Raw genomic sequence first — 54,399 nt, 5'->3', positions numbered from 1 at the left:
ATCAGATTGACGCGGCGCCAGAAGAAAAAGCGCGCGGCATCACGATCAACACAGCGCACGTTGAATACGAAACTGCCAACCGCCACTACGCCCACGTTGACTGCCCAGGCCATGCTGACTATGTGAAGAACATGATCACCGGCGCGGCACAGATGGACGGTGCGATCCTGGTTTGCTCGGCAGCTGACGGCCCGATGCCACAGACCCGTGAGCACATCCTGTTGTCGCGTCAAGTTGGCGTGCCATACATCATCGTGTTCCTGAACAAGGCTGACATGGTCGACGACGAAGAGTTGCTCGAGCTGGTCGAAATGGAAGTGCGCGAACTGCTGACCAAGTACGAATTCCCAGGCGACGACCTGCCAATCATCAAGGGTTCGGCGAAACTGGCGCTGGAAGGCGACACTGGTCCTCTGGGCGAGCAAGCGATCATGGCTCTGGCAGAAGCGCTGGACACCTACATCCCGACACCGGAACGTGCTGTTGACGGTACATTCCTGCTGCCAGTGGAAGACGTGTTCTCGATCTCGGGCCGCGGTACTGTTGTGACTGGCCGTGTTGAGCGCGGTATTGTGAAAGTTGGCGAAGAGCTGGAAATCATCGGCATCCGCGACACACAAAAGACGACATGTACTGGCGTTGAAATGTTCCGCAAGCTGCTGGACCAAGGTCAAGCGGGCGACAACGTTGGCGTTCTGCTGCGCGGCACCAAGCGTGAAGACGTAGAGCGGGGCCAAGTGCTGGCCAAGCCAGGTTCGATCAAGCCGCACAAGCATTTCACAGGCGAGATCTATGTTCTGTCGAAAGACGAAGGCGGCCGTCATACACCGTTCTTCAACAACTATCGTCCACAGTTCTACTTCCGTACAACGGACGTGACTGGTTCGATCGAGTTGCCAAAGGACAAAGAAATGGTGATGCCTGGCGATAACGTGTCGATCACAGTAATGCTGATCAACCCGATCGCGATGGAAGAAGGCCTGCGTTTCGCGATCCGCGAAGGTGGCCGTACCGTTGGTGCAGGTGTTGTCGCCAAGATCCTGGCTGACTAATAGTAGTTGTAGTGCAACAAGCAAGCCGCCTCGGCGGTTTGCTGTCAACGTAACAATATGCCGTGGGTGGCGTTCATCCACGGTTCGTTCTTTAAAGGAAAATCATGTCCGCTGCTAACCAAAAAATCCGTATCCGCCTGAAGGCGTTCGACTACAAGCTGATCGACCAGTCCGCACAGGAAATCGTTGATACAGCCAAGCGTACCGGTGCAGTTGTCAAAGGCCCGGTGCCTCTGCCGACACGTATCCAGCGTTTTGACGTCCTGCGTTCGCCGCACGTCAACAAGACATCGCGCGACCAGTTCGAAATCCGCACCCACCAACGCCTGATGGACATCGTTGACCCAACCGACAAGACTGTCGATGCGTTGATGAAGCTGGACCTGCCAGCCGGCGTGGATGTAGAAATCAAGCTGCAGTAAACCACAACAATTGCGGGACAGAGTTTAGGAGCCACCGCAGCGTGGCGAATTACTCTGTCCCCGACTGTTCAGTAGGTGTTGTAAATAAGGTGTGACCGGTTAAAGTTTGACATACCACGACAAAGATGGTCTTGCAAATAAAAATTTACCCGGTTATACTGATCGGCTTCGGTGCAATTGCGGCGGCTTTCGTCTAGCAATTGCACTCATTTTAGTAGTACAAACATCAGCCCCGCCCAATCGTAGGCGGGAATGGAGAAAAACAATGAGCCTAGGCCTTGTTGGTCGCAAGGTTGGTATGATGCGCATCTTCACGGAAGATGGGGATTCGATCCCTGTAACCGTGCTGGACGTGTCGAACAACCGCGTGACCCAAATCAAAACGCCTGAAACAGACGGTTATACCGCTGTTCAAGTTGCATTCGGTCAGCGTCGCGCTTCACGCGTGACTAAAGCTGCTGCTGGTCACTACGCCAAAGCTGGCGTCGAGGCTGGTACCATCCTCAGAGAATTCCGCATTGATTCAACCAAGGCTTCCGAGCTGAAGGCCGGCGAAGTTATCGCTGCCAGCCTGTTCGAAGTCGGTCAAAAGGTTGACGTTCAAGGTGTCTCGATCGGTAAGGGTTACGCTGGTACCATCAAGCGTCACAACTTTGCATCCGGTCGTGCCAGCCACGGTAACTCCCGTTCGCATAATGTCCCAGGTTCCATCGGTATGGCGCAGGATCCAGGTCGCGTTTTCCCTGGTAAGCGCATGACCGGTCACATGGGTGACGTTACTGTAACCACGCAAAACCTCGAAATCGCACGTGTTGACGCTGAGCGCCAACTGCTGCTGGTCAAGGGCGCGGTTCCAGGTGCTAAGAACGGCCAAGTTGTGGTTAGCCCTGCGATCAAAATCAAAGCTAAGAAGGGAGCCTAATTCATGGAACTCAAGCTCCTGAATGACCAAGGTCAAGCTGCTTCGAACGTTGCTGCTCCGGATACCATTTTCGGCCGCGACTACAACGAAGCTCTGATTCACCAGGTCGTAGTTGCTTACCAAGCTAACGCTCGCAGCGGTAACCGTAAGCAAAAAGACCGTGAAGAAGTTCATCACACGACTAAAAAGCCATGGCGCCAAAAGGGCACTGGCCGCGCTCGTGCCGGTATGTCGTCTTCGCCACTGTGGCGCGGCGGTGGTCGGATTTTCCCGAACTCGCCTGACGAAAACTTCACGCACAAAGTAAACAAGAAGATGTATCGCGCAGGTCTCTGCTCGATTCTGTCGCAGTTGGCACGCGAAGGTCGTCTGTCGGTCGTCGAGAACTTCTCGGTTGAAGCGCCAAAGACCAAATTGCTGTCGCAAAAGCTGAAGACCATGGGTCTGGATTCCGTGTTGGTGATCACCGACAACCTGGAAGAAAACCTGTTGTTGGCGTCGCGTAACCTGCCAGGCTTCCTGGTATGTGAGCCACGTCACGCTGACCCAGTATCGCTTGTGTTCTACAAGAAGATCCTGATCACCAAGCAAGCTTTGGCTAAGATTGAGGAGATGCTGGCATGAACGCAGTAGTTAAACATAGCGAAGAGCGCTTGATGAAAGTGCTGCTGGCGCCGGTCATTTCCGAAAAGGCAACGATGGTTGCGGAGAAAAACGAGCAAGTCGTTTTCCGTATCGCACCAGACGCTACCAAGCTGGAAGTCAAGGCTGCTGTCGAACTGCTCTTCAAAGTTCAGGTTGAGTCGGTGCAGGTTGCCAATCGCCAGGGTAAGCAAAAGCGTAGCGGCAAGACCATGGGTCGCCGCAACCACACCCGTCGCGCATTCGTATGCTTGAAGCCGGGTCAAGAGATCAACTTCACCGAGGAGGCTAAATAATGGCACTCGTTAAAGTTAAACCAACCTCGCCGGGCCGCCGTGGCATGGTCAAGGTCGTTAATCCCGACCTGTACAAAGGCCGTCCATTTGCTGCCCTGATCGAGAAGAAGTCGAAAACAGCTGGTCGTAACAACAACGGTCATATCACTACTCGCCACATCGGCGGTGGTCATAAGCAACATTACCGTCTGATCGACTTCAAGCGCACCAAGGATGGCATTCCAGCGAAAGTGGAACGTATCGAATACGATCCAAACCGCACTGCGAATATCGCCCTGTTGTGCTACGCCGACGGCGAGCGTCACTACATCATCGCCACCAAGGGCATGGCTGTAGGCGACCAGGTAATGAGCGGCTCGGAAGCGCCGATCAAATCCGGCAACTGCCTGCCAATCCGTAACATTCCGGTTGGTACGATTCTGCATTGCGTCGAAATGCTGCCAGGTAAGGGTGCCCAGATGGCCCGTACCGCCGGCGCCGGCGTTGTGCTGATGGCTCGTGAAGGTACTTACGCCCAGATTCGTCTGCGTTCCGGTGAAGTTCGCCGTGTTCACATCGAATGCCGCGCAACCGTAGGCGAAGTCGGCAATGCCGAACACAGCCTGCGCAAGATCGGTAAAGCGGGTGCGATGCGTTGGCGTGGTGTTCGTCCTACCGTTCGCGGTGTGGTCATGAACCCGGTTGACCATCCTCACGGTGGTGGTGAAGGCAAGACCGCAGCTGGTCGTCATCCAGTTTCGCCATGGGGCCAACAGACCAAGGGTAAGAAGACACGCAGCAACAAGCGTACTACTTCCATGATCGTCTCGCGCCGTGGCAAGAAATAAGGGGTAACACATGACACGTTCATTGAAAAAAGGGCCGTTCTGCGACGCCCATCTGGTGAAAAAAGTTGAAACTGCGCAAGCAGTCAAAGACAAAAAGCCAATCAAGACTTGGTCCCGTCGCTCGACCATCATGCCGGATTTTATCGGTCTGACGATTGCTGTGCATAACGGCAAGCAACACGTCCCGGTATACGTATCCGAGAACATGGTTGGTCACAAGCTCGGCGAATTCGCGCTGACCCGTACGTTCAAGGGTCATGCTGCTGATAAGAAGGCTAAGAAATAAGGTCCGATGATGGAAACTAAAGCTACCCTCCGCGGTGTGCGCCTTTCGGCTCAAAAGGGCCGTCTGGTCGCCGACCTGATTCGCGGCAAAAAAATTGATCAAGCACTTAACATCCTGGCCTTCAGCCCGAAAAAAGGTGCAGCTATCATCAAGCGTGTTCTGGAATCCGCAATTGCGAATGCCGAACACAATGACGGTGCTGATATCGACGAGCTGAAAGTCACGACGATATATGTGGAAAAAGGTTCGGTCCTCAAGCGCTTCACAGCGCGTGCAAAAGGCCGTGGCGATCGTATCTCGAAGCAATCCTGTCACATTTACGTGACTGTCGGAAACTAAGGAGTCACGATGGGACAGAAGATTCATCCAACCGGTTTTCGCCTTGCGGTTACACGTAACTGGGGATCCCGCTGGTATGCAGGCAACAGCAATTTTGCCCAAATGCTCGGCGAAGATCTGAAAGTACGCGCTTTCCTCAAGAAAAAACTGAAGAACGCATCGGTCGGCCGCGTTGTTATCGAGCGTCCTGCAAAGAACGCACGCATCACGATTTACAGCTCGCGTCCTGGTGTTGTTATTGGCAAAAAAGGCGAAGACATCGAAGTACTGAAGTCGGCGCTGACCAAGCTGATGGGTGTGCCGGTTCACGTTAATATCGAAGAAATTCGTAAACCTGAAATCGACGCACAGCTGATCGCTGATTCGATCGCGCAGCAGCTCGAAAAACGCATCATGTTCCGCCGCGCGATGAAACGTGCGATGCAGAACGCAATGCGTCTGGGCGCGCAAGGGATCAAGATCATGTCGTCCGGCCGTCTGAACGGTATCGAAATCGCACGTACCGAATGGTACCGCGAAGGTCGCGTACCACTTCACACGCTGCGCGCCGACATCGACTACGGTTTCGGCGAAGCTGAAACCACGTACGGCATTATCGGCATCAAAGTCTGGGTTTACAAGGGCGATCGTCTGGCTAACGGCGAAGCGCCGGTAATCGACGTACCTAACGACGACGACAAGAAACGCCGTGGTCCACGTCGTGATGATGGCAAACCAGCTGGTCGTCCACGTGCTAAAACTACAACGGCAGGTCCAGGAGCGCCAGCTGCGCGTCCAGCCCGTGCCAAGAAGCCGGATGGCGCTGCTGAAGGTGTTGCTGCTGTTGCTGCGCCGGCTGAGAAAGCAGGAGAATAATCATGCTGCAACCAGCACGCAGAAAATATCGTAAAGAGCAAAAGGGCCGCAACAAAGGCATTTCGCATTCGCGCGGCACTGCCGTGTCGTTCGGCGAATTTGGCTTGAAGGCGATCGGCCGCGGTCGTATCACCGCGCGCCAGATTGAGGCAGCTCGTCGCGCAATGACCCGTCATATCAAACGGGGTGGTCGTATCTGGATCCGCATTTTCCCGGATAAGCCAATTTCGCAAAAGCCTGCTGAAGTCCGGATGGGTAACGGTAAGGGTAATCCCGAGTACTACGTGGCTGAAATCCAGCCAGGTAAAGTGCTGTACGAGATGGATGGCGTCGACGAAGCTCTGGCGCGTGAGGCATTCCGTTTGGCTGCAGCTAAATTGCCGCTTTTGACCACGTTCGTCGTGCGTCAAGTTGGCCAATAATTGGAGTGAATCATGAAAGCATCTGAACTCCGCGACAAAGATCAAGCGGCCTTGACGAAAGAGCTGAACGAGTTGCTGAAGGCGCAGTTTAGCCTTCGCATGCAAATCGCTACTCAGCAATTGAGCAATACGTCGCAATTGAAGAAAGTTCGTCGCGATATAGCACGGGTCAAGACCGTCATCAATTCGAAGGGCGCCCTGTAATGAACGATCAAGTGAAACAAGCGCTCAAGCGCACGCTGGTTGGTAAAGTTGTGTCCGATAAAATGGACAAGACTGTTACCGTCCTGATCGAACGCCACGTCAAGCATCCTCTGTATGGCAAAATCATCGTGCGTACTAACAAGTACCATGCACATGACGAAACCAACCAGGCCAAGGAAGGCGACGTAGTCGAGATCCAAGAAGGACGTCCAATCTCCAAGACTAAAGCTTGGAGCGTGACACGTGTGGTACAAGTGGCACAAGTCCTGTAAGTATTTGTTGCGAGCCAAGCATTTTGATGTAATAATGCTTGGCTTCGCTCCTGTTGGCTTCCAATAAGAGCGAAATAAACACCCTGCAGTATCTAGCAAGAAGTTTTGGAAGTCGTCCACCTAAGCAGTGCGCTCAGCAGAGTTGCCCTGACAGGACCAAGACTGACCGTAAATCCGCATCGTGCGGCAGCGAGTTAAGTTGGGAAAGAAAATATTATGATTCAAACGGAAAGCCGGCTCGAAGTAGCCGACAACACTGGTGCACGCGAAGTTATGTGTATCAAAGTTCTGGGTGGTTCCAAGCGTCGCTATGCCAGCATTGGTGATGTGATCAAGGTTACCGTCAAAGTGGCAGCGCCACGTGGTCGCGTCAAAAAAGGCGAGATCTATAACGCCGTTGTCGTGCGGACCGCTAAAGGTGTTCGCCGTCAAGATGGTTCGTTGGTCAAGTTCGATGGCAATGCAGCAGTGCTGCTGAACGCGAAGCTTGAGCCAATTGGTACGCGTATTTTTGGACCAGTCACTCGTGAACTGCGCACTGAGCGCTTCATGAAGATTGTGTCGCTCGCGCCTGAAGTGCTGTAAGGAGTCGAGATGGATAAGATTCGGAAAAGCGACGAAGTAATCGTCCTGACTGGTAAAGACAAGGGCAAGCGCGGTGTTGTTAAGCAACGCGTTGATGCTAACCATGTTGTCGTAGAAGGCATCAACGTTGCTAAAAAAGCAACCAAGCCGAACCCGATGACTGGTGTAACTGGTGGCATCATTGACAAGTTGATGCCAATTCACGTGTCAAATGTGGCGTTGTTCAACGCTGCAACTGGCAAGGCAGATCGCGTTGGTTTTAAAGATGTGGATGGCAAGAAAGTCCGCGTTTTCAAGTCCAGTGGCGAAGTTGTTAAGGTTTAAGAGATCATGGCCCGTCTCCAAGAATTCTATAAAGAAAAAGTCGTTACCGACCTGACAGCGAAATACGCTTACAAGTCCGTGATGGAAGTGCCGCGCATCCTGAAGATCACCCTGAACATGGGTCTGTCGGAAGCGATTGCGGACAAGAAGATCATTGAACACGCTGTTGGCGATTTGACCAAGATTGCAGGTCAGAAGCCAGTCGTGACCAAGGCACGGAAAGCTATCGCGGGTTTCAAGATCCGTGAAGGCTATCCAATCGGTTGCATGGTTACATTGCGTGGCGCTCAGATGTACGAGTTCCTGGATCGCCTGATCACTGTCGCGCTGCCGCGCGTTCGTGACTTCCGTGGCGTTTCCGGTCGCGCATTTGACGGTCGTGGTAACTACAATATCGGTGTGAAAGAGCAGATCATTTTCCCCGAAATTGAGTACGACAAGATTGATGTGTTGCGTGGTATGAATATCAGTATCACGACGACTGCAAAGACCGACGACGAAGCAAAATCGCTTCTCGCCGCATTTAAATTTCCGTTCAGAAACTGAGGTTGCCATGGCAAAACTGGCACTGATTAACCGTGAACAAAAGCGCGCTGACCTGGTAAAGAAATACGCCGGCAAGCGTGCCGAGTTGAAGGCAATCATTGATGACCAATCGAAATCGGAAGAAGAGCGCTACGAAGCTCGCTTGAAATTGCAAGCGCTGCCACGTAACTCGGCTCCGACACGTCAACGTAATCGTTGCTCCCTGACTGGTCGTCCACGTGGCACTTTCCGCAAGTTCGGTCTGGGCCGTATTAAGCTCCGTGAAATCGCCATGCGTGGCGAAATTCCGGGTATGACTAAAGCAAGCTGGTAATAGGAGAATATGCAATGAGTATGAGCGATCCTATCGCCGATATGCTGACCCGTATCCGCAATGCGCAAGTAGTTCACAAGACAACCGTGGCAATGCCATCGTCGAAGGTCAAGATTGCGATTGCCAACGTCCTCAAGGACGAGGGTTACATTGAAGATTTCGCTGTCGCAGAAGAAGGCGGCAAAGCGGAACTCAAAATCGGTTTGAAGTATTACGCCGGCCGTCCTGTTATCGAACGTCTTGATCGTGTGTCCCGTCCAGGGCTGCGGATCTACAAGGGCAAAGATGACATCCCTAACGTGATGAACGGCTTAGGTGTGGCAATTATTTCGACACCTGCTGGTGTCATGACGGACCGCAAAGCGCGCGCAACCGGTGTCGGTGGCGAAGTTATTTGCTACGTCGCCTAAGGAGTGCAACATGTCTCGTGTAGGTAAAATGCCGATTGCACTGCCAACTGGCGCGGAAGCGACCATTACAGCAGCGCAGATCACAGTTAAGGGCCCATTGGGCTCACTTTCCCAGGCTTTGAATGGCCTGGTAAAAATCGAAAACAACAACGGCACGCTGAATTTCGCTGCCGCTGACGACAGCCGCGAAGCCAATGCGATGTCAGGCACCCTGCGTGCTCTGGTCAACAACATGGTCAATGGCGTAACCAAGGGTTTCGAAAAGAAGCTGAACCTGGTTGGCGTGGGTTTTCGTGCGCAAGCACAAGGTGACAAGTTGAATCTGTCGCTCGGTTTTTCGCATCCGGTGGTTCACCAAATGCCGCAAGGCGTGACCGTGGCAACTCCGACGCAAACCGAGATCCTGATCAAGGGTATCGACAAGCAACGTGTTGGTCAGGTTGCTGCAGAAGTTCGTGCTTACCGCGAACCTGAGCCGTATAAGGGCAAGGGCGTTCGTTACTCGGACGAAGTGGTAATCCTTAAAGAAACCAAGAAGAAGTAATAGGGGTTGACGATGGATAAGAAACAATCACGTCTGCGCCGCTCACGCCAAACGCGTGCCAAGATCGCAGAGTTAAAGGTGAACCGCCTGGCAGTGCATCGCACCAACTTGCACATTTACGCCAGCATCATCGGCCCTGACGCTAAAGTGCTGGCTTCGGCCTCCACACTGGAAGCTGAAGTACGTGCAGAACTGGCCGGCAAGTCCGGTGCAGGCGGCAATACGGCAGCTGCATCTCTGGTTGGCAAGCGCGTTGCCGAGAAGGCACTGAAAGCAGGAGTTACCGAAGTTGCGTTTGATCGCTCCGGTTTCCGTTACCACGGCCGCGTCAAGGTGCTGGCAGATGCCGCCCGTGAAGCCGGTCTGAAGTTCTAAGGAAGAATCGTCATGGCAAAAATGCAATCGAAAATGCAAAGCGATAAGCCGGATGATGGCATGCGCGAAAAAATGATCGCGGTCAACCGTGTGACCAAAGTGGTCAAGGGTGGTCGTATCATGGGTTTCGCAGCATTGGCTGTTGTTGGTGATGGCGATGGCCGTATCGGCATGGGCAAGGGCAAATCCAAGGAAGTGCCGGTTGCAGTGCAGAAGGCTATGGAAGAAGCCCGTCGCAAGATGATCAAGGTAACGCTGAAGAACGGTACATTGCAGCACGCAATCTCCGGCAAGCACGGCGCCTCATCGGTGCTGATGCTGCCAGCAAAAGACGGTACTGGCGTCATCGCCGGCGGTCCAATGCGCGCAATCTTCGAAGTACTGGGTGTGACGAACGTTGTGGCCAAGTCCACTGGTTCGACCAATCCTTACAACATGGTTCGTGCTACTTTGAACGGCTTGTCAAAGATGAACACGCCATCGGAAATTGCTGCCAAGCGCGGCAAGTCCGTTGAAGAAATTCTGGGCTAAGGTGATCAAAATGACAAAGACTGTAAAAGTACAATTGATCAAGGGTTTGATCGGCACGCGCGAAACTCATCGCGCGACAGTTCGCGGCCTGGGCCTGCGTCGTGTCAATTCGGTTTCCGAATTGCAAGACACCCCAGCTGTGCGCGGCATGATCAATAAAGTGTCCTATCTTGTGAAAGTGGTGTCGTAAGCTTAGGCTTGCGAACGGAGCAAATTATGGAATTGAATACTATTCAACCTGCAGATGGCGCCAAGCATTACAAGCGTCGCGTTGGTCGTGGTATCGGCTCGGGCCTGGGTAAGACAGCCGGCCGCGGTCACAAGGGTCAAAAATCGCGTTCGGGCGGTTTCCACAAGGTCGGCTTTGAAGGCGGTCAGATGCCTCTGCAACGTCGTTTGCCAAAACGCGGCTTCAAGTCGATGGCAACGCCGTACAAGGCTGAAGTTCGTTTGTCGGACCTGGAAAACCTGCCGGTAACTGAAATCGATATCCTGGTGTTGAAGCAAGCTGGCGTGATCGGTGAGCTGGCACGCGTGGTACGCGTCATCCTGTCGGGCGAAGTCACCAAGAAGGTAACGCTCAAAGGCTTGATCGCTACCAAGGGTGCAAAAGCTGCGATTGAAGCGGCGGGCGGATCGGTTGCTTAATTTGTCGTTCTAACTCGTAGCAATGGAGCAATAAGTGGCGACTTCTCCCCAACTTGCAAAGAGTGCTGCGAGCGGCTTCCCTTGGGGCCGTCTGTGGTTCTTGCTTGCTGCATTGGTTGTATATCGTATTGGTGCGCATATTCCTGTACCGGGAATTGACCCATCGCAGTTAGCGCAATTGTTTAAGCAGCACCAGGGCGGCATTTTGGGCATGTTCAACATGTTCTCTGGTGGTGCGTTGTCGCGATTCACCGTGTTTGCGCTGGGGATCATGCCGTATATCTCGGCTTCGATCGTGATGCAATTGATGTCGATTGTGTCGCCTCAGCTGGAAGCGTTGAAGAAAGAAGGCGAATCCGGCCGCCGCAAGATTACCCAATACACCCGTTACGGTACGCTGTTGCTGGCGACGTTCCAGGCCCTGGGGATTGCAGTAGCGCTGGAATCGCAACCTGGCCTGGTGCTGGATGCAGGCCTGGCTTTCCGCTTCACGACAGTTGTGACGCTGGTGACAGGAACGATGTTTTTGATGTGGTTGGGCGAACAGATTACCGAGCGTGGTCTTGGTAATGGTATCTCGATCATCATTTTTGCAGGTATCGCAGCTGGTTTGCCAAATGCGGTTGGTGGTTTGTTCGGACAGGTAAGTACCGGTTCCATGAGTGCCTTGTCGGCGATCCTGATTTGTCTGATCGCAGCCGGCGTGACATACCTGGTGGTGTTTATCGAACGCGGCCAGCGCAAGATCCTGGTGAATTATGCCAAGCGTCAAGTGGGCAACAAGATTTATGGCGGTCAAAGCAGTCATTTGCCGCTGAAGCTGAATATGGCTGGTGTAATTCCTCCAATCTTTGCTTCCTCGATCATCTTGTTTCCTGCGACAATCACGAGTTGGTTTACTTCCGGTGATTCAACCAATCCGGTGGTCAACTTCCTGAAGGATATGGCGGCTTCACTGGCGCCAGGCGAGCCGATTCATGCTTTGTTGTATGCGATTGCGATTGTGTTCTTCTGCTTTTTCTACACTGCACTGGTATTCAACAGCAAGGAAACAGCAGACAACCTGAAGAAAAGCGGCGCGTTTGTGCCGGGGATTCGTCCAGGTGAACAGACAGCACGTTATATCGACAAGATCTTGATGCGTTTGACTCTGGTTGGCGCGGTCTATATCACGGTAGTGTGTCTGGTTCCGGAATTCTTGATCGCTCGCTGGAAGGTACCGTTCTATTTTGGTGGTACATCGCTGTTGATTATCGTAGTGGTCACCATGGACTTCATGGCGCAGGTACAGAATTACGTGATGTCGCAGCAATATGATTCGCTGCTGCGTAAGGCAAATTTCAAGGGCGGCGTTTCGACGCGGTAAGTTGAGATGAACGACCAGAGGAACCAGTAGACCGAATGGCAAAAGACGACGTTATCCAGATGCAAGGCGAGATTCTTGAGAATCTCCCCAATGCAACATTTAGAGTCAAGTTGGAAAACGGACATATCGTCCTCGGTCATATTTCTGGCAAGATGCGCATGAACTATATTCGTATCCTGCCAGGAGATAAGGTGACAGTGGAATTGACACCTTATGATTTAAGCCGGGCACGGATTGTGTTCCGTACCAAGTAACTAATTTTATTAGTGTTGGGGACAGAGTAACGCTTCGCTTAACTCTGTCCCGCAAATTTTAGTGAAGAAAGAGGGCAAAAATGAAAGTGCTCGCATCAGTCAAGCGGATCTGCCGCAACTGTAAGATCATTAAGCGCAAAGGCGTAGTTCGCGTCATTTGTACGGAACCGCGCCATAAACAGCGCCAAGGTTAATTAACGTTATTGATCGAGGAATAACGAATGGCACGTATTGCAGGGGTCAACATCCCCAATCATCAGCACACCGTCATCGGCTTGACAGCCATCTACGGTGTTGGCCGCCCACGCGCACAAGAAATTTGCGAGAGCACGGGTATTTTGACTACGAAGAAGATCAAAGATCTCGACGATAACGAGCTGGAAAAGCTGCGCGACGAAATTGCAAAATTCGTCGTCGAAGGTGACCTGCGTCGTGAACTGTCGATGAACATCAAGCGTTTGATGGATCTGGGTTGCTATCGTGGTATGCGTCACCGTAAAGGCTTGCCTTGCCGTGGCCAACGTACTCGTACCAATGCTCGTACCCGCAAGGGCCCGCGCAAAGCCGCTCAATCGCTGAAGAAATAATTAAGCTGCCACGCTTCCGTGGCAACTGATTGTTCTTAGGTAGTCGGATTCAAGGAAATTATTATGGCAAAGTCCCCAAATAACGCCGCAGCAGCACGTGTGCGTAAAAAAGTTAAAAAGAACGTTGCTGAAGGCATCGCGCACATCCACGCGTCTTTCAACAACACCATCATCACGATTACCGATCGTCAAGGTAACGCGTTGTCGTGGGCGACATCTGGTGGCGCTGGCTTTAAAGGCTCCCGCAAGTCGACTCCATTTGCAGCGCAGGTTGCAGCCGAAGCCGCTGGTAAAGTGGCTGTGGAATGTGGCGTGAAGAACCTGGAAGTTCGCATCAAGGGCCCAGGCCCAGGTCGTGAATCCGCGGTTCGTGCATTGAACAACCTAGGCATCAAGATCACCCAGATTCAAGATGTCACTCCAGTACCGCATAACGGCTGCCGCCCACCTAAGCGTCGTCGTATCTAAATCGATTCTGATTGTCGCTGCTGCCTGCAGTAGCGATTGCAAGTTGCCCGCCAATGACCTTGGCGGGTTTTGTTCTTAAGCCCACTGTCTGGTTGAAAGCAAACCGGACTAGCGCCAGGTCGGTTGTCGACCGCAAAAGGCAGTAATGTCTCGGCGTCATATTTTTAAAAGGAAGCATCGTGGCACGTTATATCGGACCTAAAGCAAAACTCTCCCGCCGTGAAGGTACGGACCTGTTCCTGAAGAGCGCACGCCGCTCGCTGGATTCCAAGTGCAAACTGGATTCCAAGCCAGGTCAGCATGGCCGCACATCGGGCGCACGTACCTCCGACTACGGCAACCAATTGCGCGAAAAGCAAAAGGTCAAGCGTATGTACGGCATCCTGGAACGCCAGTTCCGCCGTTATTTCGCTGAAGCGGACCGTCGCAAGGGCAACACCGGCGAAACATTGCTGCGTTTGCTGGAGGCGCGTCTGGACAACGTTGTTTACCGTATGGGTTTTGGTTCGACCCGTGCTGAAGGCCGTCAATTGGTCTCGCACAAGGCGTTCACCGTCAACGGCAACGTGGTCAACATCGCGTCTTACCAAGTGAAGCCAGGCGACGTTGTCGCCGTCCGCGAAAAAGCCAAGAAGCAAGTGCGTATCGTTGAAGCTCTGTCGCTGGCAGAACAAGGCGGCATGCCATCGTGGGTTTCGGTCGATGCGAAGAAAATGGAAGGTACTTTCAAGTCCCTGCCAGACCGCAACGAAATCGCCAACGATGTCAACGAATCGCTGATCGTCGAACTGTACTCGCGTTAATTTCAGTTTTTCCGGCCCTGCCTGCAGTCATATTTTCCGCAGGCGGGGCTTTTTCATCAGGGTGGCGCCGGCAATCTTCAGGATTATCGGCGGCGCCCTTAATGCCATCAGCCTTATCGGTGTAACGAGCCGAGGGTATTGAAAAGGACATTTCATGCAAAACAGCTTGTTGAAGCCACGTATTATCGAAGTAGAAGCACTGGGTGCCGGCCACGCTAAAGTCGTGATGGAACCGTTTGAACGTGGTTACGGCCACACCCTGGGCAATGCGCTGCGCCGCGTGCTGCTGTCGTCGATGGTTGGCTACGCGCCGACTGAAGTGACGATCGCCGGCGTGGTTCACGAATACTCGTCGCTCGACGGCGTGCAGGAAGACGTAGTCGATATCCTGCTGAACCTGAAGGGTGTCGTATTCAAGCTGCATAACCGTGACGAAGTCACGCTGACCCTGAAAAAAGATGGCGAAGGCGCAGTCCTGGCTTCCGACATCGACCTGCCGCATGACGTCGAACTGGTCAATCCGGAACACGTGATTGCCCACCTGACAGCCGGTGGCGCACTCGACATGCAGATCAAGGTTGAAAAAGGCCGCGGTTACGTGCCCGGCAACGTCCGTCGCCTGACGGAAGATGCTAACAAGACCATTGGTCGCATCATCCTGGACGCATCGTTCTCGCCGGTCCGCCGTGTTTCCTACGCTGTTGAATCGGCGCGTGTGGAGCAGCGTACCGACCTGGACAAGCTGGTCATCAACATTGAAACCAATGGCGTGATCACTCCGGAAGAAGCGATTCGCCAATCGGCGCGTGTGCTGGTTGACCAGCTGAACGTGTTCGCTGCGCTGGAAGGCACCGAAGCTGCTGCCGAAGCTCCATCGCGCGCACCGCAAGTCGATCCGATCCTGTTGCGCCCGGTCGACGACCTGGAACTGACAGTACGTTCGGCGAACTGCCTGAAAGCAGAAAACATTTACTACATTGGCGATCTGATCCAGCGTAGCGAAAATGAACTGCTGAAGACGCCAAACCTGGGCCGCAAGTCGTTGAACGAAATCAAGGAAGTCCTGGCGTCCCGTGGCCTGACACTGGGCATGAAGCTGGAAAACTGGCCGCCTGCAGGCCTGGAAAAGTAATATTTGTTGTTCAGCCCGGGGTGGGATAGAATCTCGCCCTTGGGCCGCGCTCCTGAGCGAGTTTTACCGGTTCCACCCTTGTTGTATTCATTGTTGCACTTAATTTCAACCGGCCCGCGACCCAGGCAACATGCCGAAGTCGATCGAAGAGCTGGATGTAAACTCAAAAACTGAAAGGAATTACCATGCGTCACCGTCACGGCCTCCGTAAATTAAATCGTACTTCTTCCCACCGCCTCGCCATGTTGCGCAACATGACTGTTTCGCTGCTGCGCCACGAAGCAATCAAGACCACATTGCCGAAGGCAAAAGAACTGCGTCGCGTGATCGAACCGATCCTGACACTGGGCAAGACCGACACACTGGCGAACAAGCGCCTGGCATTCGCCCGTCTGCGTGACCGCGAAATGGTCCTGAAGCTGTTTGCTGAACTGGGTCCACGTTACGCAAACCGTAACGGCGGCTACCTGCGCATCCTGAAAATGGGTTTCCGCGTTGGCGATAACGCTCCAATGGCTTACATCGAGCTGCTGGACCGCCCTGAAATCAGCGATGCTGCTGATGTACCGACAGCTGACTAAGCTGGTCAACTCAGTTAGCTAACTTAACCAGCTCAGCTGCGTTAAAATCAAAAGCCAGGCCTAGCCTGGCTTTTTTGCGTTTTGCGCGCCATTCCCCGGCCCTGCGCCATGATATTGAATCGCGGCGCCGGTTGTAAGGATCACCTTGGGGAATCGACTATGTCAGACGCCTTGCTTATACTCACCAACTTGCCGGATGCGGCCAGCGCACAAGCGCTGGCACGGCAGCTGGTAGAACGAAAACTGGCAGCTTGTGTCAATATCCTGCCAGCCGTGCAAGCGGTGTATCGCTGGCAAGGCGTGGTGGAGCAGGCCAGCGAAGCGACTTTGCTGATCAAGACCGCCGCCGCTCGCTATGCGGAGCTGGAGGTTGCAATCAAGGCGGCCCACCCGTACGCGTTGCCGGAAATAATTGCCTTGCCGATCGTGGCCGGTTTGCCGGCCTACCTGGACTGGATTACTGCAGAAACCCAAAAGGACGTGAATGTTTAAGTACCTTATTAAGCACATTAGGCAATTGTCCCTGCTGTTTGCCATGATGTTCGCGCTGTGCCTGGCGCATGCCGAGGAAGACGACTACCTGGCGCCGGAAGTGGCGTTCAAGTTTTCAGCGCGCATGGCCGATGCCAAGACAGCCGAAGTGACCTACGCGATTGCCGACGGCTATTACATGTATCGCGAGCGTTTCCATTTCAAGGCCGAAGGCGCCACGCTGGGCGAACCGCAGATCCCTGCCGGCACTGTCAAGTTCGACCAGACCTTCAACAAGAATGTCGAGACCTATCATCACAGCGTCACCATCCGCCTGCCGGTCGAGGCAAACGGCAGCTTCACGCTGATTTCCACCGGCCAGGGCTGCGCCGACAAGGGGTTGTGCTATCCGCCCATGGATTCGAGCATCAGCCTGTCCACCACCGGCGGCAGCTCCGCTGGCGGCCTGCTGAGCGCGATGGGTATCGCGAAAGGCAGCAGCGCCATCGATACGCCGGTCGCAGGCGGTAATGCCTCTGCGGCCGCCGTACAGGCGCCTGGGAGCGTGATTCCATCCGCTCCTGCCGATACCGAGAGCGGCCGCATCGAATCATCGCTGAAGGGCGGCAAACTGCTGGTGATCATGCCGCTGTTCCTGCTGCTGGGCCTGGGGCTCGCCTTCACGCCCTGCGTCCTGCCCATGGTGCCTATCCTGTCGTCGATCATTGTCGGCGAAGGCACCAAGGTCAGCCGTGGCCGCGGTTTCCTGCTTTCAGTGACCTATGCGCTAGGGATGGCGCTGGTCTACACCGCGCTGGGCGTTGCAGCCGGCCTGGCTGGCGAAGGCCTGGCCGCCACTTTGCAGAATCCGTGGGTATTGTCGGCGTTCGCTTTGCTGATGGTGCTGATGTCGCTATCCATGTTCGGTTTCTATGAGCTGCAACTGCCGGCGGCTTTCCAGACCAGGCTGACGCAAGCCTCCGGCCAGCAATCGGCCGGCAAGCTGATTGGCGTGTTTGTGATGGGCGCGATTTCGGCATTGATTGTCGGACCGTGCGTGGCAGCTCCGCTGGCCGGCGCCTTGGTGTACATCAGCCAGACCCGTGACGTAGTGGTCGGCGGCAGCGCGCTGTTTGCGATGGCGGCCGGCATGAGCGTGCCGCTGGTGCTGGTCGGCATTTCCGCCGGTTCACTGTTGCCGCGCGCCGGCGCCTGGATGGAATCGGTAAAACGTTTCTTTGGCATGCTGATGCTGGCAGTGGCGTTATGGATGGTGGCGCCGGTGATGCCGGCGCTGGCGCAGATTCTGGGCTGGGTCGCGCTGGGCATAGGCTACGGCGCATACCTGCTGTGGGGTAAATCGTCGGCCTGGTTCGCCAAGGCATTCGGCGTGGTGTTCATGGTGTGCGGCGTGGTGCAGCTGGTCGGCGGCATCAGCGGCGGGCGCGATGTGCTGGCGCCGTTGGCGCACCTGGGTGGAGCGCAGCAAAGCGCGCATACGCAATTTGTCCGAGTCAAATCAGTGGCCGAACTGGATGCTGCCCTGGCACAGACCAACGGCAAGCCGGCATTGCTGGATTTTTATGCGGACTGGTGCGTGTCGTGCAAGGAAATGGAAAAACTCACGTTCACCGACCCGCGCGTGCAAGCGCGCTTCGGCGAAATGATTTTGCTGCAAATCGACGTCACGGCCAACAACGCGGACGACAAGGCCATGCTCAAGCGCTTTAATCTGTTTGGACCGCCAGGCATCATATTGTTTGACGGACAGGGACAGGAAGTCCCTCGCGGACGCGTCATCGGTTACCAGAACGCCGATAAGTTCCTGCAATCATTATCGGTGCTGGATAGCTGATCGCTATGCCTACTCATTTGTATCCAACCTGCGGTTATGTAGATAGTAGATAAAATTCTTTAAGCTGTGGCTGCGACAGGGTATAGTTTTAGTTCGATGTTTTCGCAATTCCCCATGCAATCCAAAGGAGACTGAAATGACTTTACGCCTTGGCGACGTCGCCCCCGATTTTGAGCAGGACTCATCGCTCGGCAAGATCAATTTCTATGACTGGGCCGGCGATTCGTGGGTGGTGCTGTTTTCCCATCCGGCTGACTTTACGCCGGTCTGCACCACTGAACTCGGCCTGACTTCCAAATTGAAATCGCAGTTTGAACAGCGCGGCGTGAAAGTGATCGCGCTGTCTGTGGATCCTGCCGACAAGCATCAGGAATGGATCAAGGATATCAACGAAACGCAGAACACCGTGGTTGGTTTCCCGATCATCGCCGATGCCGACCGCAAGGTGTCGGAACTGTATGACCTGATCCATCCGAATGCCAGCGCAACGGCGACTGTGCGTTCGCTGTTCGTGATCGATCCGGCCAAGAAAGTGCGTCTGATCATTACCTATCCAGCCAGCACCGGCCGCAATTTCGACGAGATCCTGCGCGTCATCGACTCCCTGCAGCTGACCGATAATTATTCGGTCGCCACGCCAGGAAACTGGAAAGATGGGGAGGATGTCGTGATCGTGCCATCGCTGCAGGACCCCGAGGTACTGAAGCAGAAATTCCCTAAGGGTTACAAGGCGATCCGCCCTTATCTGCGCTTGACTCCGCAGCCGAACCGCGACTGATCCTGCCGCCGGTCCAGATGCCGAAAAAAAGCCCCGTCGAGAACGGGGCTTTTTATTGCGGGAGGCGGCTTCTCAGCGCCGGTCCAGCGCCTGGCTCTCCAGGTAGCGGCGGCGCTGGAAGAATACCAGCATGACGACGATAATCAGCGCCATGCTGCCCATTGTCAGCCAGAAGCCGAATGCATTTTTGAGCAGAGGCATGACTTCGAAATTCATGCCAAAGATCCCTGTGATCAGGGTCAGCGGCATGAACAATGCGGTGATGACGGTCAGCGTGCGCATGATTTCATTGGTACGGTGGGCGACCGCGGAAAAATGGATCTGCACCGCCGATTCGATCGACGACTCCAGCCGCCGCGCGTGGTTCAGCACTCGCGTAATGTGTTCCATCACATCGTTGATGCGCACCAGCAGCAAGTCCTTGGCGCGGCTGATTTCGACGCCGTCATCGATGTCGACGAAATAATCGCGCAATTCCTGCATGGCGTCGTGCTGCTCTTCACACAGGTTTTCCAGCTTGCGCAATTCGATCCGCGCATCCAGCAGCGCCATCCAGTCCTTGAACGGCCGGCGCGGATCGAGCAGCGCGCGCTGCCAGCGGTCCAGTTGCGTGGTCAGCGGCTGGCGCAGGTCCAGGTATTGGTCGACCATGGCGTTGATCAGGCGCAGCAGCAGATCTTCCGGAGAGGTCGGCGGACGCGTCGAGTGCGGCGTCTTTTCAGTCTTGTTGCAAAGGTCGAGCAAACGCGCGCGCGCCGCATCGATGGTGCGGCTGGCGCGTTCGTGAACGGTAACCAGCGCATGGTCCATGATCAGGAAAGTCACCGGCTGCGTCGCCAGCTTGCTCAAGGCTGCGGGAATCCGGCGCTTGCCGGCTTCGCTGTCGGCAGCCGCGGCTGGCGGCGCAGCAATCTTGTCGACGGCGATCGGGACGCCGTTTTCAGTCGTGCGAAGATTGCCGTTGCCATTCAGCATGAGCTTGCGAAACACCACCATGCCGTAATCCTGGGTCGAATCGAAATACGAAGGGTGGTTCGGATTGAGCGTATCCGTCATGTGCGGATCGTAGATCTGCACGCCGGTGGCAAGCGCGATGGCGTTGCGCCAGGCTTCAGGATCGGCGCCTACTTCCTCGTGGGTGGCGTCGATCCACAGGAAACCTTTGACCGGTACGGTATCTGGTATTTCCTTGCTTTGGCTGACCTGGTTGTCACTGATGAGAAAGATGTCCATGCATTGTCGAGAAGCGTTTAAATATAAGCCAGAGGGCGATCATCGAGAGCAGCGATACGGCGATGATGCCGCCTTGGACCAGCGGTGACAAGGATACCGCACCAAACCAGACCTTGCCGATCACTACGCCGGCGCCGGTCGCGGCCAGGCGCAATGCTTCCAGCGCGATGTAGTATGGCCGCATCTCCATCAGGCCGCCGACTATCCATAATCCTGCCGCCAGCCAGGCAGCGTAAACCAGCCCCGGCGGCCACGACATGACGGCCTGGGCCGCCAGGAAATGCGTGGTGACCAGCAGCACGATGGTGAATTGCACCAGGCAGTAGACTTGTGCGGCACGACTAAGCTGCGGATGATACAGCGGCCGGGCGATATCGAAAGGCGCGGCCGGCCATTTTGCCGCAACATCTGCCGGACGCCAGCCCGGCGCCTTCAGCCAGACCCGCAGCTTGTCGCCCAGCCGCTGCGCGCGCCAGGCGTCCAGCCACAAGACTTTATAGACTTCGAAATTGGCCCAGATCGGGTTCCAGCTGCGCAGGGGACTGCGGGTGCCGTACACCACGGGATCCTGGTCGCGTTCTTCGATGAAGGTGCCGAACAGGCGATCCCACAGGATCAGGATGCCACCGTAATTCTTGTCCAGGTAGATATCATTGACGCCATGGTGCACGCGGTGGTTGGAAGGCGTCACCAGCACCCGGTCCAGCCATCCCAGCCGGCCTATCTGTTGCGTATGCACCCAGAACTGGTAAAGCAGGTCGATCAGCGCCACGGCGGCAAACACTTCGACCGGATAGCCCAGCAGCGCCATCGGCACATAAAAGATCCAGCTCAGGAACGGGCCGCTGCTGGTCTGGCGCAGCGCGGTCGACAGATTGTAGTCTTCGCTTTGATGGTGCACCACGTGGGCTGCCCACAAGACGTTGACTTCATGGCCGCAGCGATGCAGCCAGTAGTAGCACAGGTCGTAGAGCAGCAAGCCGGACAGCCATACCCACAGGCTGTCGGCCGGCAGCTTGAACAGACCGATGTGGCTGGCCAGCCAGGCGTAGATGCCGATGCGCAGCACTTGCATGAACACGCCGGAAACCTGGCTCAGGACACCCAGGCTGATGCTGTTGATCGCATCGTTGAGGCGGTAGGTATTGCGCCGACGCAGCAGGCCGACGGCCAGCTCGATGAATATCAATAAAAAGAATACCGGCGTGGCCAGGGTAATCACTTTCTCTTGCATCTTTGTCTCCTGTCGCTTGCCGCGATCGATGTTGTTGCTTTGCATGGTAACCGAAAGCCCGGGCAATGCAGGAGGAGGGTTTCCTCGAACAAAAAATGGAAGCCGGGACCGGGCTTCCATTTTTTTCGCTGCGTGTGGCAAAAGCCGCTGTATGGCAACTGTTTAGAACGTATAGCGTCCTTGCACATACACCATGCGCGGCACGCCGACCATGCGTCCGGCGTTGCCGTCGACGTTGCGGGTGTAATAACGTTTGTCGGCCAGGTTGTTGACGCCGGCCAGGATGTCGAAGCCTTTGGCGCCCGGCACCTTCCAGTCGACCTGGGTATTCCAGGTGCGGAAACCGGGGATCTCGCCGTTGCTGCCGTCCGCGCTTTCGGCGATGGTATTGGCATTGTCGGCGAACTGCTTGCTTTGATGCGTGCTCGACAGGTTGAGGCCCCACGGACCGTGCTGGTAGCGCAAGCCGACGGTATCGGTATTGCGCGAATAGAACGGCACGTCCAGGCCGCGGGTCGGTCCCGATTCCTGCAGCGCGCGGGTGTAGCTGTAGTTGGCGAACAGATTCAAGCCCGCCAATTTGCCGTCCTTGTCGAAGGTGTAGTCAACTGCGGTTTCAATACCCTGGTGCCTGGTTTTGCCGATATTCATGAAGGTTGCCGGCACTGTCCCTGCAACCTGCTGGATCTGGTTATCGAAGCGCATGTCAAATAGCGTCACCTCGGCCGACAGCCGGCGGCTTTTCCAGCGGGCGCCGGCTTCCACCGTTTTTGCCAGTTCCGGGATCAGCGGATTGGCCGCGGACTGCGAATTCAGCTGCAGGTTCTGCACCGGCCCGAACGAGGTAGTGTAGTTGGTGAACAAGGTCAGGTCCGGCGTCAGCAGGTAGGCGATATTGAGCGACGGCAGGGCCTTGTTGTTGGTGGTCTGGTAGGTGCTGCGCGCCTTCAGGTCGTCGCGGGTAGAGTTGATATGCTCGAAACGCACGCCCGGCGTGACGCGCCATGCGCCAAACGAAATCTTGTCGTCGATATAGGCGGCATGGGCATCGGTGGCGTTGTTGAAGGTGGTCTGCGGCGCCAGCAATCCACTGGCGATGGACTCATTGAAGCTGTTGTCGTCGCCGCGCTCGCGGATATAACGGTAGCCGACCGAGACATCGTTGGTGGTCTGGCCCAGATCGAAACGCTGCGTGTAGCGCGGTTCGATGCCCAGCACCTCGTAATTGCGCGGCTGGTGGATCAGGTTGGCGCCCGAGATCAATACGCTCTGGCGGAAGCTTTCGTTGTAGTAAGTGCGGACTTCGAATTCCTGGGTGGCCGACAGCGTGTTGAGGTAGCCGGCATCGATGCCTTTGCGCGTGCCGCTCCAGAAATCGGTAGGGCGCGTGTTCTGGAAAGGATCGGCATTATATTGCGCCACGGTCAGGCCGCCGGGCGTACGCGAGTTGACGTCGTAATACGATACCTTGCCGTAGAGTTCCGAGCCCGGAGTCAGCTGGTAACGGAATTTCAGCGCAAAGTCGTTGACCGTTTCCCGGCTGCCGGCGCGCCAGCTGGAGCCGTCGGAGCCGGAGTACAGCAGCGCCAGGCCGGGGTCGAGGTCAGTACCGAGCTGGCTGCCGATGAATGCACTGTATTGCTTGTTCGTTTCGCCGCCGCTATAGCCGTTGTAGCGCACGCTGGCGTCGCCGTTGAAACCAGGCTCGGCCGGAATCGAGCGTGTCTTGAAATTGATGATGCCGCCGACGTTTTGCGGACCGTAGCGCACCGCGCCGCCGCCGCGCACGACGTCGATTGCTTCGATGTTGTTCAGGCTGACCGGCGCAAACGACAGCTGCGGCTGGCCATATGGCGCCACCGCCATCGGGATGCCGTCCAGCAGCACGGTAGAGCGCGGCGAATAACGTCCGGTCAGTCCGCGCACGCCGATATTGAGCGAGATCGCGCTGCCGGCGGTGCCGGAATTGTCGGTCGACTGCACGCCCGGGATGCGGCGCATCACATCGCCGATGTTGGACGCGCCGCTATTTTCGATTTCTTCTTTCTTGACCACGGTGCGCGCCCCCGGAAAACGTTTCACGCTGTTTTGCAGGCCGCTGCCGAGCCAATCGGCGCTGACCTGGATCGATTCCAGCGTCGAAGTGCTGGCATCGTCGGCGGTGATCGGAGCGGCAGCGGTTTGGGCCAGCCCAGGCAGGCTCAGGAAAGCCAATGCGACCGCTGCGGAACAGCGGCGGACGATAAGATGGTGAGGACTCTTGAGCGAGGTCATTGTTATATTTCTTTGCGGGTGGGGGAGTGCTGGTGCTGGCTGGTCTTGCTCGCAGCGCGACGTAGTCGGGTTTGAGAAGAATGGCTGACCGGGAATAGAGAGGTGAATGATAATTATTATCGTCTATGCAGTCAAACCTAAATGCATGAACTTTTAATTACTGTGGCCTGGATGCAAAAAGAAGGGGTTTCAAGCTGATATGCGGACTTTTAAGGCATGTTCGCCGACGTTGCCAAGGGTAACGTCGGCGGTGTGTTCGTTGGAGGCGAGGCCGTTTTTGCCGATCCGGCACGGCTCTTTTTCTGCAGCGGGCGCTTAGCCTTTTTTCAAGTGACGGGCGATATCCAGCGCAAAATACGTCAGCACGCCGTCGGCGCCGGCGCGCTTGAACGCCATCATGGCTTCCATCATGGTCTTGTCATGGTCGAGCCAGCCGTTTTGGGCGGCAGCCTTGATCATCGCGTACTCGCCGCTGACCTGGTAGGCAAAGGTCGGCACCTTGAATTCGTCTTTCACACGGCGCACGATATCCAGGTAAGGCATGCCTGGCTTGACCATCACCATGTCGGCGCCTTCGGCCAGGTCCAGCGCGACTTCATGCAAAGCCTCGTTGCTGTTGGCCGGGTCCATCTGGTAGGTATTCTTGTTGCTCTTGCCGAGCGTGGCGGAAGAACCGACCGCATCGCGGAACGGCCCGTAAAACGCCGAGGCGTACTTGGCCGAATAAGCCATGATGCGGGTGTGGATGTGATGGTGGGTTTCCAAGGCATGGCGGATGGCGCCGATGCGGCCGTCCATCATGTCGGACGGCGCCACGATGTCCACCCCGGCCTCGGCCTGGGTCAGCGCCTGCTTGACCAGGATGGCGCAGGTTTCGTCGTTGAGCACGTAACCGTCCGCATTCAGCACGCCGTCCTGGCCATGGCTGGTGTAGGGATCGAGGGCCACGTCGGTCAGGATGCCAAGCTCAGGAAAACGCTGTTTCAGCTCACGCACCGCACGTGGAATCAAACCTTGCGGATTGGTGGCCTCGATGCCGTCCGGGGTTTTCAGTGATGGATTGATGACCGGGAATAAGGCTATGACTGGAATTCCCAACGCTACGCATTCTTCCGCCACATTTAGCAGTTGATCAATTGACAGACGCTCAACTCCCGGCATTGAATTGATTTTTTCGCGCTGGTTCTTGCCATCCAGTATGAAGACCGGGTAAATCAGATCGGCGGTAGTGATGGTGTTCTCTCGCATCATCGCGCGCGAAAAAGCATCTTTGCGCATGCGGCGCATGCGGATGGCTGGAAACTGGGCGGTTTTCTGAGAATATGGCATGTCGGTTTTTGAGGTGTCGGGTGGGTGGGAAGTAACCTTGCGATTGCTCCGCTAATATTTTCGCCGAAAAAATAAAAAAGTCGTGAACTTTTTCGGGTCAGTCCTTCTCCTAGCAATAGGTGCATCATTCGCCTCCCGCTTCCCTCCCTGAGCGGGGCCGTATCGCTTTTGGTGATAAGGCATTGCGCCCTGGAGATATTCCCCTTTCTCCAGGGCTTTTTTATGTTTAGCGCAGTGACTAAACTTCTTCTTCGCCGTCGCCAGCTGCGGCTGCGTCAGGCACTTCGCCGGCGGCGCCAGTCAGGCCGGCCAATTCCAGGATACGATCATTGGCTTCTTCCAGCCCGTTGCGGTTCAGCGCTGAAAACAGCTGTGCGGTAAACGGCAATTGCTGGTTGTTTTCATCGACGTAGCTGGCCAGGAAAGTGCGGGCCTGGCGCAACGCGTTGGTAGCATCGTTGCGGTTGAGCTTGTCGGATTTGCTCAAGATGCAATGAATCGGCTTGCCGGTAGGCGCAAACCATTCCACCATTTGCACATCGAGTTCAGTGAACGGCCGGCGCGAGTCGACGATCAGCACCAGCGCCGCCAGCTGCTGGCGGCGGCGCACATAGTCGCCGAGCAATTGCTGCCAGTGCAGCTTGGCCGAACCGGACACTTCCGCATAACCGTAACCGGGCAGGTCGACCAGCAAGGCGCGGATCTCATCGATCCTGGTTTCATCCTTGCGATGCTGTGCGACGTGGGCGCCGCCTATCGAAAAATAGTTGATGTGCTGGGTACGGCCAGGTGTTTTAGATGCAAAGGCCAGCTTCTTCTGATTGCACAAAAGATTGATGGCGGTCGATTTGCCGGCATTGGAGCGGCCGGCGAAAGCGATCTCGGGGACTTGCAAAGTTGGCAAGTCTCGAAGATGATTGACCGTAGTAAAGAAGCGGGCTTGCCAAAGTAGGGACATGGATTGAGCAGAAAATGCGGTAAGGGGAGGCAAAAATGCCGGAAAGCTATTGTACAATAAGGGGTTATGTACTGCTGTTCCGCTTAGCATTACCTTATACGCAGCTGATAGCCTTTGGGAGCCAGGCGATCAGTTGATGTAGCTTAGCCGGCCAGCTTCGTCGCCACCGAATTCTAAAATCAAGTCTCAGGGTGTTTGAATGAACCGTGCGTTTTTTCCAGTAGTGACATCTTTCTTCGTTGCAGTGCTCGCGCTTTCCTCCGTTGCCCATGCAGCGGATGCGCCAAAAGCAGGGCCTGCCAAAGCGGATCCAGCCAAGGGCGAAGCACTGTATACCAATGGCGACGCAGCGCGCAACATCACCGCCTGCGTCTCTTGCCATGGCGCAGCGGGGGCCTCGACCATCAGCACCAACCCGAAGCTGGGCGGCCAGCATGCGGCATACATCCACAAGCAATTGACGAATTTCCAGGGCGCGGACCGGAACAATCCGATCATGTCGCCGCTGGCCAAAGTGCTGACCGACGATGAAATGAAAAACATCGCAGCCTACCTGGATGCGCAGCCGGCCAAGCCGGGCGCCGCCAAGGACAAGGATACGCTGGAACTGGGCAAGAAGATTTATCGCGGCGGGATCGCCGAAAAGAGCGTTCCGGCCTGCGCCGGCTGCCACAGCCCGAACGGCGCCGGCATCCCGGCCCAGTTCCCGCGCGTCGGCGGCCAGCACCAGGACTACACTGTGACCGAGCTGACCAACTTCCGCAATGGCACCCGCAAGAACGGCCCGATGATGGCGACGATAGCCAAGCGCATGTCGGATGATGAAATCAAGGCTGTCGCAGACTACATCGCTGGATTGAGATAAAACAATAACAATGGTTTGTGAATTCAGGGGTGGCCTAGGCCGCCCCTTTTTCTTTTCAAAGAGACAAATTGGCTATGAGCACTGGTAACGAAATCAAGGTTGACGAGATAACTACTGCGGGAATCCAGCTGAAGACCAGCCGGCGCTGGCTGGCTGACGCGGTGGAATTGTTGTCGTCGATGCGGTTTGCCATCAGCTTGCTGACGATCATCGCGATCGCCTCGGTGATCGGCACGGTGCTCAAGCAGAACGAGCCGATGCCGAACTACGTCAACCAGTTCGGCCCGTTCTGGTTTGAAGTGTTCGGCAAGCTGGGTTTGTACGCGGTGTATTCGTCCTGGTGGTTCCTGCTGATCATGACTTTCCTGGTGATTTCGACTTCCCTGTGCATCGTGCGCAATGCGCCGAAGATGTTGAAGGACGTGCGCAGCTGGCGTGAAAACGTGCGGGAACAATCACTGCGCAATTTCCATCACAAGTCCGAATGGACTTCGGCCACGGCGCCGGCCGTGCTGGCCGGGCAGCTGGCGGCGCGGATTGCCGCCAAGGGCTACAAGACCAAGCTGGTGGCCAAAGACAACGCCACCCTGATCAGCGCCAAGCAAGGCGCCGCCAACAAATGGGGCTACATCTTTGCCCATAGCGCGATCGTGATCATCTGCATCGGCGGTTTGCTGGACTCCGACCTGCCGATACGCGCCCAGCAATGGCTATACGGCAAAACACCGTTCAACGGCAGCGGCATCATCGCCCAGATCCCGGAAGAACATCGCCTGGGGCTGGGCAATCCTACCTTCCGCGGCAATACGCTGATTCCCGAAGGTTCCGCCAGCAGCACCGCCATCATCCCGCAGAAAGACGGCGTGATGATCCAGGATCTGCCGTTCACGATCCAGCTCAAGAAATTCATCATCGATTTCTACAGCACCGGCATGCCCAAGCTGTTCGCCAGCGAAGTCGTGATCCGGGATAACGCCGACGGCCATACTTTCCCAGCCACCATCAAGGTCAACCAGCCCTTGATCTACAAGGGCATCGCGGTCTACCAGTCGAGTTTCGAGGACGGCGGCAGCAAGCTCAAATTGACTGCGTACCCGATGGCCGGCAGCAGCCAGGCCACCTTCCCGGTGAGCGGCGAGGTCAACGGCAGCACGCCCTTAGCCAATAACGGTAATACCGACTATACGATTGAGTGGTCTGGTTTCCGTCCGTTTAACGTGGAAAATATGGCGCAGTCGGGTGACGATTTGCGCGCCGTGACCAAATCCAAGAGCCTCAACCAGCGCCTGAGCGACGATTTGAGCAGCCACCTGGGCAACGCGGCGAAAAGCGCCAACAAGAAGGATTTGAGGAATGTCGGCCCGAGCGTGCAATACAAGCTGCGCGACAAGACCGGACAGGCGCGCGAGTTCAGCAATTACATGCAGCCGATCAAGGTCGACGATGCCTACGTGTTCCTGGCCGGGGTGCGCGACACGCCGGACGAGCCGTTCCGCTATTTGCGGATTCCCGCCGATGACGAGGATACCGTGCAAGAGTGGATGCGCATGCGGGCGGCGCTGCTGAATCCCGAATTGCGCCAGGCGGCGGCGCATCGTTACGCGCAGCGCGCGATTCCCGAAAGCCGCGAGGGCATCGCCACCCTGCGCGTGCAGCTGGAGCAGTCGGCCATGCGCGGCTTGTCCTTGTTCGCCGGCAGCGACAAGCAGGCCGGCGGACAGGCCGGCTACCTGGCGATATCCAGGTTCCTGGAACAGGTGCCGCCGCAGGAACAGGAAAAGGCCGCCGACATCTTCATGAAGATCCTCAACGGCAGCATGTGGGACCTGTGGCAAGTTGCGCGGGAGAAAGATGGATTGAAAGAACTGCCGGCCGATGAAAAGCATGCGCGCTTCCTGCAGCTGGCCACCAATGCGCTGTCGGATGCAAGCTTCTATAATGCGCCTGTATATCTGCAAATGACCGGTTTTGACGAGATCAAGGCATCGGTGTTCCAGGTCACCCGCTCGCCGGGCAAGAAGGTGGTATACCTGGGCTGCCTGCTGCTGGTGCTGGGCGTGTTCTCGATGTTGTACGTGCGTGAACGCAGGCTGTGGGTATGGATCCGTCCCGACCAGGATGCGGCAGGGCAGTCGCATGCATTGATGGCGATGAGTTCGCAGCGCAAGACGCTGGATTTTGAAAAAGAATTTGAAGTGTTGAAAACACAATTAAAGCAGTCGGAAGCATAGGCAGGCATAGAGTAAAGTCCCGTTGCGCCTCCGGCGCCATGGCGGGACGACATGGAGAAAATGATGGAATTGACGCAAACGTATTCCCCTCCCGGCAGTTTTATCAAGCGGCTGTCGGTGGTCGACTGGCTGTTTGCCGTCGCGCTGGTGGCAGCTTCGCTGTTCGCCCTGAACCGCTACGGCAGCCATATGGACTACTACGAAAAAGGCGTGTTGCTGCTGGCCGCGCCAACGTTCGCCTGGCTCGGCTGGCACTGGAAATCGGTGCGCTGGCTGATGGCCTTGCTGGCGGTGTTGTCGCTGTCGGCCATCGCCATGTATGGCGGCGTGCTGGACATGGCCAACCAGAATTTTTTCCTGAAATACATGCTCTCCAGCCAGTCGGCGATCCTGTGGATGAGCACGCTGTTTTTCCTCTCGACCCTGTTTTTCTGGGGCGGCCTGATCACGCGCTCCGGCTTTGGCGCATCGATCGGCTCCAAGCTTTGCTGGGCCGCGGTGGTGATGGGTTTTACCGGCATGCTGGTGCGCTGGTACGAGTCCTACCTGATCGGCGCCGATATCGGCCATATCCCGATTTCCAACCTGTATGAAGTGTTCGTGCTGTTCAGCCTGATCACCGCCCTGTTTTACCTGTACTACGAACAGCACTACCGCACCCGCCAGCTGGGCGCTTTCGTGCTGCTGGTGATCTCGGCCGCGGTAGGTTTCCTGCTGTGGTACATGGTGTCGCGCGACGCCGCGGAAATCCAGCCGCTGGTGCCGGCGCTGCAGAGCTGGTGGATGAAAATCCATGTGCCGGCCAACTTCATCGGCTACGGCACGTTTGCCTTGTCGGCGATGGTGGCGGTGGCGTACCTGCTGAAATCGCATGGCTACCTGGCGGACCGCCTGCCGGCGCTGGAAGTGCTGGACGATGTGATGTACAAGGCGATCGCGGTCGGCTTCACCTTCTTTACCATCGCCACCATTCTCGGCGCCCTGTGGGCGGCAGAAGCCTGGGGTGGCTACTGGTCGTGGGACCCGAAGGAAACCTGGGCGCTGATCGTCTGGCTCAACTATGCGGCCTGGCTGCACATGCGCCTGATGAAGGGATTGCGCGGCCAGGTTGCGGCATGGTGGGCGCTGATCGGCTTGCTGGTGACGACTTTTGCTTTCCTCGGCGTGAACATGTTCCTGTCCGGCCTGCATTCGTACGGGGAATTGTGATCAGATGGCGAAGTCGGAAAACATGGCTGTAGATTTAGTGATTTTTGATTGTGACGGTACGCTGGTCGACAGTGAAACGGTGGCCACCGATGTGATGGTGGATTACCTGGACGAGCTGGGCATGCAGCTGTCGGCCGAAGTTGCCCTGGCGCGCTTCAAAGGCGGGCGGATGGCGGATTGCGTGGCCGAGCTGGAGCAGATGTTCGGCCGTTCGCTGCCGGCCGATTTCACCAAGGTCTTGCGCGACCGCATCGCGCCGGTGCTGCAGCAGCGCCTGCAGCCGATCGAAGGCGCGCTGGAACTGGTGCAATCGCTGAAAGTGCCGTTTTGCATGGCCTCCAACGGCCCTTTGCACCAGATCAAGGTGTCGCTCAGCGTCACCGGCCTGTGGTCCTATTTCGAAGGGCGCATCTTCAGCGCCTACGAAGTCGGATCCTGGAAGCCTGCGCCGGACTTGTTCCTGCATGCCGCCAGGACCATGGGCGCCGAGCCTGCCCGCTGCGCGGTGGTCGAGGATAGCCTGCCGGGCGTGCAAGCGGGCATTGCCGCCGGCATGCAGGTGTTCGCCTTGCAGGCGGAGCAGGTCGATGCGGAACTGCCGAAACAGGCCAAAGTGATTTCCCGGCTGGCGGAGCTGCACGAGCATATCAATATCGCCGGGTAAATCGTGCCGGCAGATTTTCGGCTTGCCCTTGTAAGGAATCGTCGGCTGGCCTGACTAAACATCGTTAGCCTCAACAAATTTGCCGGAGATGCATATGCCGCTTTATCGTCGCCCCAACGGAATCGATCTCCCGTTTTCTTCAGAAATCACGCCACGCGAAGTATTTGAATCGCGCCGCAGCTTCATGCGGCAACTTGCCGTAGGCGCGGCGGGCGCGGGCGGTTTGCTGGAATTGTCGACGGGCGACGCCTGGGCCCAGGCCAGCGGCGCCCAGAAACTGGCGGCAAAGGCCAATCCTGCGTATGTGGTGATGGACAAGGCGACGCCTTTCAAGGACGCCACCACCTATAACAATTTCTACGAGTTCGGCACCGAAAAAACCGATCCTGCCGAAAATGCCGGGGCATTGAAAACGCGGCCATGGACCATTGCCATCGAGGGCGAGGTCAAGAAGCCGCTGACCCTGGATATCGACAGCCTGCTGAAACTGGCGCCGCTGGAAGAGCGCATCTACCGCCTGCGCTGCGTCGAGGGCTGGTCGATGGTGATTCCATGGATCGGCTATTCCCTGTCTGCATTGATCAAGAAAGTGGAGCCGACCGGCAACGCCAAGTATGTTGAATTCACGACGCTGGCCGACAACCGCCAGATGCCGGGCTTGCGTGCGCCGGTGCTGGAATGGCCGTATATCGAAGGCTTGCGCATGGATGAAGCCATGCATCCGCTGGCCTTGCTGGGTTTCGGCATGTACGGCCAGGTGCTGCCGAACCAGAGTGGCGCGCCGGTGCGCATGGTGCTGCCCTGGAAGTACGGCTTCAAGTCGGCCAAGTCGATCGTCAAGATCCGTTTCCTGAAAGAGCAGCCGCGCACGGCATGGAATATCGCCGCCGCGCGCGAATACGGTTTCTATTCCAACGTCAATCCGGACGTCGATCATCCGCGCTGGTCGCAAGCCACCGAGCGCCGCATCGGCGAAGACGGTTTCTTTACCAAGAAGCGCAAGACCCTGATGTTCAACGGCTACAACGAGGTTGCCCCGCTGTATGCCGGCATGGATTTGAAGAAATTCTTCTAGGTCGAGAATGCGCAGCATGTTCAATCCGGCACCCGGGCAATTCAAATTCCTGAAAGCTTTCCTGTTCGCACTGGCGTTGCTGCCCGCGGCGCGGCTGCTGCTGTTCGGTTTTACCGATCGCCTGGGCGCCAACCCCATCGAATTCATCACGCGCAGCAGCGGCGACTGGACTCTCTATTTTATTTGCATCACCTTGGCGGTGACGCCGCTGCGGCGATTCACCAGCTGGAACTGGCTCGTCAAATTGCGGCGCATGCTGGGTTTGTTCGCCTTCTTTTATGCCTGCCTGCATTTCACGACGTTCCTCTGGTTCGATCATTTCTTCGATGTCGGCGAGATGCTCAAGGATGTCGTCAAACGCCCGTTCATTACCGTCGGCTTCATTGCTTTCGTCCTGCTGATACCGCTTGCGCTGACCAGCACCAACGGCATGATCCGCCGCCTTGGAGGCAAGCGCTGGCAATGGCTGCATCGCAGCCTGTATGGGGTTTCGATGCTGGGCATCCTGCATTTCTGGTGGATGCGCGCCGGCAAGCACAATTTTGAAAAGCCGATCGTGTTCGGGACTATCGTTGCCGCGTTGCTGCTGGTGCGCGTGTACTTCGCCCTGCGTAACCGCAGCAGCCAGCGGGCCGCGCTTCAAAAGCGCCAGGTCACGCCGACGCCGAGCTGACGCTGGGTTTGCGCTGCGCAGGCGCCGCAGCCGAGGCCGAATTTGATGCCGGCGTCCAGGTCAAGGTTGGGATTGGGTGAATAGATCACGCCGGTCAAGATGAAACCGGGATTGCTGCTGCTGTGGCGGTCGCCGCTGCTGTCGCTGGCGCGTTCTGTATTGCTGACGATGCCGGTGTCGAATGCCAGGCTCCACTTCGGATTCACCGCATATAGCGCAGAAGCAGAAGCGCGCCAGACCACGCTGCGGTTGGCTTGCTGGTCGGCCAGCAAGCGATAGCGGTTGTAATAGGCCGCCAGGTTGCCGCTGAATGCCCAGGAGTCGATCTGGTAGCTGCCGATCAGCGTCAACGACATGCTGCCGCGGCCGTGGCCCAGTCCCCGGTTCGGATCGCCGCTGGGCAGCGTCAGTTCCGGTTTAAGGCCAAGGCTGAAATCGCCATCCTCGAACAGGCGCCATTTGACGCCTAGCGCGACGTCGTTGATGCCGGATGGACTGGATAGCGTCGCCGGCGGATTGGCATACACGTCGAGATTCTTCAGCAAGCCGTAGGTGTAGGTGAAATTCACCACGTGGCTATGGATGGCGTCCTGGCGCAGCCAGTCAGTGTTCAATTCGACCTGGCGGTTGCCGCTGTCCTGGGTGCTGGTATCGTCGGTCACCAGCGGATGGGCGGCGTGCGCGGCCTGGATCAGGAAACAGGAAGATATGGCGCTGAGCATGAACTGTCGCATGGTCTTCCTGTGCTCTTGGCTTAAGGCGATATGAGCGATTCCAGGGCAAACAGGTCGGCCGGATTTTCGCGCTGGCGGATCAGGTGTACCTGGGCGCCATCCACCATCACTTCAGCCGCCCGGCCGCGGGTATTGTAGTTGGACGACATCGTCATGCCGTAAGCGCCGGCCGACATCAGCGCCAGCAGGTCGCCTGCTTCGATTGCCAGCGAACGGGAACGCGCCAGCCAGTCGCCCGACTCGCATACCGGCCCGACCACATCGTATACCTGGGCTTCCGTGCTGCGCTGGCCGACGGTCTGCACGCCGTGCCAGGCCTCGTACAATGCCGGCCGCATCAAGTCGTTCATGGCAGCATCCACCACCGCAAAATTCTTGGCTTCGGAATGCTTCAGGTACTGGACTTCGGTCAGCAGGATGCCGGCATTGCCGACGATCGAACGGCCCGGTTCAAACATCACTTTGATCGGCGCGCCCTGGTATTTTTCTTCGCGCCAGGCATTGATGCGGGCAAACAGGCGGGCCAGGTAGTCGCCGATCACGACCGGCTGTTCATCGTCATAGGTGATGCCGATGCCGCCGCCGATATCCAGGTGGTGCAAATGAATGCCTTCGCTGGCCAGCTGGTCGACCAGCTCGATCAGCTTGTCCAGCGCTTCCAGCATCGGCGCGTCGTCCAGCAGCTGCGAACCGATATGGCAATCGATTCCCGCCACATCGATATGCGGCAGCGCGGCGGCAGTACGGTAGCAGGACAGGGCGTCGTCATACGCTACGCCGAATTTGTTTTCCTTGAGGCCGGTCGAGATGTAAGGGTGGGTCTTGGCTTCGACGTCGGGGTTGACGCGCAGCGAGATGGCCGCGCGTTTACCCATGGCGCCGGCGACTTCGTTCAGGCGGTGCAGCTCCGGAATCGATTCCACGTTGAAGCAGAGGATGTCGTGCGACAGGGCCAGGCGCATTTCCTCGCGCGATTTGCCGACGCCGGAAAAAATCACCTTGGACGGATCGCCGCCGGCAGCGATTACGCGCAATAATTCGCCTCCCGAGACGATGTCGAAACCAGAGCCGAGCTGGTTCAGCAATTGCAGCACCGCCAGGTTGGAATTGGATTTGACCGAATAGCAGATCAGTGCGCCGTCCGCTTCACGGCTGTGTTGTTTGCAGGCGTTCGCGTAAGCTGAAAAATTGGCTGTCAGCGCGGCCTTGGAGTAGACATAGGTCGGGCTGCCAAATTGCTGCGAAATAGCGTTTAGCGCGACGTTTTCAGCGTGCAGGACGCCATTCTTGTATGAAAAATACGACATAAGGGCAGCTTATTTGGTGGTGGCGGGTGTTGTTGGCATGTCCACGGCTTCCGGCCGCGCAGGAGTCATGGTTTCATCAGATGTCGCCGGAGCAACATTTGGCTTGGCCGGCGCTGTCCTGACGATAGGCGGCGGCAGCTTGGCCGGCATGAACAGCGGGCCTTTCTGGCCGCACGCAGCCAGGCTGAGCGTAGCGGCGACCACGGCGACGATCACGGGAATACGCGGCAAATCAAAAATGGGCTTCACGGATTAGAATCACAGTTTAACGAAATGGATTGGAGTGTAGCATGACAGAATCAGAATTCCTGGCCGCGGCAGAGGCTGCCTTGGGCAAGATCGAGACGGCGCTGGAGCAGGCTGCCGACCATACCGACCTGGATGTGGAGTGCAGCCGCAGCGGCAATGTGCTGGAGATTGAATTTGTCGACAATGGCAGCAAGATTATCGTCAACAGCCAGGCGCCGATGCAGGAATTGTGGATTGCGGCCAAATCCGGCGGCTTCCACTACCGGCAAAAGGGAGATGCCTGGATTAACACACGTGACGGCTCAGAGTTCTTTGCTGCCTTGTCGGCCATGATCAGTTCCCAAGGCGGGGTATCGATAACGCTGTAAGTTTTTATTGACGGAGAAGCTGGGCAAGAGATATTCCAGGCTGCATTTGTCGTAAGATATGAACAATACAATATTATTTTGATACCGGTTTGCTTTTGGGCTGGGGGGAAACTGTATCAAGGAGAGTTGTTCAACGCTTCTCAACCATCGATAGCCACCAATGAACACGATGATAATCAGGGATTCGGAAGAACCAAGTGATTGGCGTGACGGCTTTGCCTGCAGCGAGGCAAGCGACTATCGATCCCCATCGAGGCGGATGCGGGCTGGCCTGAACACCGTTTTTTTATTTGGCGCATTGCTATCCATGACGAAGCCGGTCGAGGCCGCCAATGTTCCCGCCGCTGTCAGCGCAGCCAACCTGAACAATCCGGTGGGCAGTAATGTGGCTGAAACACCCAGGCACTGGATTGCCGATACCAGCAATGGCTGTAAAGTATGGAGCCCGGAGCCGCTCGCCGAGGGCATTACAGCGCGCTGGAGCGGGGGCTGCGAGAACGGCCTGGCGCAGGGACCGGGAACGGTGCGCTGGATGAGCAACAACAAGCAGGTGGCAGAGCTGACAGGCGCCATGGAGCAAGGAAAAATGCGCGGCCATACCACCGGTGTTGAAGAGCCGGGCAACCGCTTTGACGGCATGTTCATCGATTCGCTGCCGGAAGGCGAGGGCAAGGCCAGCTTTGCCGATGGCACCACTTATAGCGGGATATGGCATCGCGGCCGTCAGCTGGGCTATGGAGTCATGACTTTTCCCCCTGCCCACCCGCAGTACCAGGAGATGCTGAACGACGGTAAAGGCAGGAAAGCGGAGAATGGCATTTACGTGCTGCGCGGCTGGTGGGAGGGTAAAACCTTCGTGATCCCATGCGATAGTGAAGAAGAATGTGAAAAGGCCGTGGTGGCCTTGATGAAGCGTGAGCAAGCCGCCGCAGCGGCCAAGGCGGGTACCCCCGTGGCGCCTGCATCGGCGCCGACGCCGGCCATCCCCGCCATGGCCCCTGCGGTAACGGTGCCAGAGTTGCCCCCCATGAAGCCGCTTACCCCCGCCACGGAACCTGTCCCGGCAACACCGGCGCCCGGCGCGCCCGATGTCGAGCCGGCGCCGGTGCCTGCCGCAACGGCGCCAGATCCCGGACCGCCTGTCGCGGAGCCGGCCGCCGTGCCGCCGATTTCAGCGCCGGCGATTCCCGCCGCCGAGCCCGGCGAGCCTGTGCCGCAGGTCGCCCCCGATACGGTGCCTGCTGTCATGCCGGCGCCTGAGGCAACAACGCCCGCTACCACGGATGCCGGACCTGGCGTCCCGCTTTTTACAAACGGATCTAGCTGATGATGCATGCACCACCTATTTTGAAAGCAGGCGAACCAAGTGATTCAACCAGTCCATCGAGGACATGCCGGCGGCCATGGGCGGCATTGTTCTGTACCGCTCTTATATTGACGATGCCGGCCACACACGGGCAAATGAAATCCGACCTGCCTGGCGCCAAAGCCGCTGCCGCAGCGCCGAAGAACTTGCTGGCGGAAGCAGCGCGCAGCGTCGGCGTCAAGCAATGCCAGCCAGCCGTCACGCGCTTGTCGGCGCTGGCTATCAACGGCACCAGCGCCCACGATGTGCTGGTGGACTGGGACCGCGCCCACCCGGATCGCGGGCCGTTCTTTTCCCTGACCGGGATCGAATATGCCGGCGCATCGGCGGCAGTATCGATTACGGCGGTGCCGCAGGATGGCGGCGCATGTTCGGTGGCCGCGGAGCGCATTTCCATCGCCCCGTATTCATGCAAGAGCATTGCCGATACCGAATTGAAAGGCTACAGCGCCACACCTTTGCTGCCGACTTTCACGGTATATGTGTCGCCGGCCGAGCCAGGCGGTTCGGTCTCTCTGGTGGATTCGCCGCCGGGCTGCCTGATCATCCGGCGCTATGTGCAATACAACTGGACCGAGCAGACCAAAATGGCGGCGCCGGCGCGCAAATGACAAACACGATACACCCTTAATTTGAATCCAAGACATGAACACAGGCACCTTGCGTATCGGCATCACCATCGGTTTGCACCAGGAAAACGAATCGTTATGGAACAACGGCATCAAGCAGAATGCCGTATACCTGGCCGAAACCTTAAAGCAGTGCCCGAGCGTTGCATCGGTGCATCTGGTGAATACCACCGCGGTTGCCATCACCGCGGCGCTGCCGTGGGACCAGGCGCGCTGGCCGACGGTCAGCTTCGAGCAGGCCAAGGACAACCTGGATGTGCTGATCGAACTCGGCGGCCAGATCAGCGCTGACCAGACCGCCTACCTGAAGACGCAAGACTGCCGCTTGATATCCTACTGCTGCGGATTCGAGTATGTGCATGTGATGCAATCGGTATTGTTCAACCGGCCGATGTGGGGTTACGACCTGTTCGTCAACCAGCGCTACGATGCGATCTGGATGGTGCCTCAGGTCGCCACCAACAGCCAGTCTTACTTCGAAACCCTGCGCCGGCGGCCGGCGCAAGTGGTGCCGTTTGTGTGGGACCCGATTTTCGTCAACCAGCGCAGCCAGGGTTTTGACCATCACGGCGAATATCGCCCGCGCCCCGGCCCCAAGCGGCTGACCGTGATGGAGCCGAATAACGATATCGTGAAATTCTGCATGTATCCGGCATTCATTGCCGAAGAAGCCTATCGGCAGCAGCCGCAAAATATCGAGATTCTGCAGGTCACCAATGCCGAGCGCCTGGCGCGCGAGAGCAAGGAGTTCATTGCAGTGATGAACCAGCTCGATATCGTGCGCCAGCACAAGGCAGTGTTCCTCGGGCGTTTCGATACACCGCAATTCCTGAGCCAGATGACCGATGTAGTGATTTCCCACCAAATCGAGAATGCGCTGAATTATTTTTATTTCGACGTCTGCTGGCAAGGTTATCCACTGGTGCATAACGCTTATATGTGCAGCGACCTCGGCTACTACTACGAAGGCAATAACGTGAAAGACGGCAGTCGCAGGTTGCTCGAAGTATTGGGTACGCATGACGGCGGCTGGCAGGATTATCTGGCGCGCCAACGGCAGGTGTTGAACCGTTACCTGCCCGGCAGTCCGCAAGTCACGGTGGAATATGAGCGCTTACTGGCCGCATTGCTGGAACAGCCGATTGTATGAACCAATGATTTTCAATCTTTCCTAATTCATGAAAAAAATCAACGTAGGCATCTCCATCTTTCCCGTCCAGGGCGCGCAGCTTTGGTCCAACGGCCTCAACCAGAACCTGGCGTTCCTGGTGCTGCTGTTGCAGCAGAGTCCGCAAGTCGGCCGGGTGTTTTTATTGAACGGCGGCGCGCTTGACCATATGCCTGAGGCGATGGGATTGAATGGGCTGGAAGCGCCCCTGGTGAAACCGGAGGATGTCACCTTCGAACTTGATGTCGTGATCGAAATGGGCGCGCAATTGCCGCTGGAATGGTTGCGTCACGTGCGCGCGCTGGGCGTCAAGATCATCACTTTTTTTGTCGGCCACACTTATGCCGACAATGCCGAAGCGCCGATGTTCGACCGTCCCAGCGGCCAGATCTTCAACGGTACGCCTTGGCATGAGATATGGACGCTGCCGCAATTCATGAAAAGCAGCGGGCCATTGCTGCGCACCGTGTCGCGGGTGCCGGTGTTTTCCATACCGCACATCTGGTCGCCGCTGTTTATCCAGCAGCATGTCGATGTGGTTGAAAAAGGCGGCCATCAATTCGGTTACCAGGCCAGGACCGGCGCCGACCGCCCTGGCTGGCGCACGGCGATTTTCGAGCCGAATATATCGGTCGGCAAAAACTGCTTTATCCCGATGCTGGTATGCGAGCAGGCTTACCGCCTGGACCAGCGCTCGGTGAGCATGATGATGGTCATGAACACGGTGCATATGAAAGAGCATCCAACCTTCAACCGTTTCGCCATCAATCTCGATCTGACCAGGCATCATAAGGCCAGTTATGAGCCGCGCGTGGCGTTTGTCGAATGCATGGCGCAGCAGAAGATGGACGCCGTGGTCTCGCATCATTGGGAGTGGGGCTTGAATTACCTGTATTACGACACGCTCTACGGGGGCTATCCGCTGATACATAATTCGGAATACCTGAAGGCCGGCGGCGTCGGCATCTTTTATCCGGATTTCGAAGCCAGCGCCGGCGGCCATGCCTTGCTCGACGCCTGGAACCAGGAGCCTGAATTCTGGGACGACTATAAAAAAGCGGGAGCGGCTTACCTGAGCAAGCTCGATCCGGTACGCCCCGAGAACGTGGACGCATTTGTGAAAAGACTACAGCACACCACGGAGGGCCAGTCATGAACCACCCTCTGCCACAACGCAAGCTGCGCGTCGGAGTGACGCTGTATGTACGTCCCGGACCGCAATCGATCTGGGAAAACGGTATCTTCCAGAACTGCGCATTCCTGGTGCAGCTGTTCAACCAGTCGCCTGCAGTCGAACGCGCAGTGCTGGTGCTGGACGGCCAGACCGACCAGGTCAACGACGCCATGATGATGGGTGACCTGGGAATCGACATGATCGGCCTGGAACAGGCCATGGAAACCCTGGACGTCGTGATTGAAATGAGCGCCCAGCTGAACGAAGACTGGGTCAGGAGATTCCGCGAGCGCGGCGGGCGTTACGCCTGGATGCGGGTCGGCAATGACTACGTGATCGACGTTGAACGCGCGATATTCGACAAGCCGCATGGCGGCCTGTGCAGCGACAAGCCCTACGACGCGGTGTGGACCTTGCCGGAGTACCTGCGCAGCTGCAAGGATTATTTCAGCCTGACGGCGCGGGCGCCGGTGCACATCGTGCCGCACCTGTGGACGCCGCTGTTCTTTGCAAAAGGCATCGCTACCTTGCCCAGCCATCTCAGCTATGGCTACCAGCCTGGCAAGCCGCGCTGGCGGGTGTGCAGCTTCGAGCCAAACGTCTGCATGGTGAAAACCTCGCTGCTGCCGATGCTGGCCTGCGAAGAGGCATATCGTGCGCAACCGGGATTCCTGCAGCACCTGAGCGTCTGCAACACCTTGCATCTGAAAGAGCACCTGAAGTTCTCGCAGTTCGCGCGTGCATTGGATGTGGTGAATCACGGCCTGGCGTCGTTCGAAGGGCGCTTCGCGGTGTACGAGTTCATGGCCAATTATGGCGACTGCATCATTTCGCATCACTGGGAAAACGGCCAGAACTACCTGTACTACGAAGCTTTGTACGGCGCCTATCCGCTGATCCACAATTCGGAATTCATCAAGGACTACGGCTACTATTACCCGGAGTTCGATTCCTACGCCGGCGGCCAGGCGGTACTGCAGGCGTTTGCCACGCATGACGCCCAGCTGGAGGATTACCGGCGCCATGCGCAGACCTTGCTGCGTACGCTGGATGTGAGCTTGCCGGAGAATATTGAAATCTATACCCGGCGCTTGCTGGACCTGTATTCAAATTGAACAAGGCTTCCCTGGATTGCCAGGGAAGCCTTGTTGTCTGTCCGGCCGCCTGCCCGGTTTGATCAGAACAATTCGTTCTTGACTTCGTCCCTGGCTTTTTCTTCTTCCGTCGGCGCTGTGGTGCCGACGCCGAGGCTTTGGGTGGCGATGCCAGGTGGGTATTCTGCGTAATAATATTCGCCGCCGGAATGGACCAGGCCTTCCGGCACCGCACGCTCTTCTGTCGGTACACCTTTCAATGCCTGCTGCATGAAGCTGATCCAGATCGGTAGCGCCAGGCCGCCGCCGGTTTCCTTGTCGCCCAAGGTGCGCGGCTGGTCGTAGCCCATCCAGCCGACCGCCACCAGCGACGGCTGGTAGCCGGCAAACCAGGCGTCCAGCGAGTCGTTGGTGGTGCCGGTCTTGCCGGCCAGGTCGGTACGGTTGAGCGACAGCGCCTTGACTGCGGTGCCGTAGCGCACCACGTCGCGCATCATGCTGTCCATCATGAAGGCATTGCGCGGGTCGATGATGCGGTTGGCTTCATCGCCTGCGGTTTCCGGATGCACCTGCGACAATACGTTGCCGTTGGCGTCGGTAATCTTGCTGATGATGTAGGGACTGACCTTGTAGCCGCCATTGGCAAATACCGCATAGCCGCCCACCATTTGCAGCGGCGTCACCGCGCCGGCGCCCAGGGCCAGGGTCAGGTAGGGCGGATTTTTGTCAGCATCAAAGCCGAAACGCGTCACATATTCCTGTCCGTATTTGGCGCCGATCTTGTCCAGGATGCGCACCGAGACCACGTTCTTCGACTTGGTCAGCGCCTTGCGCATGCTCATCGGACCTTCATATTTGTTGCCGTAGTTCTTCGGCTGCCAGATCTGGCCGCCGGTCTGGCCGCCGCCATAGCTGAGCGGCGCATCATTGATGATGGTGGCCGGCGACAAGCCCTTTTCCAGCGAGGCGGAATAAATGAAGGGTTTGAACGACGAGCCCGGCTGGCGCCAGGCCTGGGTGACGTGGTTGAATTTGTTGCGGTTGAAATCGAAGCCGCCGATCAGGGCGCGGATGGCGCCATCCTTGGTGTCGGCCGCGACAAAGGCCGATTCCACCGCCGGCATCTGGGTAATGGTCCAGTTTTTACCGTCCAGCATGACGCGGATGATGGCGCCGCGCTTGACCTTGCGTTGCGGCGGCGCTTTGTCGCTCAGCAGGTTGGTGGCGATGCCCAGGCCGGCGCCGCTGATGCTGATTTCCTGGCCCGATGACAGCACCGCGCGCACCAGTTTCGGATTTGCCTCCAGCACCACCGCAGCGACGATTTCATCGCTGTCGGGATGGTCGGCCAGCTCCACTTCGATCGCGTCTTCAGCTTCTTCCTTGGTGCCGTCGGGGATTTCCATATAACCCTCGGGGCCGCGGTAGCCGCGCCGCTTTTCGTAATCCATGACGCCACGGCGCAGCGCTATATACGCTGCATCCTGGTCCGCCTTGGTGATGGTGGTGAAGACGTTGAGCCCAAGCGTATAAGTATTTTCCTTAAATTGTTCGTACACCAGCTGCCGCGCCATTTCAGCGACGAATTCGGCATGGATGCCGAATTCGCTGGCGCCGGTCTTGATGTGCAAGGCTTCATTCTTGGCCTGTTCATACTGCGTCGGGCTGATGTAGCCCAGCTGCAGCATGCGCAGCAGGATGTACTGCTGGCGCACCGTCGCCCGTTTCGGATTGACGACCGGATTGTTGGCCGACGGCGCCTTCGGCAGGCCGGCCAGCATCGCCGCTTCCGCGGTGGTGATGTCTTGCAGCCGCTTGCCAAAATAGATTTGCGCTGCAGAGGCAAAACCGTAGGCGCGCTGGCCCAGGTAAATCTGGTTCATGTAGACCTCGAGGATCTGGTCCTTGCTCAGGTTGCGCTCGATTTTCCACGCCAGCGGAATTTCATACAGGAATTTGCGCGATGCTTTCTGGAAGAAGGTCGGCTCGTTGCTGGTCAGGAAAAAATTGCGGGCGACCTGCTGGGTGATCGTGCTGGCGCCGCCGCCGCCGCCGGTCAGGTTGGAAAAACTGGCGCGCAAGATACCCTGGTAGTCAACTCCGCCATGCTGGTAAAAACGATCATCTTCAATCGCCAGTACGGCTTTTTTCATGACATCGGGAATCTCGTTGATGTGAACCAGGCTGCGCCGCTCTTCACCGAATTCGCCAATCAGCACGCCGTCGGCCGAAAAAATGCGCAGAGGAATCTTGGGTTTGTAGTCGGTGAGCGAATCGAGTTCCGGCAAATTCGGGTAAGCCATCGCCAGCATCAGGAAAAAAGTTAGGCAGCCGATAACAGCCAGGCCGACAACGATGCCAAAAAAGCCAAGCAGGAGCCGTAGCAGCAGCGGCAAGCGACGGCGCGAAGGAGAGGGGTACTGCTGGGTGTCGCTGGCTGTGTCTGGAGGCGTCATTCGATGCGTTTTATGAAAGATGGATGCCACGCATTATAACGGCACAGCCCTTGGCTCAAAACTTGCTCTGCATCATGCGTTCTTGATGAACCGCAAACTACGTTGCGAAATTCAGACAGAAATTGTCGATAAAAACCAAATTTGGACCGGTGAGGGCGCTATGGAGCGGTTTTTTGCACTACTTAAACAATTTCCCTGTGGAAAATTTCTTTACAGTAGGCCCCTCTTATTGCTACGATTTCACGTTACAAAATTTAACATTGCTGTAAGCCCTGTTTTACAGGTTTTTCCTAACTTCGAGACGGTATCCCGCTAATGCGACCGCCTTGCAGGCAGAATGTTCCCCAAATAATACATACTCGGGAGAAATGCTCTTGGCATTAGATCTTGGATCGCTGATCGGTAAAAAGAACCCGCCTCTGGTGGGGATTGATATAAGCACGTCGGGCGTCAGGCTGGTTGAGCTGTCGGAGACGGGCAAGGATCAATTGCGCCTGGAGCGCTATGCCTCGGAACCGTTGCCGCGCGGCGCGGTGGTGGATGGCAATATTGAAAACATCGAGCAAGTCACGGAAGTGGTGCGGCGGCTGTGGAAAAAAAGCGGCTCGAGCACCAGGCTGGTGGCTCTGGGCATGCCGCCGGCGTCGGTGATTACCAAAAAGATCATCCTGGCCAGCGGCATGCTGGAAGAAGAGCTGGAGATGCAGGTCGAATCCGAGGCCAGCCAATATATTCCATTTGCTTTGGATGAAGTCAGCCTTGATTTTGACGTGATCGGCCCGGCGCAGCATTCGCCGGAGGACGTTGAAGTGCTGCTGGCGGCGACCCGCAAGGAAAAGGTCGAAGACCGGGTGGCGGTGGCGGAGGCTGCCGGCCTCAAGCCGACCGTGATGGACATCGAGTCCTACGCGGCGCGCGCCGCGATCAACCGCATCATCGGGCAGTTGCCGAAAGCCGGGCAGGGGCAGATTGTCGGCCTGTTCCAGATTGGCACGCAAACCACGCATGTGTCGGCCTTGCTGGATGGCCAGCTGATTTATGAGCGCGAGCAGCCGTTTGGCGGCAACCAGCTGACCCAGGACATCGTGCGCGCCTACGGCCTTTCGTATGAAGAGGCGGAAACAAAAAAACGCAACAATGACCTGCCTGAAGGCTACGAGCGCGAGATTCTCAATCCGTTCCTGGAGAGCGCTGCGCTGGAAGTCACGCGGGCGATCCAGTTCTTCTTTACCTCGACGCCATATACCCGCCTCGACCAGCTGTTCCTGGCCGGCGGATGCGCCACTATTCCGGGCCTGGTTGAAGTGGTGGCCGGGCGCGCCAAGATTTCCACTTCGGTGGTCAGTCCTTTCACCGGCATGCAACTGGGGCCGAATGTGCGGGAAAAACAATTACGCATGGATGCACCGTCTTACCTGGTTGCCTGCGGCCTGGCCATGCGGAGGTTTGGCTGATGATCAAGATTAATCTACTGCCGCACCGCGAAGCCAAGCGCAAGCAGCGCAAGAATACTTATTTCGCCATGTTGCTGCTGTCGGCAATCGTGGGCCTGGTAGTGGTGTTGCTGGTCGGCGCATTCTTCGCCAACAGCATCTCCAACCAGACCGAACGCAATCGTTTCATTACGGCGGAGAACACCCGTCTTGATGGAGAAATCAAGGAAGTCGCCACCCTCAAGCAGGAAATCGAAGCGTTGAAGGCGCGCCAGCAAGCCGTCGAGGATTTGCAAAGCGATCGCAACCAGCCCGTGTACCTGATGGATGAGCTGGTCAAGCAGGTGCCGGAAGGCGTGTACCTGAACTCCCTCAAGCAGGAAGGCCAGCGGGTAGCGTTGAATGGTTATGCCCAATCGAATGAGCGGGTGTCGGAGCTGCTGCGTAACCTGGGTAACAATTCGGCCTGGCTGGAACGCCCTGACCTGATTGAAATCCGTTCCGCCAATATCGGTGGTACTGGCCGCGACAGCAAGCGTGTTTTCGCTTTCACTGTCAATGTCGGCATCAAGCGACCGTCTGACAAGGACGCCAAAGATGCGGCAGGCGTTCCTGCGGCAGGCGTTCCTGCCGCAGGAACGCCAAAAACGGCGGCAGCTGCTGCAACCGGCGCCGGCGCTGCAACCGCGCCCAAAGCAACCTTGAAAGACGCCAAGTGATGGATATGAATAATTTGAGCGCCTCGCTGAGCGCGCAATTCCGCGGACTGAATGGCCGCCATCCCGGCCAATGGCCGATAGTTCCTCGCGTGCTGTCTGGCGTGGCAGTGTTCCTGCTGGTGCTGCTGGTGGGCTGGTATTTTTACTGGAGCGACCAGCAGGATGAGCTGAACGCCGGTGAACAGAAGGAAGTGCAGCTGAAAGAGCAGTACAAATCCAAGATCCAGCAAGCGATCAACCTGGATGCTTTGCAAAAGCAAAAACTGCAGGTGGCGGATTATGTCGCTACGCTGGAGAAGCAACTGCCTAGCAAAGCCGAAATGGATGCCTTGCTGTCCGATATCAACCAGGCCGGCCTGGGGCGCGGCCTGCAGTTTGAATTGTTCAAGCCAGGCCAGGTGGTGGTGAAGGATTACTACGCCGAGCTGCCGATCAATATCAAGGTAACCGGCAATTATCACGATGTCGGCTCATTTGCCAGCGACATCGCTAACCTGCCGCGCATCGTGACCTTGAACAACATGAATCTGACAGCCGGCAAGGATGGAGCGCTGAGCCTGGACGCGATTGCCAAGACCTTCCGCTATCTGGACAAGGACGAAGTGGCGGCACAGCGCAAGGTCGCCGATACAGCTAAGCAGAAAGGTCAAAAATGACGTTTTTTCGCATTGGGCGTCTGACCCAGGTGACATTTTTTGTCGTATTTATCTCAACTTTGTCAGGTTGTGGTGACAGCGGTATACAGGAATTGAAAGAGTGGATGGCTGACGTCAAGAGCCATACCAAGGTCGGGATACCGAAGCTGAGCGAACCGAAGAAGTTCATTCCCTTTACTTATGCCGGTGCGACCAGCATCGATCCCTACAATCCCAGCAAGCTGCTGGTGGCGCTGGCCAAGCTGCAAGGCAAGTCAAACGGCCTGAAGCCGAATATGGACCGGCGCCGTGAAACGCTGGAAAACTATCCGCTGGACACCATCAAGATGGTGGGGACGTTGCAAAAAGTGGGTTTGAGCTATGTCTTGCTGCAAGTCGACAAGACCGTGTTCCAGGCCAAAGTGGGGAATTACATAGGGCAGAATTTCGGCATGGTCACCGGCATCACTGAGTCCGAGGTAATTTTGAAAGAAATCGTACAAGATGCGTCCGGCGAATGGGTCGAGCGCGAAGCCAAGTTAGCGTTGCAGGAGAGCACAAAATGATTGCAGCAGGAAAAAAATTCGTTAACCTGAGCGTGAGCCGGCTGAGCGTGGTTCGGCAAAAAGCCTTGATGTTGGGTGCGCTGCTGTGTTTGCTGGTATCAGGGGCGCCGGCAATGGCGGCGGAAGATAATGCGATCACTTCGATCAACGCTAACCAGCAAGGCAGCAATGTCATTGTCAAGATCAGCTTCAAGCGTCCGCTGGCTACGCAGCCGACGGCGTTTGCCGTGATCAGCCCGGCGCGCATCGCTTTCGATTTCATCGGGGTTGGCAATGCTACCGGCAAGACATCGCAAGACATCAGCATGGGCGACGTGCGCAATGTGGTGGTGGCGCAAGCTGACGACCGCTCACGCCTGGTGTTCAACCTGAAACGTTCTTTGTCGTACGCTACCGCGATGGACGGCAATTCCCTGATCGTCACCATCGACGGTTCTGGCGGCCTGGCGACGCCGGTCAATGCTGCCGGCATGCCGGTACGTCCCGCGGCAGCCGCAGCTGCACCTGTGGCCGCGGCGCCAGCCCCTGCAGCATTGCTGAACGGGAAACCCGCCCTGCGCGATATCGATTTCCGTCGCGGCACCGCGGGTGAAGGCCGAGTTGTGATTGACCTGCCGAATACCCAGGTTGGTGTCGACGTCCGCCAGCAAGGCCAGACAATTGTGGTGGATTTCTTGAAAACCAGCTTGCCGGATGTCTTGCGCCGCAAGCTTGATGTCGGTGATTTTGGTACTCCGGTCAAAACCATCACTACCGTCACGCAAGGTGAAAATGTACGCATGATCATCGAGCCGAAAGGTCTTTGGGAGCAGAGCGCTTACCAAAGCGACAGCCAGCTGGTGATCGAAGTCAAACCGATCAAGGAAGACCCGAACAAGCTGGCACAGGGCGCGCAGGGATATCGCGGCGACAAGCTTTCCCTGAATTTCCAGAACGTGGAAGTGCGTTCGGTGCTGCAGGTGATTGCTGACTTTACCGGCCTGAACATCATTACCAGCGATACCGTCGGCGGCAACCTGACCCTGCGCCTTAAAGATGTTCCTTGGGACCAGGCTTTGGATATCGTGATGCAGGCCAAAGGTCTGGACATGCGCAAGAACGGTTCTGTCATCTGGATCGCACCGAAAGACGAATTGCTGACTAAAGAAAAACTGGAACTTGAGCAGCGTTCGCAAATCGCCGAACTGGAGCCTCTGCGCACAGAGTCCTTCCAATTGAATTATCAGAAAGCTGAAGCCTTCAAGAAAGTGTTCGGGATTGATGATGCCGGCAGTGGGGGCAAGAAAAATAGCATTCTGTCAAATCGTGGCAGTGCTGTGATCGATCCTCGCACTAACCAATTGTTCGTTACCGATACGCCGACCATTCTGCAGAATATCCGCAATCTGGTGCAAAAGATCGATATCGCATCGAGACAGGTCTTGATCGAAGCCCGCATGGTGGAAGCGAATGATGGCTTTAGCCGTAATCTCGGCGCCAAGCTTGGTTTTGGCTTTAATGGCAAAAATGTCACTGCAGGCGGCACTCAAACCGCGACGGCGTCGACTGGCACGCTTCCAATCATAGGAGGAAATTCGGTGAATTTGCCGGCCAATCCTAGCACTGGCACGGCAGGTTCGCTGGCTTTGACCCTGTTCAATTCCGCTGCATCGAAATTCATCAGCCTGGAGTTGTCGGCGCTGGAAGCGGACGGGCAAGGCAAGATCATTTCCAGTCCGCGCGTTGTCACGGCTGACCAGCAGAAGGCTCTGATTGAACAAGGTGTTGAAATTCCATACCAAAACGCCACCAGCAGCGGAGCCACATCGGTTGAGTTCAAGAAAGCTAACCTGAAACTGGAAGTTGTGCCGCAAATCACTCCTGACGGCAATGTCATTTTGACAGTAGATGTGACGAATGACAGCGTCGGCGCCACGGTTCCAGGCGGTGTGGCTATCAATACCAAGCATGTCCAGACCCAGGTCCAGGTTGAAAATGGCGGGACGGTGGTGATTGGCGGTATTTATACCCAGACGATTTCAAACGATATTACTAAAGTGCCACTGCTTGGAGATATTCCGGTTCTGGGTTATCTTTTCAAACAAACGGCAGTTGTTAACAAACGAACTGAATTATTGATTTTCCTGACACCGAAAATCGTCATCGACCGGCTCGCTGGGCATTAATTGCACAGAAGACACCGGCCTGGCGCCGGTGTCTGTATTTTGAGCAAAAGGTTGAGTGGTGAAATGGTGCGGTACACAGGCAATATCTTTCTGGTAGGCCTGATGGGCGCGGGCAAGACTACGGTTGGCCGCGCTCTGGCAAAAAAACTCAACAAGCTATTCATTGATTCGGATCACGAAATCGAGGCGCGTACCGGCGTCTCGATTCCTTTGATTTTCGAGATAGAAGGCGAAGAGAGCTTCCGCCAGCGCGAGACGGAAGTGATACGCGACCTCAGCGGCAGGCGCGGCATCGTGCTGGCCACCGGCGGCGGCGCTGTCATGCGGCCGGAAAACCGCGAATACCTGAAAAACCGCGGCACCGTGATTTACTTGCGTGCCAGCATCCACAACATCCTGCAGCGCACCAGCCGCGACAAGAACCGGCCGCTATTGCAAACAGCCGATCCGCGCCGGCGCCTGGAAGAACTGTCACGGCAGCGAGAGCCGTATTATCGCGACGTGGCCGACATTGTCATCGACACTGGCCGACCTAACGTACAATTCCTGGTACACAGCATCCTGAGCCAGCTGGAACTGCTGCCCGACGAGCCTGAAGCAGGATCGGGCACGGTTAGCCAGGCTGGCGCTATCACCCCTATTTCAGCAAATTCTTTTATGAACCAGCAGTCGCCCCCTCCGGCCCCGGCGCCGACCATCACGCTCCAGGTAGAACTGGGCGAGCGCAGCTACCCGATCGAGATCGGACCGTCGCTGCTGAACGACCGTGAGCGGATTGCGCGCCTGATCATCGGCAAGCAGGTCGCCGTGGTGACCAACACTACCGTCGCGCCGCTGTACCTGCAAGGGTTTAGCCAGGCGTTGAAAGACGCCGGCAAGAGCGTGCTGGAAATCATATTGCCGGACGGCGAAGAAGAAAAGAACTGGGCCAGCCTGATGCAGATCTTCGATCGGCTGCTGAGCGCAAAATGCGGCCGCAAGACGACCTTGATCGCCCTGGGCGGCGGCGTTATCGGCGACCTTACCGGTTTCGCTGCTTCGGCCTACATGCGCGGCGTGCCGTTCGTGCAGATCCCGACTACCCTGCTGGCGCAGGTCGATTCCTCGGTGGGCGGCAAGACCGGCATCAACCACCCGCTCGGCAAAAACATGATCGGCGCCTTCTACCAGCCGCAGGCAGTGATCGCCGATACCATGACCTTGCACAGCCTGCCTGAGCGCGAGCTGTCGGCCGGGCTGGCGGAAGTGATCAAATACGGCGCGGTGATCGACGCCGAATTCTTCAAATGGATAGAGAGCAATATCGGCAAGCTGATGGCGCGCGATAACGTTGCCCTGGCTTACGCCATCCGCCGCTCCTGCGAGCTGAAAGCCGACGTGGTCAGGCAAGACGAACGCGAAGGCGGCTTGCGCGCCATCCTGAATTTCGGCCATACCTTCGGCCATGCGATCGAGTCCGGCCTGGGCTACGGCAAATGGCTGCATGGTGAAGCGGTCGGTTGCGGCATGGTGATGGCGGCTGACCTGTCGCACCGGCTTGGGCACATCAGCGCCGTCGACAAGGAACGCGTCAGTGCGCTGGTGCGCGCCGCCGGCCTGCCGACCGAGGCGCCCAACCTCGGCGCTCAGCGCTGGCTGGAGCTGATGCAGGTCGACAAAAAGAACGAAGACGGCCAGATCAAGTTCATCCTGATGAACCCCTTGGGCGGCCATCTGGTCACCGGCGTGCCGCAAGAAGCACTGCTGGCGACGCTGCAGCAGCTAGCCTCGGGAGATTTGCCGCGATGAACCCGGAAGCGCTTCTCGCTCAACCTCTCGCCCCCTATGCCGCACATTCTGGGCTGTCGCGAGGACGCCTGTTCGAGGAAACGCCACCTAGCGCCCGCAGCGAGTTCCAGCGCGACCGCGACCGCATCATCCATTGCACCGCATTCCGCCGCCTGGAATACAAGACCCAGGTTTTCGTCAACCATGAGGGCGACCTGTTCCGCACGCGCCTGACGCACAGCATTGAAGTGGCGCAAATCGCCCGTTCGATTGCGCGCAACCTGCAACTGAACGAAGATTTGGTTGAGGCGATTTCACTGGCCCACGACCTGGGGCATACGCCATTCGGCCATGCCGGCCAGGATGCCCTGAATGACTGCATGGAGGCGCATGGCGGCTTCGAACACAACCTGCAGAGCCTGCGGGTGGTCGACAAGCTGGAGCAGCGCTACGGCGCTTTTGACGGCCTGAACCTGATGTTCGAGACCCGCGAGGGCATCCTGAAGCACTGTTCGCTGGCCAACGCCAGGAAGCTGGGCGATATCGGCGAGCGCTTCATCCAGCGCAAGCAGCCGAGCCTGGAGGCGCAAGTCGCCAACCTGGCCGACGAGATTGCCTACAACAACCACGATGTCGACGACGGATTGCGTTCGGGCCTGCTGACGCTGGAGCAGATGAACCAGATAGATTTTTATGCAACCCACAGCCGCGAGGTCGAGCGGCTGTACCCTGGCCTCGGCGGGCGCCGCGCGATCAATGAAACGGTGCGGCGCATGATCAACGCCTTGATCACCGACCTGATCCAGACCTCGCAGCAGCGCATCCTGGATGCCCGCCTGCAGAGCGTTGACGAGGTGCGCAATGCGCCGCCCCTGATTGCATTTTCCGACGGCATGGCGCAACAGGCAGCGCTGCTGAAGCGCTTCTTGCGCGAAAACCTGTACCGCCACTACCTGGTCAATCGCATGACGGCCAAGGCGCGCCGCATCGTCGCCGAACTGTATGCCTGTTTCAGCGCCGAGCCGACCTTGCTGCCGCCCGACTATCAGCTGGGCCAGCCCGGCACGGCCGGAGCAAGCCCGCAGGCGCGCGCGATCGCCGATTACATCGCCGGCATGACCGACCGTTACGCGATACGCGAGCACAGGCGTTTGTTCCTGGTAGACGAAGGCCATCTCTGACATGCGTACCACAGGGATTTCCGGTCCCTTGCTCTAAACGCAACAAGTTAGGGTAGACTTTGTCGTTTTCCAATCATTTCATGAGGATCGTTATGCGCCGCGTATACCAAACAGCAGTGACCCTGACCCTGGCAGTAACCGCTTCCGCCGCGCTTGCCTTGTCCTTAAGCGACTTGAGCAACCAGGACGCCAGCAGCGGCCTGAAAGCTGCGCTGCAAAAAGGCGCGGATGTCGCGGTGTCCAAACTGGGCGTCGAGAATGGCTTCCTGAACAACGACAAGGTCAAGATCGGCTTGCCCAGCGTGCTCGATAAAGCCATGCCGCTCTTGAGGATGACCGGCCAGGGACAGAAACTGGACGACCTGGTGGTGTCGATGAACCATGCCGCGGAACAGGCAGTGCCGTTGGCCAAGCCGCTGCTGTTGAATGCAGTGAAATCGATGTCGGTGACGGATGCAAAAAACATCCTGACCGGCGGCGATACTTCGGTGACAGACTTCTTCAAGGCAAAGACTTCGGCGCAACTGGGCCAGAAATTCCTGCCTATCGTCAAAGGCGTGACCGACCGCAACGGCTTGTCGGCGCAATACAATTCGGTCATGGGGCAAGTCGGCAAGACCGGCATGGTGCCAGCCCAGCAAAGCACCGTTGAAGGTTACGTCACGCAGCGTGCGCTGGACGGCCTGTACACCATCATCGGCGACGAAGAGAAAGCGATACGGCAGGATCCGGTCGGCGCCGGCAGCGCGATTATCGGCAAGGTGTTCGGCGCATTGAAATAAGGACGCGCCGCAGCGATAAACAATAATATGGTTTGACAATAACAAAGGGCGCATTGACTGCGCCCTTGTTCATTTATTGGCGCGAGCCACACAGCTCGCGCAGGTCGGATCAGGTCGCGGCGGGGAGTTCTTCCGGCAGGTGCTTGATGGCATCATGCTGGTGGTCTTGCATCTTGTCCTTGTATTTGATCACCTGGCGATCGAGCTTGTCGATCAGGGCGTCGATGGCGGCGTAAAGATCGTGGGCAATGCTTTCGGCATGCAAATCTTTTCCTTTTACGCGCAGGTTGATTTCCGCTTTTTGGCGTTTTTCTTTTTCAGTAATCTTGTCGACCGTCAGGATCACGCTGATATCGATGACCTGGTCGAAATGGCGTTTGATACGCTCTAGTTTGCTTTGTACGTATTCGCGAATGGCAGGGGTTAACTCGAGGTGATGCCCACTGATGGTGAAGTTCATACAGCGCTCCTATCAAGAATATTGCTGGCGGTCCGGAGCTGGATACGCAGGATCTTTAGGCGGACGGTCCGAAAACAGACAGTCCTGGCAAGAACCAATGAAACCCGCTTCGTCTGGACACAGCAAGGGTAAGCTTTACAATCAAACCAGAAGAACTACAAGGCCTTGCGTAAATTAACAGACGGAATTTTCAGTGCTTCGCGATATTTTGCGACGGTGCGGCGGGCTACCACCATACCTTGTTCCGCAAGCATGTCGGCAATCTTGCTGTCAGAGAAAGGATTTTTTGTATCTTCCGCTCCTATCAATTGCTTAATGAGTGCCCTGATTGCCGTTGAGGAAGCCTCTCCACCTGCCTCAGTAGCAACATGGCTGCCGAAGAAATACTTCAGTTCAAACATCCCGTGGGGAGTGAGCATGTATTTCTGAGTGGTTACACGAGAAATAGTACTCTCGTGTAGTCCCAGTGTATCAGCTATTTCACGCAACACAAGCGGCCGCATGGCCACCGCGCCGTGCGAAAAGAAATTCCTCTGGCGTTCCACGATGGCTTGCGCCACGCGCAGGATGGTGTCGAAGCGCTGCCGCATATTCTTGATCAGCCACTTGGCTTCCTGCAGCTGCGAAGTGAGCGCGCCGTCGCCCTTGCTTTGCTTCAGAATGTTGGCATACAGGACATTCACCCTGAGCCTTGGCATGACGTCATTGTTGAGCATGACCTGCCAGCCCTGCTTGCTGCGCCTGACGATCACGTCGGGCACGACGTAGTCGGAAGTGTTGGCGGCGAACGGCGCGCCGGGGTGCGGATTGCACTGCTTGATGACTGCCTGCGCTTCGCGCAGGTCTTCGTCGTCGCAATCGAGCGCCTTCTTGATTTTATTGAAATCGCGTTGCGCAAAAAGCATCAGGTGATCTTGCACGATCGCCAATGCAAGCCGGCGCGTGACAAATGGCACTTTGATAAAACGCCTGATCTGCAAGCTCAGGCATTCCGCCGCATTGCGGGCGCCGACGCCTGCCGGGTCGAAACTCTGCACCATCTTCAGCGCCGTCGATAATTCCTCGATGGCGATTTCCAGTTCCGGCGGCAGCCGCTCCAGGATTTCTTCCAGCGATTCTTCCAGGTAGCCGTTGTCGTCCAGCGCATCGATGGTCAGCTCGACCAGGGCGCGGTCACGCAAGTCGTGCAGCGTTTCGCGCATCTGCTGCAGCAGATGTTCGCGCAAGGTGGATTCGTGGGCTTCCAGCTGCGGCCGCGCATCTTCGTCATCCGGGGTTTTTGAACTGCGCG

The 54,399-nt window shown here is 56.9% G+C and carries 64 protein-coding genes (2 of these 64 cut by a window edge); 53 read left to right on the top strand and 11 right to left on the bottom strand.

Going from position 1 to position 54,399, the window contains the following annotated elements; all coding sequences use genetic code 11:
- The 33 genes from tuf to V8G57_RS07785 form a co-directional block, all read left to right on the top strand.
- On the top strand, nucleotides 1-1,052 hold the 3' portion of the coding sequence (gene tuf, locus V8G57_RS07945) for an elongation factor Tu (RefSeq protein ID WP_342828898.1). The gene continues 142 nt to the left of window position 1, outside the view; only the last 1,052 of its 1,194 coding nucleotides appear in the window; the start codon falls outside the window, past its left edge; the stop codon is at nucleotides 1,050-1,052.
- 104 nt (nucleotides 1,053-1,156) lie between these two features.
- The gene (rpsJ, locus tag V8G57_RS07940) at nucleotides 1,157-1,474 is read left to right on the top strand and encodes a 30S ribosomal protein S10 (protein WP_014004392.1); all 318 of its coding nucleotides are present in this window, start codon (nucleotides 1,157-1,159) and stop codon (nucleotides 1,472-1,474) included.
- A gap of 265 nt (nucleotides 1,475-1,739) precedes the next feature.
- Entirely contained in the window at nucleotides 1,740-2,396 is a 657-nt protein-coding gene (rplC, locus tag V8G57_RS07935; RefSeq protein WP_092394412.1) for a 50S ribosomal protein L3, read from the top strand.
- A gap of 3 nt (nucleotides 2,397-2,399) precedes the next feature.
- Entirely contained in the window at nucleotides 2,400-3,020 is a 621-nt protein-coding gene (gene rplD / locus V8G57_RS07930) for a 50S ribosomal protein L4 (RefSeq protein WP_092394415.1), read from the top strand.
- Nucleotides 3,017-3,334 (top strand): 50S ribosomal protein L23, encoded by a 318-nt coding sequence (rplW, locus tag V8G57_RS07925; protein WP_144740218.1) that lies wholly within the window; start codon nucleotides 3,017-3,019, stop codon nucleotides 3,332-3,334. The genes rplD and rplW overlap by 4 nt, the downstream gene beginning before the upstream one ends.
- A complete protein-coding gene (rplB, locus tag V8G57_RS07920) occupies nucleotides 3,334-4,161 on the top strand; it encodes a 50S ribosomal protein L2 (RefSeq protein ID WP_014004396.1) in 828 nt (275 codons plus the stop codon). Before rplW ends, rplB begins: the two co-directional genes overlap by 1 nt.
- A gap of 10 nt (nucleotides 4,162-4,171) precedes the next feature.
- On the top strand, nucleotides 4,172-4,447 hold the full coding sequence (gene rpsS / locus V8G57_RS07915) for a 30S ribosomal protein S19 (RefSeq protein ID WP_014004397.1): 276 nt from the start codon (nucleotides 4,172-4,174) through the stop codon (nucleotides 4,445-4,447).
- Nucleotides 4,448-4,453: 6 nt separating this feature from the next.
- On the top strand, nucleotides 4,454-4,786 hold the full coding sequence (gene rplV / locus V8G57_RS07910) for a 50S ribosomal protein L22 (RefSeq protein ID WP_014004398.1): 333 nt from the start codon (nucleotides 4,454-4,456) through the stop codon (nucleotides 4,784-4,786).
- A 9-nt stretch (nucleotides 4,787-4,795) separates the two neighbouring features.
- Nucleotides 4,796-5,641: a 30S ribosomal protein S3 gene (rpsC, locus tag V8G57_RS07905; RefSeq protein ID WP_144740215.1), complete on the top strand. Its 846-nt coding sequence runs from the start codon at nucleotides 4,796-4,798 to the stop codon at nucleotides 5,639-5,641.
- 2 nt (nucleotides 5,642-5,643) lie between these two features.
- Entirely contained in the window at nucleotides 5,644-6,063 is a 420-nt protein-coding gene (rplP, locus tag V8G57_RS07900; protein ID WP_092356322.1) for a 50S ribosomal protein L16, read from the top strand.
- A gap of 12 nt (nucleotides 6,064-6,075) precedes the next feature.
- Nucleotides 6,076-6,267 carry a 50S ribosomal protein L29 gene (gene rpmC / locus V8G57_RS07895; protein WP_014004401.1) on the top strand — a complete coding sequence of 64 codons (192 nt, stop codon included), beginning with the start codon at nucleotides 6,076-6,078 and terminating at the stop codon, nucleotides 6,265-6,267.
- Nucleotides 6,267-6,539 carry a 30S ribosomal protein S17 gene (gene rpsQ, locus V8G57_RS07890; RefSeq protein ID WP_014004402.1) on the top strand — a complete coding sequence of 91 codons (273 nt, stop codon included), beginning with the start codon at nucleotides 6,267-6,269 and terminating at the stop codon, nucleotides 6,537-6,539. The genes rpmC and rpsQ overlap by 1 nt, the downstream gene beginning before the upstream one ends.
- 216 nt (nucleotides 6,540-6,755) lie before the next feature.
- Nucleotides 6,756-7,124, top strand: a complete 369-nt coding sequence (gene rplN, locus V8G57_RS07885; RefSeq protein WP_014004403.1) for a 50S ribosomal protein L14 — start codon at nucleotides 6,756-6,758, stop codon at nucleotides 7,122-7,124.
- A gap of 9 nt (nucleotides 7,125-7,133) precedes the next feature.
- Entirely contained in the window at nucleotides 7,134-7,448 is a 315-nt protein-coding gene (rplX, locus tag V8G57_RS07880; protein WP_061538669.1) for a 50S ribosomal protein L24, read from the top strand.
- A 6-nt stretch (nucleotides 7,449-7,454) separates the two neighbouring features.
- Nucleotides 7,455-7,994 (top strand): 50S ribosomal protein L5, encoded by a 540-nt coding sequence (rplE, locus tag V8G57_RS07875; RefSeq protein ID WP_061538670.1) that lies wholly within the window; start codon nucleotides 7,455-7,457, stop codon nucleotides 7,992-7,994.
- Nucleotides 7,995-8,001: 7 nt separating this feature from the next.
- Nucleotides 8,002-8,307 carry a 30S ribosomal protein S14 gene (rpsN, locus tag V8G57_RS07870; RefSeq protein ID WP_014004406.1) on the top strand — a complete coding sequence of 102 codons (306 nt, stop codon included), beginning with the start codon at nucleotides 8,002-8,004 and terminating at the stop codon, nucleotides 8,305-8,307.
- A 14-nt stretch (nucleotides 8,308-8,321) separates the two neighbouring features.
- Entirely contained in the window at nucleotides 8,322-8,717 is a 396-nt protein-coding gene (gene rpsH, locus V8G57_RS07865; RefSeq protein WP_014004407.1) for a 30S ribosomal protein S8, read from the top strand.
- 10 nt (nucleotides 8,718-8,727) lie between these two features.
- Nucleotides 8,728-9,261, top strand: coding sequence for a 50S ribosomal protein L6 (rplF, locus tag V8G57_RS07860; RefSeq protein ID WP_041741097.1), 534 nt, complete (start codon nucleotides 8,728-8,730; stop codon nucleotides 9,259-9,261).
- Nucleotides 9,262-9,273: 12 nt separating this feature from the next.
- On the top strand, nucleotides 9,274-9,636 hold the full coding sequence (gene rplR, locus V8G57_RS07855; protein WP_041741098.1) for a 50S ribosomal protein L18: 363 nt from the start codon (nucleotides 9,274-9,276) through the stop codon (nucleotides 9,634-9,636).
- Nucleotides 9,637-9,648: 12 nt separating this feature from the next.
- Complete coding sequence (gene rpsE / locus V8G57_RS07850) at nucleotides 9,649-10,167, top strand: 30S ribosomal protein S5 (RefSeq protein ID WP_014004410.1); 519 nt, start codon at nucleotides 9,649-9,651, stop codon at nucleotides 10,165-10,167.
- 10 nt (nucleotides 10,168-10,177) lie between these two features.
- On the top strand, nucleotides 10,178-10,357 hold the full coding sequence (gene rpmD, locus V8G57_RS07845) for a 50S ribosomal protein L30 (RefSeq protein ID WP_038494775.1): 180 nt from the start codon (nucleotides 10,178-10,180) through the stop codon (nucleotides 10,355-10,357).
- Nucleotides 10,358-10,383: 26 nt separating this feature from the next.
- On the top strand, nucleotides 10,384-10,815 hold the full coding sequence (gene rplO / locus V8G57_RS07840; RefSeq protein WP_092394424.1) for a 50S ribosomal protein L15: 432 nt from the start codon (nucleotides 10,384-10,386) through the stop codon (nucleotides 10,813-10,815).
- Between the two features lie 34 nt (nucleotides 10,816-10,849).
- Complete coding sequence (gene secY / locus V8G57_RS07835; RefSeq protein ID WP_092394428.1) at nucleotides 10,850-12,181, top strand: preprotein translocase subunit SecY; 1,332 nt, start codon at nucleotides 10,850-10,852, stop codon at nucleotides 12,179-12,181.
- 35 nt (nucleotides 12,182-12,216) lie between these two features.
- Entirely contained in the window at nucleotides 12,217-12,435 is a 219-nt protein-coding gene (gene infA, locus V8G57_RS07830; RefSeq protein WP_014004414.1) for a translation initiation factor IF-1, read from the top strand.
- A gap of 80 nt (nucleotides 12,436-12,515) precedes the next feature.
- The gene (rpmJ, locus tag V8G57_RS07825) at nucleotides 12,516-12,629 is read left to right on the top strand and encodes a 50S ribosomal protein L36 (protein WP_014004415.1); all 114 of its coding nucleotides are present in this window, start codon (nucleotides 12,516-12,518) and stop codon (nucleotides 12,627-12,629) included.
- 27 nt (nucleotides 12,630-12,656) lie between these two features.
- The gene (rpsM, locus tag V8G57_RS07820; RefSeq protein ID WP_092394431.1) at nucleotides 12,657-13,022 is read left to right on the top strand and encodes a 30S ribosomal protein S13; all 366 of its coding nucleotides are present in this window, start codon (nucleotides 12,657-12,659) and stop codon (nucleotides 13,020-13,022) included.
- Nucleotides 13,023-13,085: 63 nt separating this feature from the next.
- Nucleotides 13,086-13,490, top strand: a complete 405-nt coding sequence (rpsK, locus tag V8G57_RS07815; protein WP_014004417.1) for a 30S ribosomal protein S11 — start codon at nucleotides 13,086-13,088, stop codon at nucleotides 13,488-13,490.
- Between the two features lie 179 nt (nucleotides 13,491-13,669).
- A complete protein-coding gene (rpsD, locus tag V8G57_RS07810; RefSeq protein ID WP_092356384.1) occupies nucleotides 13,670-14,293 on the top strand; it encodes a 30S ribosomal protein S4 in 624 nt (207 codons plus the stop codon).
- A 154-nt stretch (nucleotides 14,294-14,447) separates the two neighbouring features.
- On the top strand, nucleotides 14,448-15,425 hold the full coding sequence (locus V8G57_RS07805) for a DNA-directed RNA polymerase subunit alpha (protein ID WP_061532025.1): 978 nt from the start codon (nucleotides 14,448-14,450) through the stop codon (nucleotides 15,423-15,425).
- A gap of 185 nt (nucleotides 15,426-15,610) precedes the next feature.
- A complete protein-coding gene (gene rplQ / locus V8G57_RS07800; RefSeq protein WP_092394434.1) occupies nucleotides 15,611-16,006 on the top strand; it encodes a 50S ribosomal protein L17 in 396 nt (131 codons plus the stop codon).
- 159 nt (nucleotides 16,007-16,165) lie between these two features.
- The gene (gene cutA, locus V8G57_RS07795; protein ID WP_342828890.1) at nucleotides 16,166-16,498 is read left to right on the top strand and encodes a divalent-cation tolerance protein CutA; all 333 of its coding nucleotides are present in this window, start codon (nucleotides 16,166-16,168) and stop codon (nucleotides 16,496-16,498) included.
- Nucleotides 16,491-18,332: a protein-disulfide reductase DsbD gene (dsbD, locus tag V8G57_RS07790; RefSeq protein WP_342828889.1), complete on the top strand. Its 1,842-nt coding sequence runs from the start codon at nucleotides 16,491-16,493 to the stop codon at nucleotides 18,330-18,332. Before cutA ends, dsbD begins: the two co-directional genes overlap by 8 nt.
- 136 nt (nucleotides 18,333-18,468) lie before the next feature.
- Nucleotides 18,469-19,110: a peroxiredoxin gene (locus V8G57_RS07785; protein WP_014004423.1), complete on the top strand. Its 642-nt coding sequence runs from the start codon at nucleotides 18,469-18,471 to the stop codon at nucleotides 19,108-19,110.
- 72 nt (nucleotides 19,111-19,182) lie between these two features.
- On the opposite strand, the gene V8G57_RS07780 is transcribed toward V8G57_RS07785, so the two are convergent.
- From V8G57_RS07780 to yihA, 5 genes are all read right to left on the bottom strand, one after another.
- The gene (locus V8G57_RS07780; RefSeq protein ID WP_342828888.1) at nucleotides 19,183-20,343 is read right to left on the bottom strand and encodes a magnesium transporter CorA family protein; all 1,161 of its coding nucleotides are present in this window, start codon (nucleotides 20,341-20,343) and stop codon (nucleotides 19,183-19,185) included.
- A complete protein-coding gene (locus V8G57_RS07775; RefSeq protein ID WP_342828887.1) occupies nucleotides 20,321-21,577 on the bottom strand; it encodes a sterol desaturase family protein in 1,257 nt (418 codons plus the stop codon). Before V8G57_RS07775 ends, V8G57_RS07780 begins: the two co-directional genes overlap by 23 nt.
- Before the next feature lie 162 nt (nucleotides 21,578-21,739).
- Complete coding sequence (locus V8G57_RS07770) at nucleotides 21,740-23,851, bottom strand: TonB-dependent receptor family protein (protein ID WP_342828886.1); 2,112 nt, start codon at nucleotides 23,849-23,851, stop codon at nucleotides 21,740-21,742.
- 315 nt (nucleotides 23,852-24,166) lie between these two features.
- The gene (gene hemB / locus V8G57_RS07765; RefSeq protein ID WP_092394450.1) at nucleotides 24,167-25,180 is read right to left on the bottom strand and encodes a porphobilinogen synthase; all 1,014 of its coding nucleotides are present in this window, start codon (nucleotides 25,178-25,180) and stop codon (nucleotides 24,167-24,169) included.
- 238 nt (nucleotides 25,181-25,418) lie between these two features.
- Nucleotides 25,419-26,138 carry a ribosome biogenesis GTP-binding protein YihA/YsxC gene (gene yihA, locus V8G57_RS07760; protein ID WP_092394453.1) on the bottom strand — a complete coding sequence of 240 codons (720 nt, stop codon included), beginning with the start codon at nucleotides 26,136-26,138 and terminating at the stop codon, nucleotides 25,419-25,421.
- A 199-nt stretch (nucleotides 26,139-26,337) separates the two neighbouring features.
- Between yihA and V8G57_RS07755 the strand changes: the two genes are divergently transcribed.
- From V8G57_RS07755 to V8G57_RS07730, 6 genes are all read left to right on the top strand, one after another.
- Nucleotides 26,338-27,003, top strand: a complete 666-nt coding sequence (locus tag V8G57_RS07755) for a c-type cytochrome (protein ID WP_092394456.1) — start codon at nucleotides 26,338-26,340, stop codon at nucleotides 27,001-27,003.
- A 74-nt stretch (nucleotides 27,004-27,077) separates the two neighbouring features.
- Nucleotides 27,078-29,234 carry a cytochrome c biogenesis protein ResB gene (locus V8G57_RS07750; protein ID WP_342828884.1) on the top strand — a complete coding sequence of 719 codons (2,157 nt, stop codon included), beginning with the start codon at nucleotides 27,078-27,080 and terminating at the stop codon, nucleotides 29,232-29,234.
- 63 nt (nucleotides 29,235-29,297) lie between these two features.
- Entirely contained in the window at nucleotides 29,298-30,443 is a 1,146-nt protein-coding gene (ccsB, locus tag V8G57_RS07745) for a c-type cytochrome biogenesis protein CcsB (RefSeq protein ID WP_342828882.1), read from the top strand.
- A 22-nt stretch (nucleotides 30,444-30,465) separates the two neighbouring features.
- Nucleotides 30,466-31,107, top strand: a complete 642-nt coding sequence (locus V8G57_RS07740; protein WP_342828881.1) for an HAD family hydrolase — start codon at nucleotides 30,466-30,468, stop codon at nucleotides 31,105-31,107.
- A gap of 94 nt (nucleotides 31,108-31,201) precedes the next feature.
- A complete protein-coding gene (gene msrP / locus V8G57_RS07735; protein ID WP_342828880.1) occupies nucleotides 31,202-32,182 on the top strand; it encodes a protein-methionine-sulfoxide reductase catalytic subunit MsrP in 981 nt (326 codons plus the stop codon).
- Between the two features lie 16 nt (nucleotides 32,183-32,198).
- Nucleotides 32,199-32,855, top strand: a complete 657-nt coding sequence (locus tag V8G57_RS07730; protein WP_092395059.1) for a protein-methionine-sulfoxide reductase heme-binding subunit MsrQ — start codon at nucleotides 32,199-32,201, stop codon at nucleotides 32,853-32,855.
- Here the strand turns inward: V8G57_RS07730 and V8G57_RS07725 are convergent.
- From V8G57_RS07725 to lptM, 3 genes are read right to left on the bottom strand one after another with little or no spacing between them, the layout of a single operon-like run.
- A complete protein-coding gene (locus V8G57_RS07725; protein ID WP_342828879.1) occupies nucleotides 32,822-33,589 on the bottom strand; it encodes a transporter in 768 nt (255 codons plus the stop codon). The genes V8G57_RS07730 and V8G57_RS07725 overlap by 34 nt on opposite strands.
- 20 nt (nucleotides 33,590-33,609) lie before the next feature.
- On the bottom strand, nucleotides 33,610-34,896 hold the full coding sequence (lysA, locus tag V8G57_RS07720; protein WP_342828878.1) for a diaminopimelate decarboxylase: 1,287 nt from the start codon (nucleotides 34,894-34,896) through the stop codon (nucleotides 33,610-33,612).
- A 9-nt stretch (nucleotides 34,897-34,905) separates the two neighbouring features.
- Entirely contained in the window at nucleotides 34,906-35,145 is a 240-nt protein-coding gene (gene lptM / locus V8G57_RS07715) for an LPS translocon maturation chaperone LptM (protein WP_342828877.1), read from the bottom strand.
- 41 nt (nucleotides 35,146-35,186) lie between these two features.
- On the opposite strand from lptM, the gene cyaY reads away from it, so the two are divergent.
- The 6 genes from cyaY to V8G57_RS07685 all read left to right on the top strand — a co-directional run bounded on the left by cyaY (nucleotide 35,187) and on the right by V8G57_RS07685 (nucleotide 40,965).
- Nucleotides 35,187-35,513, top strand: a complete 327-nt coding sequence (gene cyaY, locus V8G57_RS07710; RefSeq protein WP_342828876.1) for an iron donor protein CyaY — start codon at nucleotides 35,187-35,189, stop codon at nucleotides 35,511-35,513.
- A gap of 307 nt (nucleotides 35,514-35,820) precedes the next feature.
- Nucleotides 35,821-36,840, top strand: coding sequence for an MORN repeat-containing protein (locus tag V8G57_RS07705; RefSeq protein ID WP_342828875.1), 1,020 nt, complete (start codon nucleotides 35,821-35,823; stop codon nucleotides 36,838-36,840).
- 134 nt (nucleotides 36,841-36,974) lie between these two features.
- A complete protein-coding gene (locus tag V8G57_RS07700; protein ID WP_254784947.1) occupies nucleotides 36,975-37,490 on the top strand; it encodes a hypothetical protein in 516 nt (171 codons plus the stop codon).
- Between the two features lie 34 nt (nucleotides 37,491-37,524).
- Nucleotides 37,525-38,658 carry a DUF2827 domain-containing protein gene (locus tag V8G57_RS07695; protein ID WP_342828874.1) on the top strand — a complete coding sequence of 378 codons (1,134 nt, stop codon included), beginning with the start codon at nucleotides 37,525-37,527 and terminating at the stop codon, nucleotides 38,656-38,658.
- A 28-nt stretch (nucleotides 38,659-38,686) separates the two neighbouring features.
- On the top strand, nucleotides 38,687-39,832 hold the full coding sequence (locus tag V8G57_RS07690) for a DUF2827 domain-containing protein (protein ID WP_342828873.1): 1,146 nt from the start codon (nucleotides 38,687-38,689) through the stop codon (nucleotides 39,830-39,832).
- A complete protein-coding gene (locus V8G57_RS07685; RefSeq protein WP_342828872.1) occupies nucleotides 39,829-40,965 on the top strand; it encodes a DUF2827 domain-containing protein in 1,137 nt (378 codons plus the stop codon). Before V8G57_RS07690 ends, V8G57_RS07685 begins: the two co-directional genes overlap by 4 nt.
- Before the next feature lie 62 nt (nucleotides 40,966-41,027).
- Here the strand turns inward: V8G57_RS07685 and V8G57_RS07680 are convergent, their stop codons facing one another.
- Nucleotides 41,028-43,400 (bottom strand): penicillin-binding protein 1A, encoded by a 2,373-nt coding sequence (locus V8G57_RS07680; RefSeq protein WP_342828871.1) that lies wholly within the window; start codon nucleotides 43,398-43,400, stop codon nucleotides 41,028-41,030.
- Between the two features lie 374 nt (nucleotides 43,401-43,774).
- Between V8G57_RS07680 and V8G57_RS07675 the strand changes: the two genes are divergently transcribed.
- The 8 genes from V8G57_RS07675 to V8G57_RS07640 all read left to right on the top strand — a co-directional run bounded on the left by V8G57_RS07675 (nucleotide 43,775) and on the right by V8G57_RS07640 (nucleotide 52,648).
- Nucleotides 43,775-44,854, top strand: a complete 1,080-nt coding sequence (locus tag V8G57_RS07675; protein ID WP_254784950.1) for a pilus assembly protein PilM — start codon at nucleotides 43,775-43,777, stop codon at nucleotides 44,852-44,854.
- Nucleotides 44,854-45,552 carry a PilN domain-containing protein gene (locus V8G57_RS07670; protein WP_342828870.1) on the top strand — a complete coding sequence of 233 codons (699 nt, stop codon included), beginning with the start codon at nucleotides 44,854-44,856 and terminating at the stop codon, nucleotides 45,550-45,552. Before V8G57_RS07675 ends, V8G57_RS07670 begins: the two co-directional genes overlap by 1 nt.
- The gene (locus V8G57_RS07665; protein WP_092394502.1) at nucleotides 45,552-46,208 is read left to right on the top strand and encodes a type IV pilus inner membrane component PilO; all 657 of its coding nucleotides are present in this window, start codon (nucleotides 45,552-45,554) and stop codon (nucleotides 46,206-46,208) included. The genes V8G57_RS07670 and V8G57_RS07665 overlap by 1 nt, the downstream gene beginning before the upstream one ends.
- Nucleotides 46,205-46,753, top strand: a complete 549-nt coding sequence (locus V8G57_RS07660) for a pilus assembly protein PilP (RefSeq protein WP_425458247.1) — start codon at nucleotides 46,205-46,207, stop codon at nucleotides 46,751-46,753. Before V8G57_RS07665 ends, V8G57_RS07660 begins: the two co-directional genes overlap by 4 nt.
- Before the next feature lie 68 nt (nucleotides 46,754-46,821).
- The gene (locus tag V8G57_RS07655; RefSeq protein ID WP_342828942.1) at nucleotides 46,822-48,918 is read left to right on the top strand and encodes a type IV pilus secretin PilQ; all 2,097 of its coding nucleotides are present in this window, start codon (nucleotides 46,822-46,824) and stop codon (nucleotides 48,916-48,918) included.
- Between the two features lie 63 nt (nucleotides 48,919-48,981).
- Complete coding sequence (gene aroKB, locus V8G57_RS07650; protein ID WP_342828868.1) at nucleotides 48,982-50,706, top strand: bifunctional shikimate kinase/3-dehydroquinate synthase AroKB; 1,725 nt, start codon at nucleotides 48,982-48,984, stop codon at nucleotides 50,704-50,706.
- The gene (locus V8G57_RS07645; RefSeq protein ID WP_092394514.1) at nucleotides 50,703-51,866 is read left to right on the top strand and encodes a deoxyguanosinetriphosphate triphosphohydrolase; all 1,164 of its coding nucleotides are present in this window, start codon (nucleotides 50,703-50,705) and stop codon (nucleotides 51,864-51,866) included. Before aroKB ends, V8G57_RS07645 begins: the two co-directional genes overlap by 4 nt.
- 92 nt (nucleotides 51,867-51,958) lie before the next feature.
- Nucleotides 51,959-52,648: a DUF4197 domain-containing protein gene (locus V8G57_RS07640; RefSeq protein WP_254784952.1), complete on the top strand. Its 690-nt coding sequence runs from the start codon at nucleotides 51,959-51,961 to the stop codon at nucleotides 52,646-52,648.
- A 109-nt stretch (nucleotides 52,649-52,757) separates the two neighbouring features.
- Here V8G57_RS07640 and hpf read toward each other — a convergent pair whose 3' ends face one another.
- Together hpf and V8G57_RS07630 are read right to left on the bottom strand one after the other, a co-directional pair.
- A complete protein-coding gene (hpf, locus tag V8G57_RS07635) occupies nucleotides 52,758-53,108 on the bottom strand; it encodes a ribosome hibernation-promoting factor, HPF/YfiA family (protein ID WP_061532045.1) in 351 nt (116 codons plus the stop codon).
- Between the two features lie 155 nt (nucleotides 53,109-53,263).
- Nucleotides 53,264-54,399, bottom strand: partial view of an RNA polymerase factor sigma-54 gene (locus V8G57_RS07630; RefSeq protein ID WP_092394520.1) — the 3' portion only. Its footprint extends 346 nt past the window's final position; only the last 1,136 of its 1,482 coding nucleotides appear in the window; the start codon falls outside the window, past its right edge; the stop codon is at nucleotides 53,264-53,266.

It is taken from the genome of Collimonas rhizosphaerae, from assembly GCF_038896935.1.
Lineage (GTDB): Bacteria > Pseudomonadota > Gammaproteobacteria > Burkholderiales > Burkholderiaceae_D > Collimonas > Collimonas rhizosphaerae.
This window is presented reverse-complemented; position numbering and strand designations above follow the sequence as displayed.

Excerpts from the sequence above, each read along its gene's own strand:
- rpsM (WP_092394431.1), top strand. The coding sequence starts at position 12,657 with ATGGCACGTATTGCAGGGGTCAACATCCCCAATCATCAGCACACCGTC.
- V8G57_RS07770 (WP_342828886.1), bottom strand. The coding sequence starts at position 23,851 with ATGACCTCGCTCAAGAGTCCTCACCATCTTATCGTCCGCCGCTGTTCC.
- rpmD (WP_038494775.1), top strand. The coding sequence starts at position 10,178 with ATGACAAAGACTGTAAAAGTACAATTGATCAAGGGTTTGATCGGCACG.
- rpmC (WP_014004401.1), top strand. The coding sequence starts at position 6,076 with ATGAAAGCATCTGAACTCCGCGACAAAGATCAAGCGGCCTTGACGAAA.
- rplD (WP_092394415.1), top strand. The coding sequence starts at position 2,400 with ATGGAACTCAAGCTCCTGAATGACCAAGGTCAAGCTGCTTCGAACGTT.
- V8G57_RS07685 (WP_342828872.1), top strand. The coding sequence starts at position 39,829 with ATGAACCACCCTCTGCCACAACGCAAGCTGCGCGTCGGAGTGACGCTG.
- rplQ (WP_092394434.1), top strand. The coding sequence starts at position 15,611 with ATGCGTCACCGTCACGGCCTCCGTAAATTAAATCGTACTTCTTCCCAC.
- rpsH (WP_014004407.1), top strand. The coding sequence starts at position 8,322 with ATGAGTATGAGCGATCCTATCGCCGATATGCTGACCCGTATCCGCAAT.
- V8G57_RS07680 (WP_342828871.1), bottom strand. The coding sequence starts at position 43,400 with ATGACGCCTCCAGACACAGCCAGCGACACCCAGCAGTACCCCTCTCCT.
- V8G57_RS07730 (WP_092395059.1), top strand. The coding sequence starts at position 32,199 with ATGTTCAATCCGGCACCCGGGCAATTCAAATTCCTGAAAGCTTTCCTG.
- cyaY (WP_342828876.1), top strand. The coding sequence starts at position 35,187 with ATGACAGAATCAGAATTCCTGGCCGCGGCAGAGGCTGCCTTGGGCAAG.
- rpsC (WP_144740215.1), top strand. The coding sequence starts at position 4,796 with ATGGGACAGAAGATTCATCCAACCGGTTTTCGCCTTGCGGTTACACGT.
- V8G57_RS07645 (WP_092394514.1), top strand. The coding sequence starts at position 50,703 with ATGAACCCGGAAGCGCTTCTCGCTCAACCTCTCGCCCCCTATGCCGCA.
- rpsK (WP_014004417.1), top strand. The coding sequence starts at position 13,086 with ATGGCAAAGTCCCCAAATAACGCCGCAGCAGCACGTGTGCGTAAAAAA.
- ccsB (WP_342828882.1), top strand. The coding sequence starts at position 29,298 with ATGGAATTGACGCAAACGTATTCCCCTCCCGGCAGTTTTATCAAGCGG.
- V8G57_RS07805 (WP_061532025.1), top strand. The coding sequence starts at position 14,448 with ATGCAAAACAGCTTGTTGAAGCCACGTATTATCGAAGTAGAAGCACTG.
- V8G57_RS07700 (WP_254784947.1), top strand. The coding sequence starts at position 36,975 with ATGAAATCCGACCTGCCTGGCGCCAAAGCCGCTGCCGCAGCGCCGAAG.
- rplE (WP_061538670.1), top strand. The coding sequence starts at position 7,455 with ATGGCCCGTCTCCAAGAATTCTATAAAGAAAAAGTCGTTACCGACCTG.
- V8G57_RS07665 (WP_092394502.1), top strand. The coding sequence starts at position 45,552 with ATGGATATGAATAATTTGAGCGCCTCGCTGAGCGCGCAATTCCGCGGA.
- dsbD (WP_342828889.1), top strand. The coding sequence starts at position 16,491 with ATGTTTAAGTACCTTATTAAGCACATTAGGCAATTGTCCCTGCTGTTT.
- rpsN (WP_014004406.1), top strand. The coding sequence starts at position 8,002 with ATGGCAAAACTGGCACTGATTAACCGTGAACAAAAGCGCGCTGACCTG.
- cutA (WP_342828890.1), top strand. The coding sequence starts at position 16,166 with ATGTCAGACGCCTTGCTTATACTCACCAACTTGCCGGATGCGGCCAGC.
- rpsS (WP_014004397.1), top strand. The coding sequence starts at position 4,172 with ATGACACGTTCATTGAAAAAAGGGCCGTTCTGCGACGCCCATCTGGTG.
- rpmJ (WP_014004415.1), top strand. The coding sequence starts at position 12,516 with ATGAAAGTGCTCGCATCAGTCAAGCGGATCTGCCGCAACTGTAAGATC.
- infA (WP_014004414.1), top strand. The coding sequence starts at position 12,217 with ATGGCAAAAGACGACGTTATCCAGATGCAAGGCGAGATTCTTGAGAAT.
- rplW (WP_144740218.1), top strand. The coding sequence starts at position 3,017 with ATGAACGCAGTAGTTAAACATAGCGAAGAGCGCTTGATGAAAGTGCTG.
- V8G57_RS07695 (WP_342828874.1), top strand. The coding sequence starts at position 37,525 with ATGAACACAGGCACCTTGCGTATCGGCATCACCATCGGTTTGCACCAG.
- rplC (WP_092394412.1), top strand. The coding sequence starts at position 1,740 with ATGAGCCTAGGCCTTGTTGGTCGCAAGGTTGGTATGATGCGCATCTTC.
- V8G57_RS07660 (WP_425458247.1), top strand. The coding sequence starts at position 46,205 with ATGACGTTTTTTCGCATTGGGCGTCTGACCCAGGTGACATTTTTTGTC.
- V8G57_RS07640 (WP_254784952.1), top strand. The coding sequence starts at position 51,959 with ATGCGCCGCGTATACCAAACAGCAGTGACCCTGACCCTGGCAGTAACC.
- aroKB (WP_342828868.1), top strand. The coding sequence starts at position 48,982 with ATGGTGCGGTACACAGGCAATATCTTTCTGGTAGGCCTGATGGGCGCG.
- hpf (WP_061532045.1), bottom strand. The coding sequence starts at position 53,108 with ATGAACTTCACCATCAGTGGGCATCACCTCGAGTTAACCCCTGCCATT.
- rplP (WP_092356322.1), top strand. The coding sequence starts at position 5,644 with ATGCTGCAACCAGCACGCAGAAAATATCGTAAAGAGCAAAAGGGCCGC.
- rpsQ (WP_014004402.1), top strand. The coding sequence starts at position 6,267 with ATGAACGATCAAGTGAAACAAGCGCTCAAGCGCACGCTGGTTGGTAAA.
- V8G57_RS07705 (WP_342828875.1), top strand. The coding sequence starts at position 35,821 with ATGACGAAGCCGGTCGAGGCCGCCAATGTTCCCGCCGCTGTCAGCGCA.
- V8G57_RS07755 (WP_092394456.1), top strand. The coding sequence starts at position 26,338 with ATGAACCGTGCGTTTTTTCCAGTAGTGACATCTTTCTTCGTTGCAGTG.
- V8G57_RS07740 (WP_342828881.1), top strand. The coding sequence starts at position 30,466 with ATGGCTGTAGATTTAGTGATTTTTGATTGTGACGGTACGCTGGTCGAC.
- rpsE (WP_014004410.1), top strand. The coding sequence starts at position 9,649 with ATGGCAAAAATGCAATCGAAAATGCAAAGCGATAAGCCGGATGATGGC.
- yihA (WP_092394453.1), bottom strand. The coding sequence starts at position 26,138 with ATGTCCCTACTTTGGCAAGCCCGCTTCTTTACTACGGTCAATCATCTT.
- V8G57_RS07750 (WP_342828884.1), top strand. The coding sequence starts at position 27,078 with ATGAGCACTGGTAACGAAATCAAGGTTGACGAGATAACTACTGCGGGA.
- rplO (WP_092394424.1), top strand. The coding sequence starts at position 10,384 with ATGGAATTGAATACTATTCAACCTGCAGATGGCGCCAAGCATTACAAG.
- rplR (WP_041741098.1), top strand. The coding sequence starts at position 9,274 with ATGGATAAGAAACAATCACGTCTGCGCCGCTCACGCCAAACGCGTGCC.
- V8G57_RS07785 (WP_014004423.1), top strand. The coding sequence starts at position 18,469 with ATGACTTTACGCCTTGGCGACGTCGCCCCCGATTTTGAGCAGGACTCA.
- lysA (WP_342828878.1), bottom strand. The coding sequence starts at position 34,896 with ATGTCGTATTTTTCATACAAGAATGGCGTCCTGCACGCTGAAAACGTC.
- V8G57_RS07725 (WP_342828879.1), bottom strand. The coding sequence starts at position 33,589 with ATGCGACAGTTCATGCTCAGCGCCATATCTTCCTGTTTCCTGATCCAG.
- hemB (WP_092394450.1), bottom strand. The coding sequence starts at position 25,180 with ATGCCATATTCTCAGAAAACCGCCCAGTTTCCAGCCATCCGCATGCGC.
- msrP (WP_342828880.1), top strand. The coding sequence starts at position 31,202 with ATGCCGCTTTATCGTCGCCCCAACGGAATCGATCTCCCGTTTTCTTCA.
- rpsJ (WP_014004392.1), top strand. The coding sequence starts at position 1,157 with ATGTCCGCTGCTAACCAAAAAATCCGTATCCGCCTGAAGGCGTTCGAC.
- V8G57_RS07690 (WP_342828873.1), top strand. The coding sequence starts at position 38,687 with ATGAAAAAAATCAACGTAGGCATCTCCATCTTTCCCGTCCAGGGCGCG.
- rplF (WP_041741097.1), top strand. The coding sequence starts at position 8,728 with ATGTCTCGTGTAGGTAAAATGCCGATTGCACTGCCAACTGGCGCGGAA.
- rplV (WP_014004398.1), top strand. The coding sequence starts at position 4,454 with ATGATGGAAACTAAAGCTACCCTCCGCGGTGTGCGCCTTTCGGCTCAA.
- rplN (WP_014004403.1), top strand. The coding sequence starts at position 6,756 with ATGATTCAAACGGAAAGCCGGCTCGAAGTAGCCGACAACACTGGTGCA.
- V8G57_RS07775 (WP_342828887.1), bottom strand. The coding sequence starts at position 21,577 with ATGCAAGAGAAAGTGATTACCCTGGCCACGCCGGTATTCTTTTTATTG.
- rplB (WP_014004396.1), top strand. The coding sequence starts at position 3,334 with ATGGCACTCGTTAAAGTTAAACCAACCTCGCCGGGCCGCCGTGGCATG.
- V8G57_RS07655 (WP_342828942.1), top strand. The coding sequence starts at position 46,822 with ATGTTGGGTGCGCTGCTGTGTTTGCTGGTATCAGGGGCGCCGGCAATG.
- V8G57_RS07780 (WP_342828888.1), bottom strand. The coding sequence starts at position 20,343 with ATGGACATCTTTCTCATCAGTGACAACCAGGTCAGCCAAAGCAAGGAA.
- V8G57_RS07670 (WP_342828870.1), top strand. The coding sequence starts at position 44,854 with ATGATCAAGATTAATCTACTGCCGCACCGCGAAGCCAAGCGCAAGCAG.
- rplX (WP_061538669.1), top strand. The coding sequence starts at position 7,134 with ATGGATAAGATTCGGAAAAGCGACGAAGTAATCGTCCTGACTGGTAAA.